Genomic DNA, 57,003 nt, shown 5'->3' with positions numbered 1-57,003 from the left:
TTGGTTCGGGAAGTCAGAACGGCCCGTTCCAATAACGCTTGCGCCAGCTTCACGCGCATCTTCCGGCATAATTTCCGGATTGGGATTTGCCATCGCAAAGATAATCGGATCTTTTGCCATGCTTTGCACCATTTCTTTTGTTAACGCTCCTGCTACAGATACGCCGATAAATACGTCAGCATCAGCGATGACATCTTTCAGAGAACCGTCTTTGCGGTCTTGGTTTGTGAATTTCGCCACTTCGTTTTTGACATCGTTCATGCCTTCCGGACGCCCTTCATAAATCGCTCCTTTTGAATCGCACATCACGATGTCACGTACGCCGTAATGGTGAAGGAGCTTGATAATCGCAATACCAGCCGCACCGGCGCCATTTGCGACAACTTTAATGGATGACATTGATTTTCCAGACAGTTTCAGCGCGTTTACAAGACCTGCTACCGTTACAATGGCAGTACCGTGCTGATCATCATGGAAAACCGGGATGTTTGTTTCCTTTTTAAGGCGCTCTTCAATGATAAAGCAGTTTGGCGCTGCGATATCTTCAAGGTTGACACCGCCAAATGTCGGTTCAAGCAATTTAACAGTTTCAACGATCTTATCAACATCGTTTGTGTTTAAAGCAATCGGGAACGCGTCTACGCCTGCAAAGCTTTTGAATAGGACAGCTTTCCCTTCCATAACAGGAAGCGCGGCTTCAGGGCCGATATTTCCAAGGCCAAGAACAGCTGTACCGTCAGTCACAACTGCTACCATGTTCCCCTTCATTGTATAATCATATACTTTGTTAATGTCTTCATGAATATCCTTACACGGTTCTGCAACACCCGGGGAATACGCAAGGCTTAAATCTTTCGCGTTTCTGACTTCTACTTTCGATTTAGACTCCAGTTTCCCCTGATTGGCTTTATGCAGGTGTAATGCTTCTTCTCTTAATGACATTCTCCTAAACACTCCTTATGGATATTTTTGATTCGTATACTGGTGCGTTGATTGCTGCATTCTGCGGAGTTAATCTATCTAAATATTTAAACAGGATGACATAATTGCTCCAATTGTATAACAAAAAATGCATCGTTACCACTGTTTTAAAACGACGTTTTTTTGACCCAACAGCTCTTTTAAGCGATATAACACCTGGTAATCCGCATTGATATGAAACGACTCAGGAAGCTTAATCGTCTGTTTTTGCTTTTCATAATAAAGATAAACACCTGTTTCCCCTTTATGCTCCAGCAAAATGCGTTTAATTTTTGCCAGAATCTCCTGGCTGTGCTGACTGCTTTCTATTTTTATATACACCGATGGCGCATTTTCCGCATCCATATTTTCTAATAATTCTGCCCGGGACATGATGAACTGGACCTTATCCTGCCTTACTTCACATTTGCCCGCTGTGAATAAAAGAGCGCCTTCTCTTAAAACGGGAGAAAGCTGCCTGAATTGTTCAGGGAAAACAACGGCTTCTATTTCACCGGTTTCATCACTTAGCGTTAAAAACGCCATGTTTTGACCTGTTTTCGTCCGAATCGTTTTGATCTTTGACAGCAGGACCCCGAGAGAAAGCGGCCTTTTGACCGTCTGCTGGGCCTGCAGAATGGTCGCTGCTCCGTGTACAGCCAGCTGTTTTCGGAAGGCAGAGAGCGGATGATTTGAAAAATAAATGCCGAGCGTTTCTTTTTCGAACGCAAGTAAATCCACAAGCGGAAGCTCCTCTGTCTCCACATACTTCGGCTTAATCGAAAACGATTCATCTAAAAACAATCCCATTTGGTCATCGCCCGCGGCGAATAGCTCTGCATGTTCCAAAGCAACGTCAATGGATGCGAGCAACGTCGCCCGGTTTTGGCCGAATTCGTCCATCGCACCAGAAAAAATAAGTGCTTCAAGCATTTTGCGATTTACGTTTTTTGACGGCACACGAAAACAGAAATCGAAAAGATCTTCAAATGGTTTCTCTTTTCTCGCTTTATATATATCTTTGACTGCTGAGACGCCTACACTTTTTATCGCGCGGAGGCTGTATCTGACAGATCCGTCTTCAACTCTAAACGGAAAACTGCTTTTGTTCACTGACGGAGGAAGGATACGAATCCCGCTCCCCTTTGCTTCGTAAAGATATTGAGCTATTTTGTCCTCATTGCCAATGACGCTTGTCAGTAATCCGCACATAAAATATAACGGATAATGAGCTTTCAAATACGCAAGCTGGCAGCCGATCATGCTGTATGCCACCGCGTGGCTTCGGTTAAAGCCATAGTTTGCGAATTTCACGATTAAATCGTAGACTTCAGTTGCAGTGTCTACAGAATACTCCTTTTTTAAGCACCCTTCAACAAAATGGCTTCGCTCTCTATCCAGGATTTCTTTTTTCTTTTTGCTGACCGCCCGTCTCAGCAGGTCCGCTTCTCCTAAAGAAAACCCTGCCATACGGGAAGCTATCATCATAATTTGTTCCTGATACACAATGACGCCATATGTATCTTCCAAGATGCTCCTTAAATCTTCATGGGGATAGTGAACAGGAGCCTGGCCGTGTTTACGGTCGATAAATAACGGAATATTTTCCATTGGACCAGGCCGGTACAGCGCATTGACCGCCACAATATCCTCCAGGCCTGAAGGCTTAAGCCGCTTCAGGACGCTTCTCATCCCTGTAGATTCAAGCTGAAAAATCCCTGTCGTATCCCCTTTCGACAGCAAGGAGAACGTTTTGTCATCCCTGTAGGAAATATTCGAAAGATCTATTTTGATGTTTTCTTCTTTTTCGATCATTGAAGTGATGGACTCAATGAGCGTCAGGTTGCGTAAGCCTAAGAAATCCATTTTTAAAAGACCCAAGTCTTCAAGATGATCCATCGCGTATTGCGTCAAATATATCCCTTCATGCCCTTCCTGAAGCGGAACAATATCTGTTAACGATTCTTCACTCAGGACAACGCCGGCTGCATGGGTCGAGGTATGCCTTGGCAGCCCTTCTATTTTTCGGGCAATTGTAAATACTTGCTGAAGCAGACTTGACTCCCGAAGCCGCTTATTCAGCTCCGGCGATTGCTGTCTCGCTTCATCCAGCGTCAAGCCCGGCCTTGAAGGAATGAGTTTTGCAACCTGATCTGCTTCCTTCGGGCTGACACCGAATACTCTGCCGACATCCCGAAGCGCCGCTTTTGCCGCAAGTGTTCCAAAGGTGATAATCTGCGCGACGTGCATCGCACCGTATTTCTGCTGAACGTATTGAATAACTTCATCCCTTCTTGTATCCGGAAAGTCAATATCAATATCCGGCATACTGATACGTTCTGGGTTTAAAAAACGTTCAAACAGCAGGTGATGTTTAATCGGGTCAACATCTGTGATATACAGGACATAAGCCACAAGAGATCCTGCCGCAGAACCTCTTCCCGGTCCTGTAACGATCCCTTTTTCATGGGCGTGCTTCATAAAATCCCATACGATCAGAAAGTAATCGCTGAACTTCATCCGTTTGATGACATCAAGCTCATATTGAAGACGGCGGAGGTATCGTTCATCAGGCGTGCCAAAGCGGCTGCGAAGACCTGCCATACAGATGTCCGTTAAATAATCGTCAGCGGACGTTCCGTCTGGAGTTGGGAAGGACGGGAGACGGGTCTGCCCGAGGCTGACGTCAACCCGGCATTGTTCCGCGATCTCAACAGATGCTTGCAGTGCTTCGGGATGCTCTTGATAAATGTTTTGCATTTCTTCGATGGGTTTCAAATCGAGATCAGGCAGATTTTCGGCGGGGGCATCCGTCAGTTTTTCACCTGCCTTAATCGCTTTCAGACAACGGTAGGCAGCCTTATCTTCTTTCCTTATGTAATGCACATCACCTGTCGCCGTAATAGGGATACCTGTTTCTTCAGACAGCAGCAGAATCTGCTCAGATAAGACTTGATTCTCTTTAAAAGGCTGATAGGAAAAATAAAAGGCCCCCTCTCCGAATATAGACTGAAATTCAAGTGCTGCTTGAGCGGCCTGTTCAAACAGCCCTCCTTCAAGCAGCGTTTCAATATATCCTTTGTCGCCGGGCGTTATCGCGATAATGCCTTCCCAATAACTGTGAAGCCATTTCGGCTTTAGCCCGCCTTTTGATTTCGATTGCAGGACGCTGCTGATTTTCAGCAGGTTTTGATAGCCTGTATTTGATTTGGCCAGCAGGACGAGCGGGTAGGCTTCAAGCTCGTTATCATCTGTAAAAACAGAAGCCGTCAAACCGATTATTGGGTTGATCCCTCTCGCCTTGCATGCTTTATAAAATTGAATAGCTCCGTACATGACATGATCATCTGTCAGCGCCAAAGACGCATATCCGAGCCTGTCAGCTTCCTTGACGAGCTCTTCCACAGCCGCGGCGCTGTTTAGCAGGCTGTACCCGCTATGCACTTGCAGGTGAACAAAAGACATGCTATCACCTCTTTCTCCATTACGATCCGTTTCTTTCTACATTATAAGTCGGGTTTTCAAAAGAAACAAATGTTCTTTTTCGAGTCGTCATCATACTTGTCCTGAAAGCTCAATATGATATAAAAGGTGAGGTGATCAAGATGGATCAGGAAGCTGGTTTTATGGTAAATTTCATCAACAGTTATTTTATCGCATTAGGGGTGCTGATCGGAGGCGCACTCATCGGAGGCCTCGGAGCATATTTGGCAGGCGAAGCCCCGCTTACGGTCATTACAAAGCTTGCCAACAGATTAAAAATATGGGCGCTGGTCGCCGCTATCGGCGGTACATTCGATGCGGTATACAGCTTTGAACGAGGCATTCTTGAAGGCAATACGAGAGATTTATTCAAGCAGATTCTTCTCATTATCTCGGCCATGGGCGGGGCGCAAAGCGGCTGGCTTATTATTTCATGGCTGACCCAGGAGCATATTTCTTCATGAGGGTGCCACAGCATTACAAAAAACCGGGGTGGCAGCGTTTTTTTGCGGGAATGATGTGCGGAGCCGTGATCAGCTGGTTCTTTTTCCTGTTTACTTACGGTACATTCCAAGAGGAGCAGGTCAGCCTCATTGAAAAACAAAAAGAGCATGTCAAAGACTTAAACAATCAAATTTCAATCTATCAGGAAGACCTCCATAAACTGAACGAAGATAATAAAAGAAAACTGCTGATCCAAAGCGTCAGCGTTAAATTACAGAATGGGGATAAATATAAAATATCACAGCCGGATAAAACGAAATTCGAGGAGCATGTAAAGGATAATATTTCAGAGGTGATTACAAAAGACATAGAGAGCGTCTATCAAACAAAGGATCTTTTAAAACGGACAATCGAAAATAAAGTCTATATGATCAATGAAAAAAAATACGAGGCAACCGTCAAAGAATTAATTATTTATACGAGACTGACAGTAGAACTTGAAATATCATTTGCGGCGTAATTATGGATTTTTTTTAAATTCTCTAAACTTCTGTCGCTTTTTCCCATTCTTTTTTATAAACTATATGTGAGAGGCTTAATGGCAAAAGGAAGGAGGAAGGGAAATGGAGGTTTACAGTGACCGTCAGTTAGCAAAAGATCAAGCAGCCCGGCTCAGACAAGGTTTTTCTGCATATGCCGAAACAAACTCACTCGCTTCCCTCATAAAAAAAGAACTTCAATTTCACAATCTCCAAGTCTACGAGGACCTTACTGATTTCGGCTGCTGGTTCATCCCCGTCACAGATGAACACTAAGAGAGAGGGTCTCCCCTCTACTTGTGTTCTTTACATAGTGTTTCCAGATCAGCTAAAATCCGATCAGCTTCATCCCAGCTGTAAATAGAGGCGCCTGAAGCAAGCGGATGGCCTCCGCCGTTATATTTCCGGGCAAGTCCGTTAATGACAGGACCCTTCGAACGGAATCTGACTCTGATTTGATCATCTTCTTCTACGAAAAACACCCAAGCGCGAATACCTGAGATATTGCCGAGCGTCCCGACAAGCTGTGACGCTTCAGAAGCCGTGGTGCCGAACTTTTCAAGCGTATCCTTTTTGATGAAAACAGAAGCGGCGCCGTTTTCGGACAATGACACATTTTGAAAGATAAAGCCGTTAAGCTTCACCACATTCAGTTTTGTTTCATACAATTGATTAAACAACTCTGAGGAAGAGAATGGATACTGAATGAGCTCGCCTGCATATTTTAATGTTTTTTCCGTTGTATTCGGAAATAAGAAGCGTCCGGTATCTCCGACTATGCCGGCATAGATCAGCTCTGCCGCTTTCGTATTCAGCTTCCAGCCGTGCTCTTTTCCTTCTAAATACAGCTCGTAAATCATTTCACTTACTGAGCTGGCGCTTGTATCGACCCAGAGAAGGTCACCGTATGGATCTTCGTTCGGATGATGGTCGATTTTCATCAGTTTGGCGCCTGAAGGATAACGCTGATCGTCGACTCTTTCCTGATTTGCCGTATCGCAGACAATGACCAGTGCGCCTTCATATGTTTCATTGTCCACCTCATCAAGGGAATATAGGAAAGAGAGGGACGGTTCAGGCGTGCCGACCGCAAAAATATTTTTTTCTGGATACGTTTCACGCAGGATTTCCGTAAGCCCGCACTGAGATCCATAAGCATCCGGATCAGGGCGCACATGTCTATGTAAGATAATCGTGTCATATAATGATATGGTTCTGATTAATTCTGTTTTCATTTGATACTCCTTTATTGTTTTTATTCATTAAATCACATTCTCTGCCGACGGAAAAGAAAAATAACGTCAAAACCAAGCCCGTTTTTGTATAGAATGGGTTTGTAAACTTTTACGATGGAGGATTTCATTTATGCTGGTTCTTGTTTTTTTGATTGGGCTTTCAGCCTGCTTTTATGTGTACTATAAAGTAAAAGGCGTACGGACAAAGCAAGCTTTGGAAAAAGAAATCTGTTCGGCAAAATCAAGCATGGCCTTAGGGTCACTGGTCCTGTTCTACGGGCTCAACCAAATGATATTATTCCATTCGGTATTAACATTAGTAATCGGCGGTATCTTTATCGTCATAGGAGCAGGAAGCGCTTGGGCAGGTTATAAAGCCTACAGGCATTACAATCCCCTTCACGCCAAAGAAGCTGAAAGAGATCACGCGTAAGGGGCGCCTGAACGTCCCTTAGCTTCTTTCCATCAGCTGAACCATCAGCATCGCTTTAGACGCGATATGGCCTTGGCTGTGCACTTCAACTTCCATTTTTCCAAACTTTCTGCCGGCCTCCAAAATGCGCGGTTTGACTTCGATGACCGATTCCATCTGCACAGGCTTCAAAAAGAAAATGGTGATGCTTTCTATTACGAGTTCACCGCGTTTTTTCGAGCGCAAAAACCGGTTTGCCGCTTGCGTCAAAATGGTCGTAAACACACCATAAGAAATTGTTCCGAGCTGGTTTGTCATCTGCGGCGTGACTTCATACTCGTAAACCGTTTGACCCTCTTTATCATCATCCTCATCTTTAAATCCCTTTGAAACGATATCATCAAGCTTTTCCCCGACCTGCGGCTGCTTTTGAATCATTTGAAGGGCTTTTAACACGTCTTGGCGGCTGATCATGCCGATCAGTTTTTGGTGGCCGTCAGTAACGGGAAGCACTTCAATCCCTTCCCATACCATCATTTGCGCCGCCGAGGCGACAGATGTTTTCCCAATAACCGTGACGGGATTTTTGGTCATGACCTTTTCGATGGATGCGTTTCGCTCATGGCCGGCAATATCTTTCGATGTCAAGATGCCGTGGATTTTCATCTGATCGTCAACAACTGGGAACCGGCCGTGTCCCGTTTCAAAGTTTTTCTCATACCATTTTTCAAGTTTATCCTTAGGCGAAAGATATACCGTACGGTCAGCTGGCGTTAGAATGTCCTCCACCAGAACGATTTCTTTTTTGATCAGCTGGTCATAAATCGCCCGGTTAATCATTGCGGCTACTGTAAAGGTGTCATAGCTCGTGGATAAAATCGGCAGCTCAAGCTCATCTGCCAGCTGTACAATACTGTCATCCGTGTTGAAGCCCCCGGTCACCAATACAGCCGCGCCCGCTTCAAGCGCCTGTCTGTGCGCGTTGATTCTGTTTCCGACAATCAGAAGATTCCCCGCTGCGGTGTATCGCATCATCGCGTCCAGCTCCATCGCGCCGATGACAAATTTATTTAATGTCTTATGGAGTCCGGCCCGGCCCCCGAGCACCTGTCCGTCTATGACATTTACAACCTCTGCATAGGTAAGCTTTTCAATATTCTCTTTTTTCTTTTGCTCAATCCGGATTGTGCCCACACGTTCAATCGTGCTGACAAACCCTTTATTCTCTGCTTCCTTGATCGCTCTGTATGCGGTCCCTTCGCTTACTTTCATTTCCTTTGCAATTCTTCGCACAGAAATTTTTTCACCGACAGGGAGTGAATCAATATACGTTAAAATTTGTTCATGCTTCGTTGCCAAGCCTTTCACCTCTAAGGACAGTCTTCTGCTTTTATTATAAGGGCTCGGAGGATTTGTACGCAATGAGCGGGAAAAATAAAAAACATCTCCTGATGAATCAGGAGATGTTTTCAGCCGGTTAAAGCTCGATCGTCTCACCGACCGCCATGACTTTACCGACTCCGCCCGGCAGGCTGTCAGCGAATGCCTCAGGGTCTTGTTCGATAACCGGGAATGTATTGTAATGAACCGGCACGACCTGTTTTGCCCGCAGCCATTCAGCGGCAAGCTTGGCGTCTTCAGGCCCCATCGTAAAGTTATCGCCAATCGGCAGGAAGGCAAGGTCAATATGATTCAATTCGCCAATCAGCTTCATATCAGAGAAAAGAGCCGTATCGCCCGCGTGGAAAATCGTTCTATCTTCCACAGTCAGCAAAATACCGGCTGGCATGCCTGTGTAAGTGATCGTTTTGTTTTCTTCATCTGTGATGGCTGATCCGTGAAAAGCCTGTGTGAGCTTCACTTTTCCAAAATCGAACTGGCGGGAGCCGCCGATGTGCATTGGATGAACATTCAAGCCTTTCCAGCCTAAGTACACGGCGAGCTCGTTCGGAGCAACAACCAACGCGTTGTTTTGCTTGGCAATTTGTTCTGTATCGCCGACATGATCATTGTGTCCGTGCGTCAATAAGATGACGTCTGCTTTTACATCCTCCGGCTTTAGATCCGTTAACGAATTCCCTGTCAAAAACGGGTCAAATATCATATGATGATCCTTCGTTTCCACTGTGATAACAGAATGTCCGTGATATGTCACTTTCATTTCTTTCACCTCGTCACATTATGTTGATTTTATATTTTCCCTTTTCAAGAAACTGAAAAACTTATGTCGATTGATTCTTATTAATGACATTGAGGCCTCCGGTGGCTTCAATGACAGTCCCTGTCACAAGGTCTGAGTTCTCTTCACACAAGAAAGCGATAATCCGGGCGATATCCTCGCCTGTGCCCGATCTTCCTATCGGCGTTTTTTCTTTGCCAATTCGCTTTCTGGCTTCCTCTATTGATGCTTCCTTCATACCGCCCACAATATCTCCCGGGCAAACCATGTTGGCGGTTATGCCGAATTCGGCTTCTTCAATGGCAATGGTCTTCGTCAAAGAAGCCAAACCCACTTTCGCAGCGCCAAATGCCGATCGGTGAAGCCAGCCTGGCGCGTGCGCCGCACCTTGAAATCCGTACGTGATGATGCGTCCGAACTGCTGTTGTCTCATGGTCGGAATAACCGCTTTGAATAAATGAAAGACGGCGCTTAAATTCCCTTCCAACATACCGTACCATTCATTATCAGTATAATCGGCTAACTTTTTACGTTCAAATATGTATGGTCCCGCGTTGTTAATCAAAAAGTCGATCCTTCCGAAGCGGTTTAAGGCAGCCTCTGCAATACGGAGCAGATCTTCTTTTTTGGTGACATCACCTTTTACAAATTGCAGCCGGTCAAGACAATCAGGACAGGCTTCCTTCAGGCGGCTGACAGCCTCCTCATCCCGCCTGTAATTGACTGTTACTGAATACCCCTTTGCAAGCAACATCTCAGTCACTTTTCGGCCTAAACCCTTCGAACCGGCAGTAATTAAAGCATGTCGCACATGAATACCTCCCAAAGCAACGTCGCCGCTTTCAATAAAGTGTTTCTTCTTCTACTTTACTATAAAAGGCCTTCAATATCACTTTTTACACTTTGACATACAAAAAAAGCTGCCTGTACAGACAGCTTATTCCTCAGAAGATGAAGGCTCTTGATCAAACATATCCACATAACCGCTTTGATATGCTTCTGAAATAAGCCTTGTTGTCTCCTGACTTTCTTGATCATCATAAATATAGCGTTCCGGTTCTTTTTTCATCATCCTGCCTCCCATCATTATAGAAATAGGTTGGCTATAATGACGGGATTTTATGAAGGAAATTTTAACAAACGCCTGCTGCCACGCAAGCTTTCGCTTTTCCAAGCGCCTGCTCTACCTGTTTGAACCCGGTGCCTCCGGCGCTCATTCTTTTTTCTACTGCGTGGTAGGGGTCTAACACAGTGTAAATATCTTCTTCAAAGAGCGGGCTCGCCTGCTGAAAATCGCCAAACGGCATATTGCTTAAATAGATCCCTTTTTCGATGCATGTGTACACAAGTTTCCCGACCACTTCATGCGCCTCTCTGAACGGCATTCCTTTTTTCGCTAAATAATCGGCCAGTTCTGTCGCATTTGAAAAGTCTTGTTTTGTCGCTTGCTTCATATTCTCTTTGTTTACAGTCATTGTTTCGATCATGCCTGTGAAGATTTGCAGGCTCCCCTCGACCGTTTTCACCGTGTCAAACATGCCTTCTTTGTCTTCCTGTAGGTCTTTGTTGTAAGCGAGCGGAAGGCCTTTCATGATCGTAAACAGCCCCATCATATCGCCGTATACGCGTCCCGTTTTGCCGCGGATCAGCTCTGCCATATCAGGGTTTTTCTTTTGCGGCATCATGCTGCTTCCCGTTGCGTACGTATCGTCAAGCTCGATGAATTTAAACTCCTGAGAGCACCAGAGAATGATCTCTTCAGAGAAACGGGATAGGTGCATCATCAGCGTACTGCTGTTGCTTAAAAACTCCAAAATGAAATCTCTGTCGCTGACGCCGTCCAGGCTGTTTTCATAGATGGAATCAAAACCGAGCAGTTCTGCTGAATAGTCACGGTCGATCGGGAAGGTTGTTCCCGCGAGCGCTCCGCAGCCAAGCGGAGATTTGTTAATCCGCTTCATTGAATCCTGAAAGCGCTCCTTGTCGCGCTCCAGCATCCAGAAATACGCAAGCAAATGGTGAGCGAATGAAATCGGCTGGGCGCGCTGCAAATGTGTGTAGCCCGGCAGAATCGTTTCGACATTCGCTTCCGCCTTTTCGATCAGCGCGTTTTGGAACGCCTCAATCAGCTCAATGATGTGATCGACATGATTTTTCAAATATAAATGCATATCAGTCGCCACCTGATCATTCCGGCTTCTTCCGGTATGCAGCTTGCCTCCGAGAGGGCCGATTTCGTCAATAAGCATTTTCTCAATGTTCAAATGAATGTCCTCATAATCGACTGAGAATTGCAATGCCCCCTCCTCTGCTTTTTGCAGAAGGGTATTTAGTCCCTCACGGATTTTCAGCTCTTCTTCCGCTGTAAGGATTCCGCATTTTTTCAGCATGGCAGCATGTGCGAGAGACCCTGTAATGTCTTCAGTCACTAAATTTTGGTCAAATGATATGGACGCGCCGAACTCGTCGACCCATTTTTCCGGTGTTTTTTGGAATCGGCCTCCCCAAAGCTTCTTCATGCTTTCATCTGCTCCTTCTTTTTCACGATGCTGTTCACTTTTGTCGGAAGTCCCCAAAGCTCGATAAACCCGATTGCCGCATGGTGATCAAACGCATCGTCTTTTGTATATGTTGCAAGTTTTTCATCATATAGAGAGTATTCTGATTTGCGTCCTTCTACAATCGCATGGCCTTTAAACAGCTTGATGCGAACAATGCCTGTGACATGCTGTTGCGTTTCTTTTAAGAAAGCGTGCAGCGCGTCTTTTAACGGAGAAAACCATAAGCCGTTGTAAATGATTTCTGACATTTTTTGCTCGATGATCGGTTTAAAGTGGGCTACCTCTTTTACAAGCGTCAAATCTTCCAATTCTTTATGCGCTTTGATCAGTGTCATTGCACCTGGGCATTCGTATACTTCACGGGATTTAATGCCGACAAGGCGGTTTTCCACGTGGTCGATACGTCCGACACCGTGAGCGCCTGCCATTTCATTCAGCTTCAAAATCAGTTCAGAAAGCGAGTAGGCTACGCCGTCAATGGATACAGGCACGCCTTGCTCAAACGCAATTTCAATCACTTCCGGCGTGTCCGGCGTTTTTTCCAGCGGAGCTGTTAGATCGTATGCACCTTCAGGCGGAGCCGCCCATGGATCTTCTAAAATGCCGCACTCGTTTGCGCGTCCCCATAGGTTTTGGTCGATAGAATACGGGCTGTCAAGATTGATCGGAATCGGAATGCCGCGGCTTGCCGCATATTCAATTTCTTCTTCACGTGACCATTGCCATTCCCGAACCGGCGCGATGACTTCAAGATCAGGATTTAATGATTTAATAGAGACCTCGAAACGAACCTGGTCATTCCCTTTCCCTGTACATCCGTGCGCAATCGCCTGTGCATCTTCTTTTTCAGCGATTTCAACCAGTTTTTTCGCAATCAGCGGTCGAGATAATGCGGAAACGAGCGGATATTTTCCTTCATACATCGTATGAGCCTGCAAAGAGATAAGCGCGTAGTCCTGTGCGAATTCTTCTTTTGCATCGATCACGTAGGAGTTTGTCGCGCCTACTTCCAGCGCTTTCTGCTGAACAAATGCCAAATCCTTGCCTTCACCGACGTCCAGGCAGCAGGCGATCACATTATACCCTTGCTCCTGAAGCCATTTTATTGCAACGGAGGTATCAAGGCCTCCTGAGTATGCTAATACAACTTTTTTCTGTTCTGACATGATAAAAATCTCCTCTCAGCCATGTTTCTTTTTTGTATAAAAATAAATTATATTTAATAAAAATACATTTTGTATGTATACACTTTAACAAGTACTTTTCGTTTTTTCAAGCCTTTTATTAAAAAAACTTCACCTGAATTTCCAGGTGAAGTTTCTTAGTATTTATTCATTTACTTGTCTTTTCTGATTTCTCTGACGACATGTGCAAGTTCGGGAATAATCAGCTTCTTCATTGCCAGCTTTACCGCGCCGCTTGAGCCTGGCGTTGAGAAAACAGCTGTATGCTGGATAACGCCGGCAGTCGCTCTCGACATGATTGCGGCCGAGCCGATATCCTCTGTATAACTCAGCATTCTGAATATTTCTCCAAAGCCGGGCAGTTCTTTTGAAAACAGCGGCGAAATGGCTTCAATGGTGACGTCCCGATCTGCTATGCCCGTCCCTCCGTTTAAGAGTACCGCGTCTGTCTGTTCATCCATGCAACCGGCAAGGACAGCCCGCTGCAAAGCATCCTTTTCATCTTTTACAATTTCATAGGCGGCAATGTGATGACCGGCTTCTTCTAAAAATGAGATCATCAGCTTGCCGCTTTTATCCGTTTCTTCCGTCCTCGTGTCACTGACTGTGATCACTTTGCACCGAACGATATCGGGCGCTTCTTGTTTATGCTCTTGAACGCTCATCAGCTCACCTCTTTTATTTTTTCTGTCATTATCATGCATGAACAAAAAAGCACATTCAAGTGAATGTGCTCTTTAAAAACGATTTATTTTGCTAAACGGGTAACGTCGCGCGCAATCATGACTTCTTCATCAGTCGGAATGATCATGACTTTTACTGGAGAATGCGGATAGCTGATGAAAGCTTCCTCGCCGCGTACGTTATTAAGCGCAGTATCCCAGTAAACGCCCATGAATTCTAAGCCGCGAAGAACGCGCTCTCTGACTTCCACACTGTTTTCACCGATACCGGCAGTAAAGATGATCGCATCGACACCGCTCATTCTTGCAGCGTAAGAACCGATGTATTTGTGGATTCTGCTCGCGAAGACTTCAAGGGCCGTTTCCGCACGCTCATTTCCTTCTTTCGTTGCTTCAACGATGTCACGAAGATCGCTTGAGAAACCGGAGATGCCGAGCAGTCCGCTTTTTTTGTTTAATGTATTCAGTACTTCGTCAGCTGTCTGGCCTGTTTTCTCCATGATGTATGGGATCAGGGCAGGGTCGATGTTTCCAGAGCGTGTACCCATTGCCACACCGGCAAGCGGCGTAAAGCCCATAGATGTATCAATTGATTTTCCGCCTTCAACAGCAGCAATACTAGCGCCGTTTCCAAGGTGGCAGGAAATCAGGCGTAAGTCTTTTAACGGACGGCCAAGAAGCTCTGCTGCACGCTCAGTCACATATTTATGTGAAGTGCCGTGGAAGCCGTATTTACGGATGCCGAATTTTTCATAGTATTCATAAGGCAGGCTGTACAGGTAAGACTGTTCAGGCATAGTTTGGTGGAATGCCGTATCAAAAACAGCAACCGCAGGAACATTTGGAAGCACTTCTTTGAACGCTTTAATTCCAACGATATTCGCCGGGTTGTGAAGCGGTGCCAATTCAGAAATATCTTCAATTTCCTGAATGGTTTCATCACTTAATAAGACAGAATCGCTGAATTTTTCTCCGCCGTGCACGACACGGTGGCCGATTCCGTCAATTTCATTCAAATCTTTAATAATGCCGAATTCCGTTAGCTTATTCAGCAGCATTTTAACCGCTACCGCATGATCCGGAATATCAGTTACTTCTGTATTTTTCTCGCCGTTTACAGATATCGTAAATACGCTGTCGGCGATACCAATTCGTTCAACTAAACCCTTCGTTAAAACCGTTTCTGAAGGCATTTCGAAAAGCTGAAATTTCAAAGACGAGCTTCCTGCGTTAATTGCAATAATTTTGGACATGATTGACGCTCCTTTATACTCTGTATCAACAACTTCTTTTTCGTACTTTTTTCCCGGTGAATATCATCTTCTTCTCCGAAAAATATCTGACTTTTCCATTTAAACATTGTCATGTCGGCATTTCAAGTCAACTTGTATATTGATAACGCTTACAGTGAGAAGTCGTTATTTTCAGACATATCACCTATAGGTTTTGAATTGACAAACGCTTACATATTGCGGTTTTCCCTTTTATATTTTGTGTTTCAAAACTTGATTCAATTCGCCTGTCCGGTCATCAAGTGCCACAATAAAAACAGCTTAGGCATCCATCGTATGACGGCCGCCTAAGCTGCTATTCGACATCTATTTTTCTTTTCCAACCCACGCATCTATTTGAGCCATCATATCAAGCATCGCCTTCTGATTGGTGAAAGACGGAAGATTCGCAAGCAGAATTTGCCCCGGCGTTTTCGTCCCCTCTCCTTTTTTCTGGAGCACAAGGATGCTTTTGGCATGAGCCTCTTCTTTAAAAATAGACTTTGGCAGCTGCAAAAGGGCGTTGATATGAACCTTTTCTTTAAAAAACTGTTTCAGCTTGTCGCTTTGGGAGCTCTCAAACAAATGATTCGGGATCATAAAAAATAAATAGCCGCCCGGTTTGGTATGTTTGAGGCTCTGTTCTATAAACAGATGATGTGCGAAGGAATGACCTTCGTCCGCTTTGAGCTCAAACGCTTCTGCTCCTTCGTCATTCGGATAATAGCCGACCGGCAGATCGCATATGACCGTGTCAACAGGATCGATAAACAGCGGCTCAAGGCTGTCCTGATGGAACAGCTCAAGCTCTTTTTTCAAAAGGTTCGCTTGGGCATACGCGATCTTCAGCAGTACGTCATCAATTTCAATGCCAAAGCTATTCGCCGTTTTTTCAGACAGCTGGTTCAGCACGGTGAACAGAAGGTTTCCCGTTCCGACAGCCGGATCAAGGACCGTAAGTTCCTTTTGGCCCGCCATAAACTTATTCACCAAATAACTGATGAAAAGCCCAATTGTGTCCGGCGTCATCTGTCTGTTCGGATGAGAGATATCTTTCAGGCCTTTCAGGACAGACAGCTGAAAAGCTTTGCGCACCCACTCGTGCTCATATGTGCCGAATTCCGCTTTTTCAAGCAGAGCCTGAAGCTGTTCGGTTTTCTCATCAGACAGTTTCAGCTGATTCGTTTTTTCAAGAAAATACATTTCTCCCGCTTCAGCCAGCGCCTCTATATATGAAATTTGCAATTCATTCTTTATGATGATCGCGGCTTCGTCTAACAGCTCGTACACCGCGCCCACATGGTCTTTTTGCATATGTGTTCCTCCTTGCCATAAAAAAAGCTCCGGCGGCAGCCTGGAGCTTCTTCCCTGCTTACTTCACTAATGCCTTAGCAGCCTCGATTGGCTCTTCATAGTTCGGGTGGTTTGTTGCTTCACTTACATATTCTGCGTAAACGACTTTTCCATTCTCATCAAGGACAAATACGGAACGCGCAAGCAGACGAAGTTCTTTAATATACACACCGAACGCTTCGCCAAATGACATGTCTCTGTGGTCAGACAGCGTTTCTACTTTGTCAATTCCGTTAGCGCCGCACCAGCGAGCTTGTGCAAATGGAAGGTCTGCACTGATTGTGTAGACGTTGACATCTCCAAGCTTTGCTGCTTCTTCGTTAAAACGGCGTGTTTGCGCATCACAAACACCTGTGTCAATTGAAGGGATAACAGAAATAATCGTTACCTTTCCTTTCATATCAGCTAACGATTTTTCTTCAAGGCTGTTAGTCAGCACTGTGAAATCAGGAGCTTGATCCCCTACTTTCACTTCTTGTCCGACAAGTGTAACCGGACCGCCTTTAAATGTAATTTCAGCCATTATAATTCCTCCCTTTTGTATGTATGTCTCTATCATAGTAAAGTTTCCTGCAAACTGCAAAGTTTATGCCAAAAAAAAGTTAACTGCGGCGGCCGCAGTTAACCCTTATTTAATAATTCATATTGTTCATATTATTCATTTGATTTTGGTTTTGGTTTTGGTTTTGGCCTTGACCTTGGTTCTTGTTGTTTTTCTTAAACATTTGCTGGATGCGCTCTAGTGTTTGAGGAGCTGCGTCTAAAATTTTCTCGATCAAATGAGTGTTTTCATCTAAATGAAGCATTCTGATGCCGGTCGATCCGACAATTAAAAACGCGATCGGTGTAATGGACACACCGCCTCCGCTTCCGCCTCCGAAAGGGAGTTTTTGTTCTCTTGTCTCATCGTCTCCGGATTTCTTTTCTGCCGGCTTACCGCCAAACTCACTTCCGCCTGCAGCGAATCCGAATCCAACTTTAGAGACCGTTAAAATCACGCTTCCATCCGGCGTCTCCACCGGGTCTCCGATGATGGTGTTAACATCAATCATTTCCTTCAAGTTTTCCATTGCGGTTTTCATTAAACCTTGAATGGGATGGTCTGCCATATACGCTTCCTCCTTAAACTGATGAATCATTCTTTGAAGTCATTCGAGACGACGGATTCTTCTTTAATGCGGATAACTCCCGTCCGTATTTGACGAATTTGAAAGCTGCAAGCATAGCATGTCCAAAGCGAAAAAAGAATATACACTGAAAATGAGTCTTGGAGACAGGGACTTGAAACGACGGAATCACTTCATAGACGGGTTTCTCCACAAAATCCAGATGCTCATACAGCATCGCAGCGATACCGCCTTTCACACCCCATACAGCACCTGTTAACACGCCTGTTACTGCTGCGTCATGAATTCCCACGATTGTAACCCATTCGAGTTTTGTGATATGTAAATGCGCCAGAAAAGTCGCGTTGATTTTCCGTAAATTTTTGACCTGGTGCAGAAGCATTTCGATTTTATGGATACTTTGCTGCACATCATCAAATGTGATTTTTTGCTTGCCGCTGCTTTCTTTCACTTTGGATTTTGATTTTTGTTTGATGTCAACTGTTCCGTCAGCTTTGTTCACCTTAATGGCCGGGATTGATTTTTTGACCCGGATCAGGCCAAACAGCGTCGTAATCTTCAAGGTCAGTTTGTCGTTATCCTCGGCATGAAGATACTCGACCGCAACATGTACTTTCATTCTGAGAAGCAGCACGATACCTATAAGAATAAGAATGGCTGTCAGCACATATATCATATTCTTCACTTCCTCTAGGAGCATTATCGCCAATCCAGAAAAAAATAAACCCGGACGAGGTCCGGGTTTATCGGTTATTTGCGATATAGTTTTTCATGCACCACAGTCGTGTCCGCGATGTAGTCATGAATCCCCTGTTTTGTAGGTGAAAAAGCAACGACGATATATAAAATCCAAATCTTATCAATATACCTTCCGACTACTTCACGAAAAATCACTGTACTCCATGTCAGCTTATGGTCCGGTTTCACAGAAACCACTTTGAGGCCGAACACCATTTTTCCAAGCGTCTGCCTGAAGAACTTTGTCAGCAGGGCAAAATAGGCAAGAAACACTACAAGCGTAGTCACACTGTAAGCCGAGAAGGTAAACATGCCGGATGTTTTCGGCAGATCCAATACGGTAAAGAGGGGAGAAACAAGTAAATGGTTTAATCCCCATACAACGAGCCAATCAAGCAGGAAAGCCCAGAAACGAACCCAAAAGCCCGCATAAGCATGTGTCAGCTGCTCCGCTTCTTGCGGGCCTTTGATGTCATTGCGCTCAAACTCTTCATATGTCACATCCATTATTGATCCCTCCTACTTCGCATAGAGATACATCATTCTCGGCGAACCGGATTGTGAAAGAATTTCTCTCATATTAAGAAAATCGATTTCACTCTTAAACATTTTGTTGGCGCCCATGGAAAACAGCGAGCCTAATCCTAAGCTTTCCTCGTAAGAAATGACAGAGGCGTTTTTTAAATCCTTATGATCCTTTTTCATCGCTGAAATGGTATCGTCATAAAAACCAAGTTCATCAACGAGCTTCAGTTTTTTCGCCTGCCGTCCGTCATACACACGTCCGTCCGCAATTTTCTTTACCTCCGCTTTCGACATGCCGCGGCCTTCAGAAATGACATCAACAAATCCTTCATATGAATTATCAACCATAGATTGCATAATGTTCTTTTCTTCTTTCGTCATCTCACGGGAAGGAGACATAATATCCTTATGGGCCCCGCTCTTAATCGTTTCAAAAGAAATTCCGAGCTTATCAGCAAGCTTTGAATAATTAACACTTTCCATAATGACGCCGAGTGACCCAGTTAAGGTTTCCGGGGTCGCAAAAATCTTATCAGCCGCCGTCGAGATGTAATAGCCGCCAGATGCTGCCATCGATCCCATTGACACGTAAATCGGTTTTTTTGTTTCTTTCTTGATCTCTTCCAGCTTCTTATGTATTTCAGCACTTTCATATACTCCGCCGCCCGGAGAATTCACTTTCAGAACGATGCCTTTAACTGTCTTGTCATCTTTTGCACGCTCAAGGTTTTTTAAGAACGTTCTGTGGTTATATCCGCCTGATCCCAGCAGACTGCTTGAATCCCCATTATCCTGAATGGTGCCGCTGACCTCCAATACGGCAATTTTACTTGAGAGACTGCCGTTTTCCAGCGTCTTTTCCTGCGATTCATCCGTCAGTGATGAGAGATCCGTTTGAGCGCTTTTGACGCTTTCAAAGAAACTCATTGAGATACTGACGATGATGGAAACGCCGAAAATCCCCAGGGCAATCACTAATGCGATCCATCTTTTTGCATTCATTTTTTTCTCCTCCTTTTTCCCAAACTCTCTCATAATACGATTCAATATCAAAAATGTTTCAATTAATGAGAAAGCTCTGGCTTAACGGGCTGCCGCCAAACGTGGTACACTTATGGCCAAAGGTATTTTATCACAAATACTAAATGACAGAAAAACTTAAATATGACAGCTAAAGGGGAAATGGGATATGACCGATCAACGCCGTAATGTTTATTTTTTTCACAAACAGGACCAGAAAACAAACGAACAAGCCAGCACGTTAACACAATTGGCTGAAGAACATGGATTTACGGTTGTGAATCAGCCCTCAGACGCCAATATTATCGCAAGCATTGGCGGAGACGGCACATTTTTGCAAGCAGTCAGAAAAACGAATTTCCGTGACGATTGCTTGTACGTCGGCATTACCAAAAAGGGGAAAGCTCATTTATATTGCGACTTTCATAGTGATGATCAAGGGAAAATGGTCGATGCAATGACGTTTGAACAAATAGAAGTCAGAAAATATCCGCTGATTGAAGTGACAGTGGATAACGCCAGCCCTTTTCACTGCTTAAACGAGGTTTCCATCCGTTCAAGCATTATTAAAACCTTTGTGATGGACGTGCTGATTGATGATCTGCACTTTGAAACGTTTAGAGGAGACGGAATGATCATCTCAACCCCGACAGGCAGCACCGCATATAACAAGTCTGTCGCAGGAGCAGTTGTTGACCCGCTGCTTCCATGCATACAGGTATCTGAGCTTGCATCCCTTAACAATAACACCTATCGAACACTCGGCTCGCCATTTGTCCTCAGCTCTGACCGAAAGCTGACCCTTCGTGTAATGCAAGACGGCAATGAGCACCCGATCATCGGTTTGGACAATGAAGCACTCAGTACAAGAAACGTGAAAACAATCGAAATCAAACTGTCTGACAAAAAAATCAAAACAGTCAAACTAAAGGACAATTCATTTTGGGAGAAAGTGAAGCGTACTTTTTTATAGAAAATGAAAAGGACAGGCTGCCCGCCTGTCCTTTTATGACTTCTCATATACAATCTGGCCGTTGATCACGGTTTTTTTAATGTCCAAAAGATGAAGCTGTGCAGGGTCAATTGCAAATGGATCATCGCTGAGAACCGTAAAATCCGCGTCATAGCCCTCGGCAATTTTTCCGCGTGAATTGTCTTTATAAATGATCCCGGCGCTTCCTTCTGTATAGAGCTCAATCGCTTCATACACCGTCAAACATTCGTTTTCATTATAGCTTGGCCCGTTCTGTTCATGGGTGCTTTTTCGGAGCACCGCGGACTGGATGCCAAGAAGCGGGTCAGCAGGCTCAATCGGGGCGTCTGAGCCGCCCGCGCATAAAATGCCTTTGGACATCAGCGTTTTCCATGCAAAGGCAGTTTTCACCCTGCCTTTTCCGAGACGGTCAATGACCCAAGGAAAATCACTGGTGACGAAATGAGGCTGAATATCAATTGCGATCGGCATGCGTGCCGCTTTTTCAATTAATTCGTCATTGAGCACTTGAGCATGAATCAGCCGATCATGCCGGCCGCTTCGGGGCGGATGCTTTTCAATTGCGTTCAGCACTTTTTCAAACGCAAGATCGCCGATCGCATGAACGGCAACCTCCATGCCTTTTTCTCTCGCTTTTCGAATAAGCCGGCCAAGGGTTTCATCATCATGAACCTGAACACCATTAGTGGATGGATCGTCGTGATATGGTTCTTTCAATAAAGCCGTTCTCCCGCCAAGCGCCCCGTCAGCAAATATTTTCATGGCACCGAATTCCACATACGGGCCCGACGGCTTCTCCAGCTGCTCCCATCGATCGACCGCTTCATGATGAACGAGCAAATGACAGCGAAACGGATACTTTCCGCTAGCGGCAGTTTTCTCATAAGCTTTCATCGGCACCGAAACATCACCATAATAGGACAAGTCTTCCGAATGTCCGCCCGTCAGGCCTTTTGTCCAGCAATCCTCTATCGCAGCTGTGAGCGCCTCATCAACATAGTGCTGGGAGACTGGCGGGACAGCCTTCAGAATCAGATTCTGCGCCTTATCAAACAGAAGCCCGGTCGGCTCTCCATTTTCATCTTTTACAATGACTCCGCCGTCAGGGTCAGGGGTGTTTCTTGAAATCCCTGCCGCTTGAAGAGCCGCAGAATTAACAGTTATCGCATGCCGGCATACCCGCTTAAGCAAGACGGGCCTGTCCGGAAATAAACGATCAAGATCATGCTTGGTCAAATAGTCCGGTGTCTCAAATTGATTTTCATTCCAGCCTTCTCCAACGAGCCAATCGCCTTCAGGATACTGACGCTCTCTTTCCTTGACAGCCTGTAAAACAGCTTCTTTCGACGTCAGCGCAGACAGATCGAGCTGAAGCTGTTTCTCGCCGTGGCCGATCAAGTGTAAATGGCTGTCGACAAATCCGGGAAACATCACTGCCCCGTTCAGGCTGATTTCTTCTGTGTCCGGGGACCCGTATTTTTTCTTCAGGCGCTCATAGCTGCCGGTGCCTTTTATGACACCATCCTCAACATAAACCGCCTCTGTCCGATCGCCTTCTTCGAGCATCGTATAAATGAAACCGCCGTGCCATATCGCCTTCACTTCACGTCCACTCTCTTTCTTTACGCCTTTTTATTAGCTTTGAGCTGTTCTTCACGTTTTCTTAATTCCACTCGTCTGATTTTTGCAGAAGCCGTTTTCGGCAGGCTTTCCACAAATTCAATTTCTCTAGGATATTTGTACGGAGCGGTAATGGTCTTCACATGATTTTGCAGGACTTTGACAAGCTCATCACTGCGTTTTTCGTGATTCTGCAGGACAACATATGCCTTAACGATGGAACCTCTGATTTCATCAGGGCTTGCGACAACAGCACATTCTTTTACTTCGGGGTGCTTAACGAGCGCGTCTTCCACTTCAAAGGGCCCGATCGTGTAGCCGGAGCTGATAATGATATCGTCGTTTCGGCTTTCAAACCAGAAATAACCTTCCTCATCTTTTTTGGCTCTGTCTCCTGTTAGGAAATAATCGCCGCGTATTTGTGTTTTCATTCTTTCCGGATCTTTGTAATATTCTTTAAAGAGCGCCGGTGTGCTGAGGTGAACAGCGATATCGCCAACCTCACCAGATTTGCAGATTTCACCGTCTTCATTAATGATTTCTACTTGATTTCCCGGTGTCGGTTTTCCCATGCTTCCCGGTTTAATATCCATACCTTTCAAGACACCGACTAAAAGCGTGCTTTCTGTTTGGCCATATCCATCCCGCACCTTAATGCCGAAGTGCTTTTGGAAAACATCAATGACTTCACGATTGAGCGGTTCGCCTGCGGAAACGGCGCTGTGCAGGGCAGAAAGATCATAGCGGTCCAAGCCTTCAACCTTCGCCATTAAGCGGTATTCCGTCGGCGTACAGCAGAAGACATTGATTTTGTAGCGGCTTAAAAGTTCTAGATATGTTTCTGCTTTGAATCTGCCGTGGTACACAAAACCCGTTGCTCCGCTTCCAAGCACCGCTAAAAACGGGCTCCACACCCACTTTTGCCAGCCAGGGGCAGCAGTCGCCCAGACGATATCCTTTTCAGAAATATCAAGCCAAGCGCCGGCAGATGTTTTTAAATGAGCAAATGCCCAACCGTGTGTATGTACAACACCTTTAGGCTGACCTGTTGTTCCGGATGTGTAAGATAAGAAAGCCATATCTTCTCTTGTTGTGTCAGCTGTTTGGAATTGGCTTCCGTCCGCTTCAATCGATAAGAGATTTTTCCAGCCGGCATCGTTTTCGCCAATAGACAGCTTAATCAATTTGTCAGCGGTACTGACATCACGGAAAGCGCCGATAAATGCAGAATAGACGATGGCGCCTTTAACTTCTGCATGTTCAATCCGGTATTCAAGATCCTTCGCACGAAGCATTTCTGAGCATGGAATGACAACCATTCCTGATTTCAGGATAGCCAAATAAACAGCATAGGCTTCAAGCACCCGCGGAACCATTACAATCAGCTTGTCTCCCTTGTTAAATCCAAGGTCAGCCAAAGCCGCTCCGATTTTATTTGTTTCTTCCATCAGCTTTTCATAAGACCAAGATTCTTGCTTGCCCGACTCATCCTCCCACAAAAGGGCGGTTTTTTGTCCAGCGGCACTGAACTTTTCCATTTCATTCACTAAATTATATTGCATAGGGGCAATTAAATCTTCTCGTTTTAACACGAACAACTCCTCACTTTCTCCACCCATTATACATAAATACAAGCTCTTCCCGTAAGGATTTGCCTAAAAACCAGCTCGATAAACATATGTTTTTATAGGTCGCTGGTCCTTTTATATATATAAAAACGAAAAAGAGTGGGGTTTTCCCCCACTCCTAAGCCATTATGTGAAATTGTAAATTAGAATTGTCCTCCGCCCATGTTTTGTTGAGCAAAAGAAACAAGACGTTTTGTGATCTCTCCTCCAACAGAACCGTTAGCGCGAGAAGTTGTGTCTGCTCCAAGGTTTACACCGAATTCAGAAGCGATTTCTAATTTCATTTGGTCGATGGCTTGAGCAGCTCCTGGTACTAGGAGTTGGTTACTGCTGTTACCGTTTTGACTGTTTTGTGCCATGTGTCTCACCTCCTTGTGAGTATAGAATGTGTTAAAACACATGGCTTCATACAGAAAAACTTTGGTAATTACAGACAGGAGCTGCAGCTGGTTAAAAGAGTTCCGCGAATTTATCGTTTGCTTCTTGTTCGCTATACAGCGTCATTGTCTCAATGTTTTCAACCGCTTCTTGGATATACGGCTCAAAATCAACAAAGCTTTCATAGTGTTCAATTTTTTCTTTTTTAGGACGTGTTTTCGGGCTTGGCGGCGTAAAGATCGTGCAGCAGTCTTCAAACGGCTGAATGCTTGTCTCATATGTGCCGATTTCCCGTGATTTTTCGATGATGTCTGTTTTATCCATGCCGATCAACGGACGCAAAATCGGTGTTGATGTCACCGCGTTTATCGCATACATGCTTTCAAGCGTTTGGCTCGCTACCTGACCGAGGCTTTCTCCTGTAATGATGGCAAGTCCGTTTCTCTTTTCTCGGATTCTGTCGGCAATTTGAAGCATGAGGCGGCGGGTTGCCGTCATTGTGTAGTTCTCAGGAATTTGTTTTTGGATGAGCTCTTGCGTTTTTGTAAACGGAACGATATGAAGCGTCATGCTTCCTCCAAAGCGGGACAGGCATTTTGCCAGATCCATTACCTTTTGTTTTGCGCGCTCGCTTGTGTATGGCGGGCTGAAGAAATGAACAGCTTCTACCGACAGTCCCCGTTTCATCGCATAAAAACCCGCCACAGGACTGTCAAAACCGCCGGAAAGCATCAGCATTGCTTTGCCTGCTGAACCGACTGGCAGGCCGCCTGCACCTTTTTCATCGCGAATCGTCAAAAAGGTCGCTTCCTCTCTGATCTCGATTCTGAGCGGGATGTCAGGGTTGCGGACATCGACCGTCAATCCTTCTGTATTTCTCAAAATGTGGCCGCCGATTTCAGCGTTCATTTGGTTTGTATCTAACTCAAATTGTTTATACGCTCTCTTCGTCGCGACTTTAAACGTATCACCAGGCTGATACTGATCCTTAATAGCATGGAGAGCAGTTGCCTTAATATCATCAAGGCGGCTGTCACACTTAATCGCCAGGCTGAAGCTTTGAATGCCAAACACCTGCTTTAAAAGAGGAAAAAGAGCCTCCGGATCTTCTCCATTTAATGTAATCGTCATGCGGTCACGATTGGAAAAGTATTTTAAGTTCGGATAGTCTTTCAAAACGAGTCTGACGTTTTGCTTTAAGCGCTCAATAAAGCTTTTTCTGTTTTTGCCTTTGGTTGATATTTCCCCAAAACGAATTAATATATGATCGTAATTCATGTTCTACCTCATCATTTTCTTTAATTTTTTGATGCCGGGACGAAGCGCGTTCATAAACGGTTCTGCCACATCGCTTGTCTGGCTGTAGTTTAAGCTGATTCTGATGCTGCTTCCGGCAATTTGCTCTCCCTTGCCCATCTGTAAGAGAACTTTGCTGGGCTTATGTTCTTTTGCTGAGCAGGCCGATGTTGTTGAGACGAATATATCCTGTTCCTCGAGCATGTGTAAAAGCACCTCTGCTTTAATCCCAGGAACCGAGAAATTAATAATGTGCGGCGCACTATCTATTTGCGGCGTGTTGACAACGACGCCTTCAGTTTCACTCAGCTTTTTCATCAACCATTCTTTTGCGGCAGCCATCGTGTCAAGCCGCGTTTCAAAATCGGCAGCCGCAAGATTAATGGCTTTGGCAAGCGAAACCGCACCCGCAATATGTTCCGTCCCGGCCCGAATGCCTTTTTGCTGAGAGCCACCCGTTATCAACGGAATAAGGCGTGTCCCTTCTTTTACGATAAGCGCGCCTGTCCCCTTCAGGCCGTGAAATTTATGCCCGGAAATCGAACAAAGATCAATGCCGGCCTTTTCAATAGCCAAAGGCACTTTATAGATGCCCTGCACATAATCGACGTGGAACAAAATGTTCGGGTGCTCTTTCAGCACTTCCCCCGCCTTTTCAATCGGCTGCACGGAACCGACTTCATTGTTCACATGCATCATGCTGACAAGCACGGTATCCGGGCGGATGGCTTGTTTCAGTTCTTCAATTGAAACAAATCCGTCTTCATTCACCGAAAGATAAGTGACGTCAAACCCGAATAACTCTGTCAGCTGTTCTAACGATTCCCCCACAGACGGATGCTCGATAGAAGTGGCAATGATATGTTTGCCTGCTTTTATTTTTGACAAAGCGGCTCCTTTTAAAGCCAAATTATTAGCTTCTGTAGCGCCTGACGCAAATACAATATCATAATTCTTTAGACCTAAGGCCCTTTTTATCTGATGTTTAGCTGCCTGAAGCAGCTGTTCCGTTTCAGCTCCATACCGGTGCAAAGATGAAGGATTTCCAAAATATCGTCTGCTTGTTTGTTCATATGTATTCAAGACTTCATCGTAAGGTTTAGTCGTTGAACTATTGTCTAAATATAACATCTTTTTACTCCTTTAATATGAAAGCGATACAAAACTAATTTTATATGTTACCATAACAAATTAGTGCTGAAAAAGTAAATAAAATTACTATTGACTTCTTCATACATTCACCTATAATTAAATTTGTTACTTTCGTCATATTATCTGACAATTAATTGACAGAATATTCTACCATAGTGAAATTAGGAGGATTTATACGTTATGAAATCAACACTATCAGCCAAGGAAACGATCGCCATCGGGCTTATGCTCTTCGCTTTGTTCTTTGGCGCAGGAAATATGATATTTCCGCCGGAACTTGGACAAGCGGCCGGCGAAAATGTTTGGAAAGCGATGGCAGGATTTCTCGTGACGGGTGTCGGCCTGCCGCTTTTAGGTGTTGTCGCTGTTGCATTAACAGGTACGGATGCCAAAGGCCTTGCTGATAAAGCACATCCGGTCTTTGGAACTATTTTTACAGTTGTTCTTTATTTAACAATTGGACCGCTTTTTGCGATTCCGCGAACAGGCACTGTTTCTTATGAAATTGCGGCTGTGCCTTTTGTAGACGGCATGCCGTCATGGCTCACACTTCTTCTGTTTACGCTCATTTTCTTTGCTATTACGTACTACCTAGCTTTAAACCCTACAAAGCTTGTTGACCGGATCGGAAAGGTATTAACACCTATTTTACTTGCTGTTATCGCTATTTTAGTCATCAAAAGCATCGTGACGCCGATGGGGGACATTCAGTCACCGCATGAAGCGTATGTTTCCGGATCATTGTTTAAAGGATTTTTAGAAGGCTATAAAACAATGGATGCACTTGCTTCTATCGTGTTCGGAATTGTCGTTGTTAATGCCGTTAAGGACAGAGGCATCACCAATCGTAAATCAGTTGCTTCCGTATGTATTAAAGCGGGACTTGTTGCAGCAGCAGGACTCGGTCTTGTTTACGTTTCACTCGCATATTTAGGGGCAACAAGCACAGAATCTATCGGTCTGCTTGGTGCGGGAAGCAAAATTTTATCAGCATCATCGCAGCACCTGTTCGGGTCTTTGGGAAATATCATTTTAGGTGTCGCTATCCTATTCGCGTGCTTGACAACAAGCATCGGCCTTGTCTCTTCATGCGGAAATTATTTCTCAAAGCTGATTCCTTCTTTATCTTATAAAACAGTTGTATCAATTGTCACTGTGTTCAGCTTTATTATTTCTAACTTTGGGCTGTCAAATATCATTTTATTCTCAGTTCCTATTTTATCAGCTATTTATCCATTAGCAATTGTTATCATTTTGCTTTCGTTTATTGAAAAATTATTTAAAGGCAGACGTGAAGTATATACTCTTTGTTTAATCGCCACTGGTATTTTCAGTATTATCGACGGCCTGAATGCCGCAAGCATTCCGCTTGGTTCTTTAAATAAAGTTCTCAGCAATACGCTGCCGCTTTACAGCTTAGGATTCGGCTGGGTCATCCCTGCTATCATTGGAGGCATTGCCGGTTATCTCATTTCTCTTATCAGTTCGAATAAAAAACCAGCTGATATCAACTAGTGAAAACGAAAAGCCTTTTTGGATCTAAATCCAAAAAGGCTTTTTTATATTCTCAATACAAAAGGCCAAGCACTTATGCTTCGGCCTTTTGTATACACTTTATTGATATTGATGCTCTTTAATCTTTTGTGATTCTATTTTTTGAACAGCACCCGGAGCCGCTTTTTCAACCGCGGATGCTGCAATTTCATACGCTTCACTGTAATCAAATTCATAAAAACGTCTTTCCGCTTCTTTCAGCTGTTCAGATAAAATATGATTCTGGCTTCTGAACCGGTTTCCAAACTGAATGATTTTTTCAATGAGGATGACCTGCTCGACAAGTTCCTCTGATTCCCGGCTTGCCCTGTTGACGATCTCTTCTGCTTGCTTCAAATGGGCTCCGGCTTCTTCCATATTTAATGGAAGATCGTTTAGTTGGTTGACTGTTTCTTGAATGTGATGATGCGCGTTTTCCAGCATTTCTTGAATATGACTCGGAATGCCTGGAATATTGCTTGTCTTCAGCAGTCTTGCTGTCTCAGAAATTGTTTTTTTCAAATTGCTGAGCGTCTCTCTCGCTTGAAGCTCTTCTTTTCTCAGCGCTTGCAGCTTTTCACGGTATTCAGCATGCTCTTTTTTCACTTCTTCAATCTGCTTCTCTATTGAAGCAACTTCTTCTACTAAGAGTGAGTAGGCGACATGCTCTGCATCGAGCTTATCTTTAACCGAGGAGAGCAGCTTGCCAATTTCATCAAGGCGCTTTTCAAAAGCCTGCTGTTTGCCGAGCTCGCCGGCTGTCAGTCTGTAGCTTTCCTTCACCAGCTCAGTTTCCGCCTTTGTATGCTCTTCATCCTCTTTCAGCTTGTCATAAGCAATGATCAATTCAGGCATTTTGCTTAGCACAGATTGGCCGGCATCGACTTCACCTTCCAGCTGCTGGTACACAGATTGAATATTTTCGTCTATGAGCTGCAGGATCGCGGACGCTTCATCGATATCCAGCTCAGTCATCAAGACATGCTCCGCCCGTTTCAACTGATTTGACAGATTTTCTAATTCCTTATCAAGCTGGATATGCTCAAGCTTATACCCTTTCTCTTTCATTTCGCGATAGCCGTCCTTGAGCTTTGCAATCTGGCCGGGCACCGTCTGCTTGCAGTCAGCCAGCAGCTTCGGCACGTCATCTATATATGACTGAAGCCGTTCAAGATTGCGGTCCTGCTCAAGCAGCACTTTTCGTGCGGTAATATAGTTTCCGCCTTCTGTTTCTTCTTCATATTGTTTGATTCCGCTCCAAATTTCGTCAAGATCCTTTTCAAGACTGTCATAAAGCTCCCCGTAAAGGTGGCTGTAAGCCAACAGGTTTTTTCGCGATTTTGAATAGCGCTCTCTCACCTGTTCAATCTCTTCGCGGCTCTTTTCCTCACTTGTGACAAGGTCGCTGATTTCCCGCAGAATCTTTTCAATATTTGATTCCGCCGCGGTCAGCAGGTCGTCGATATGAACGAGCACTTGATTGGCCTTTTTAAATCGGTATTTGTCTGCATTTTCCTCAGCATCATAAAGGAGCTCTTCAACTTTCGGCATGTGAGCTGTGACAATCTCATCCCATTCTTCACGCCACTTTTCAAAGAACTCTTCTGTCTGACCCGTCATTTTTAAATGTTTAATTTTGGACATTTCTTCCACAATCGACCGGTTCAGAATTTCAATCTTCCACGATTCCAGCCGGTCAATATCAGCGTAGATTTTTTTCCTGAAAAAGTAGCCTGCCGCAAACAGGGCAAGCAGTACAATTAATAATCCAATGACAAACTCCATAATGAGCCCCCTTGCTGTTAACCTTAATCTGTCAGGGTGTTTTATTTATTCAGAAAGATTTCAGGATATGTATTGAGAAAAACTGTCGTTTTCATTGTTATTATGATACCATGTAACCAACATTTTTTGACCAGAATTCAAAAACTTTTTGTGCAAAATCGGCAGGATTTTACTATTTTTTCACGGGGTGACGCCAATGCAAAAGCGAGACGGGCATATTCACACACCATTTTGCCCTCACGGCTCAAACAACACACTCAGACAATATGCAGAAGAAGCCTTAAAAAAAGGCTTTGAATCGATTACTTTTACCGAACACGCCCCATTGCCGCCCTCTTTTACTGATCCGACGCCGCAGAAAGACAGCGCGATGGCGCAAGCCTCTTTGGAACGCTACATCGATGACATTTCCGGATTAAAAAAAGAATATCGCGGGCAGCTTGCCATACATACGGGGCTTGAGGTCGATTATATTGCTGAATTTGAAGATGAAATTAAATTATTACTGGACACATACGGGCCATATTTAGATGACAGCATCATATCCGTTCATTTTTTGCGCGCAGGTTCTTCCTATCTGTGCCTTGATTATGATGAGCATACCTTTAAAGAGCTGATTTCAGCCTGCGGAAGCATCGAAGCAGTATACGAGCGGTATTACCGCAGCATCTATTCTTCCATTGTATCATCTCTTGGCAGCTATAAGCCAAAAAGAGTCGGTCACATCACACTCGTCCAAAAATTCATCAAGCTGTTTCCGTACAGCATGTCTGAACATATTCGCGGAATCGTTTTTCAGTGTCTGGATGCCATTGCAGAAAACGGAATGGAGCTCGACTTCAATACTTCCGGCTTAAGAAAAACGTACGCAGGAGGCATTTATCTCGAGGATTGGATGATGAATGAAGCGAAGCAAAAGAAGATCCCGCTTGTGTTCGGGTCTGATGCCCATCAAGCGGGAGATGTCGGATACGCATATGAGGCGTTTGCGGAGCAGGCTAATTGATAAGCGCCACGTCCCCTGTCCGGAAGACGCTTCTGATCCAAATCTTGATTTCTTCAAAATACATTTTATAAAAGTACGGCTCGTGCGGCTGCATGTAGAGCACTTCTGAAATATATTGAGGCTGGAGATAGGGCATCATCAAGAGAGATTTTAATTGGAGAATAAAATGGGGCAGCGGCAGCGTTAAATGTTCACGCTGTTTTTCTCCTTCCTCAATGATCAGCTGGAAGATATACTTTTCCTTCATTAGATATGTCGACATAATTTCTCTGATTAACGTGGAGTCAATCGTGACTTCCCGGTAGACAAAACGAGTTAATTGACGATGATTATGCTGATAGGATAAAATATCGAAAACCAATTGAAGAAGCTGTTCTTGCGTGCTTTGAGAAGAGATATTGCCTGCCGCTGTTTCAAGCGTTTTACTGTAGCCTTCGTAAAACTCTGAAACTAAGTGTTCCATCAAACCTCCCTTGCCTTTAAAATAGTAGGAGATGTGCGCAACATTTACATCAGCTGACTTTGCGATTTCACGGACAGACGTGCCAGAAAACCCTTTTTGGTTAAAGAGCATGACAGCAGATTCAATAATTTTGTCTTTGGTGCTTACTTTCATTCGGCTCACTCCTTCCTCTTGATACAATTCAAGCAGAAGGCCGCTGTTCCTGTAAGAACTTATCGACAAATGCCGGCAGAAAAGCCGGAACTTTGTTTTATATTATAGAAAAAGTGAGGGTTTTCCATGTTCCATGTCGAAAAACAATCTGGAGATAAAGAAAAAGACTATCAGCTTCTGCTAAAACAGCTCGAAGCCATGACCGAAGACGAAACAGATCAAATCGCAAACTATGCGAATGCCTCAGCGCTTCTGTATCATTCGCTGCCTGAAGTCAACTGGGCGGGTTTCTATTTTGCCAAAGAAGAGGATGGACAGCTTGTGTTAGGACCGTTCCAAGGTCTGCCGGCATGTGTTCGGATTCCTTTCGGCAGAGGCGTTTGCGGCACAGCCTATGCAAACGGAAAAGTGGAGCGTATAGAGGATGTAAACGCGTTTCCGGGACATATCGCCTGCGATGCGGCGTCTCAATCAGAAATTGTGCTTCCGATTCATGTAGGCGGAAAAGTTGTCGGCGTCTTGGACATCGACAGCCCAGTGAAAAACCGTTTCGACGAAATCGACGAAAAGTATTTATCACAGTTTGCCGAAAAGCTTGAAAAAGCGTTAGCACAGTAATATAAAAGCCCAAAACTCATAGTGTTTTGGGCTTTTGTTATTTTATTGATTCGTGTATCATCAAGCGGTTTTTTCCGTTTCGTTTCGCGCTGTAGAGCGCTTCATCAGCCTGATGCACAAGCTCTTTCAGTGACTTTCTTGTTTTTGCCGTCCAGCAGGAGATACCGCATGAAATGGTCACCTCGGGTTTCGTATTTTTTCTGACTGCATAAACCAGTCTCTCAGTAATCCGTTTCCCCGCCGCAACCGTCACATTCGGCAAATAAATCGCCAGCTCCTCGCCTCCCCAGCGGGCGCCGACATCATGCTTTCTGATGTTGCTTTTAATAACCGAAGCGACTTGAATTAAAATCTCGTCCCCAGTCTGATGACCGTACGTATCATTTACATTCTTGAAATTATCAATATCAACAAGTATAAAAACACCCTTTTGGTGGATCTTCATACTGTATTGAATTTTTTCATCTAAATAAACCCTCGAATACAGCTCAGTCAGCTGATCTGTTTTGACGAGATGCTCAAGGCGGTCGCGGAGCATTGAGTTGGTTACAGCCAGAGTTGCGTGACGAATCAGCGCCTGAAACAGCTTGTACATTTCAAATGTAAAAGCGTACATTTCCTCTTTCAATAAAACCGCGAAACCTAGAAGCCTGTCATTCTCAATCATCGGAACAGCCATCAGCGAGCCGTAGCCGGCCTTTCCGAAAACAGACTGACCATTTCCGATGAAAACTCCTATTTCCCCTTCATACAGCTTTTCTTTCATTTCATTAAAAAATTCAGACGGCTTCGCTTCCTTAAAAAACGCTGTGCTGCCGGGGAGCAATGTCAGGTTTTCAAAATGGTCTATATGAAAGAAACCCACTTCTTCCGCCTGAAACGATTCTGCCATTCTCACAGCCAGGTCATTCATCGTATCGGCCAGTGTCAGCCGCTGATTCAGGCGGCGTGACGTTTCATTAATCAATTCCAAATTTGCGATGCTTGCTTTGGATTGCTCATAGAGCTGAGCGTTTTCAAACGCTTTTCCCGCCGCGTTTGCTATCAGCGACATTTCATCAAGATAGGCGTCATTAAGAAAACTGCCGCCCGTTCCTTCAGCCTTCAACACCCCGTACGTTCCCTGCTGTCCTTTGATCGGAATATAAGCGGCAGATTCATTTTTCCGCAAAATATCCCCGGATAAATACACTTTGAGAGCAAAGGAATCGGATTTTTCCCCTTCCATATAAAGCTCTTTTGCAGGAACACCTAAACATTGATCTTGATCGTGCGATATATAGAGAGAAAACTCAAACATAGAAAACGTGCCGGTTAAGCTTTCTAAAAGCTGCTTCAGCACTTCTGTCTGATCAAGCAGTGAATGGAACAGCTCTGTCATTTTGTATATCTTTTTTTGATAGATCGTTTTGATATAGAGTTTTTCCTGTTTCATTGACTGGTTTAAAAATGATGAAACCAAGTCGGGAAGCCCTTCAGGTATCTCTACATCCTGCCTGCATGTCAGATGATAGCGCCTGCCGCCGATGTCCTCAATCAGGTAAGATGAGGCGTTTATTTTCGAAGCGGAAAATCGAACTTCGTCATCCGCCTGTTTTGAAGCAGAACCAACGGATGGTGTCGGTGTAAGCGAAACACATAGGGATGAAAAATAAGTTTGAATAGCCGAAGTCAGCCATATGAAAGAGTCGGTGAAAGTGACTTTTTCAGATTTGGTTAATAAAAAATCGAGCATATGATAATGAAAGGCGGATAATTGTTCTTTTGTTTGTTCTACCATGTTTTTATCACCTGAAAGTTTACTACTAATTTTTGTTTATTATATCATAAACGGCGAAGCAATAATGAAGGAATGGTTGACTTCAAATCAAATAAATTATATAATGACCTTTGTGTGAAATATTGCAGCCTTTTTGTTCAGCTTCTATGTTTTCATTTTGTTCCTTATTCATAAGGTGTATCGTGTAACTCTCTGCTGCTGGAGCGAGGATACATGAAAACAAAATGTACATGGTCGAATAGAGCAGACGGTTTTTATTTTCCACAAAAATAAAACCAAAGGAGGAGTCACATTATGGCTCGCTATACAGGTCCATCTTGGAAACTGTCCCGCCGTCTAGGAATCTCTCTTAGCGGTACAGGAAAAGAATTAGAAAAACGCCCTTACGCTCCAGGTCCACACGGTCCAGGACAACGTAAAAAATTATCAGAATACGGTTTGCAATTGCAAGAAAAGCAAAAGCTTCGTCACATGTACGGTGTAAACGAACGCCAATTCCGCACTTTATTTGACAAAGCTGCTAAACTAACTGGTAAACACGGCGAAAACTTCATGATTCTTTTAGATTCTCGTCTTGATAACGTTGTGTACAAGCTAGGTTTAGCACGTACTCGCCGTCAAGCTCGCCAATTGGTTAACCATGGTCATATTCTTGTTGACGGAAGCCGCGTTGATATCCCGTCTTACCAAGTAAAACCTGGTCAAACAATCGGTGTTCGCGAAAAATCAAGTAACCTTTCTATCATCAAAGAATCTGTAGAAGTGAACAACTTCGTTCCTGAATACCTTACTTTCGACGCTGAAAAGCTTGAAGGTACATTCACTCGTCTTCCTGAGCGTTCTGAACTTGCTCCGGAAATTAACGAAGCGCTTATCGTTGAGTTCTACTCTCGTTAATCGTTTTAAAAACCCCTGCCGCTATGCGGTCGGGGTTTTTTTATCGTCTGTTTCGTCTGGCGCCTCTTGCTGGCCAACACTATCTCGCGTCTGGTGCTCCCAATAATCCCGCTGGAGCCTTTCTTTTGCAATCGTGCACATGAGATTCATGGTCAGCGCTCCTTTCTTAAAAGGTGGTGCTTGGAGGTGCTTGGGAGGTGCTTGGTCGTGTTTGCCCTATCTAATATACTCTTTTCCTGTCATTCCTATGCGATAAACCAAAAAAAGATCCTTTGCCCATATCGGCAAAGGATCTTTTTTTATTTATACGTCACAAGAAAGTATTTTTTCTTCCCGCGGCGAAGGACAGTAAATTGGCCTTCGATACGGTCTTCAGCAGATAAGAGATAATTGATTTCCGTCTGGCGTTCGCCGTTAATGTAAACAGCTCCGTTTTGAATGTCTTCACGGGCTTGGCGTTTTGAAGGAGATAATGTAGATTGCACCAATACATCTACAAGTGAAAGCTCTTGGCTGCTGTCAGCTTCCATGGAAGGGACATCCTTAAAGCCCACTTTTACGTCCTGGGCAGAAAGCTCTTTAATATTGCCGCTAAACAACGCTTGGGATATGTTGATGGCTTGCTCCAGCGCCTCACGTCCATGAACGAGCGCTGTCACTTCTTCTGCGAGGCGTTTTTGCGCTTCACGCTTTTCTGGCGCTGTTTCTGTTTTCTCAGCGTATGCTTCAATTTCTTCTTTTGATAGGAATGTAAAGTATTTTAAGTATTTGACAACGTCACGGTCATCTGTGTTGATCCAGAATTGATAAAATTCATACGGCGATGTCTTTTCCTTATCAAGCCAGATCGCGCCGCCTTCCGTTTTTCCGAACTTCGTGCCGTCTGCTTTTGTGACAAGCGGAATGGTAAGGCCGAACGCTTTTGCCCCTTCTTCTTCTGATTTTCTGATCAGTTCAAGGCCCGCTGTAATGTTGCCCCACTGATCGCTTCCGCCAATTTGCAGCTTACAGTTTTTCTCTCTGTACAGATTTAAGAAATCATAAGATTGAAGAATCATGTAGCTGAATTCCGTGTATGAGATGCCGGATTCAATTCTTGAGCTGACCGTGTCTTTTGCCAGCATGTAATTGATACCGAAGTTTTTACCGACATCACGAAGGAAGTCGATCACATTCATTTTGCCGATCCAGTCAAAGTTGTTCGCGATGACAGCAGGGTTTTCTGCTGCATCAAAATCCAGAAATCTGGACAGCTGGTTTTTGATTCTTTGGGACCATTCGGATACGATGTCAGCAGTGTTTAATGTACGCTCCGCTTTTTTTCCGCTCGGATCGCCGATGAGGCCCGTCGCCCCGCCCACAAGCGCAATCGGATGATGGCCCTCAAGCTGAAAACGGCGAAGTGTTAAAATAGGCAGCAAGTGTCCGATATGCAAGCTGTCCGCTGTCGGATCAAAGCCTGAGTACAGGCGGATTTTTTCTTCATTCAGCTGTTTATTTAATCCTTCTTCATCCGTCATTTGCTGAATCAATCCGCGGAAGGATAAGTCTTCAAGTAAGTTTGTCATAAGATAAAGCTCCTTTTTGATTAAAATAAAAAACGCCCCTTCGTTTACACGAAGGGACGATTGATTATCGCGGTACCACCCTACTAATAAGAGAACGCAAAACATTCGTCTTATCACTTTGCCTGATAACGGATCAGGTCCGTTCTTTCACTACTGAAAGCCTGGCCGGCTTTGTTTGCAAAAGCGGTTCATGAGTGTATTCGATATATCCGTCTGTGCTGATTTTCACCGGCCATCAGCTCTCTGGAACGTAAGGATAGTCTACTTGTCTCAATCTTTACCTTTTCATATGAAGCTATATCATTTTTAACATAAATAAAATCCCGTGTCAATGTCGCCTTTTAATCCTCCATCGTTGACAGATCTCCTGCCGGCAGATTAAGCTCCCATGCCTTCAGCACCCGTCTCATGATCTTTCCGCTTCGGGTTTTCGGAAGCTTATCTTTAAATTCAATTTCACGCGGAGCCGCATGGGCTGCAAGACCCTGCTTTACAAATAGGCGAATCTCTTCTTTCAGTTTATCGGACGGCTCATATCCTTCTCTGAGTGCGATAAAGGCTTTAATGATTTCTCCCCGCACTGGATCAGGTTTACCGATCACGCCTGCTTCTGCAATGGCCTGATGTTCGACAAGCTTGCTTTCCACTTCAAATGGGCCGACGCGCTCACCAGAGGTCATAATGACGTCATCGACTCTTCCTTGAAACCAGAAATATCCCTCATCATCCATGTAAGCAGAATCCCCGGACACATACCAGCCGCCCGGCATGAAATACGATTCGTACTTTTCAGGGTTATTCCAAATGGTATGCATCATGGAAGGCCAGCCCTTTTTAATGGCGAGATTGCCCATTCGGTACGGCGGAAGTTCATTGCCCTGGTTGTCAACGATTGCCGCCTCCACACCGGGAATCGGCTTACCCATTGAACCCGGTTTGATCTCCATGCAAGGATAGTTGCAGATGAGCTGGCTGCCCGTTTCTGTCATCCACCATGTATCATGGATTCGTTTGTTAAAAACCTTATGCCCCCATCTGATGACTTCCGGGTTTAACGGCTCACCGACACTGAGCACATGCCGGAGTGAGGTTAGATCATATTTCGCAGCCATCTCATCTCCCGCTCCCATCAGCATTCGAAAAGCTGTCGGCGCGCTGTACCAGACGTTGACGCCAAGCTGTTCAATTGTTCCATACCAGCTTTCAGGGCTGAAACGTCCGCCGACAATGACATTTGTCGCTCCGTTCAGCCATGGTGCAAAAATGCCGTATACCGTACCTGTCACCCAGCCCGGATCTGCTGTGCACCAGTAAATGTCTTCCTCCTTTAAATCAAGGACCCACTTTCCTGTCTGATATTGCTGAATCATCGCTTCATGGACATGCAGCACACCCTTTGGCGTTCCAGTAGAACCCGATGTATAGTGAAGCAGATAGCCATCTTTTTTGTCCATCCATTCGATATCCAGTCTTGTGCCCTCCTGTTTTGCTGCTTCATCGTAATTGATGATGTTTGCGCCGCTTTCAGCCTTTCCGCCGACTACGAATATATGCTGCAAGTGAGGCAGTGTATCAGCCGGTATTCTCTCCAGCAGCTCAGGCGTCGTGACAACTACCTTCGCCTCGCTGTTTTCAAGCCGGTCTTTCACCGCTCCCTCCATAAATGCTTCGAACAGCGGCCCGGCGATGGCGCCAATTTTGATAGCGCCAAGCATTATAAAATATAGCTCGGGTGATCTTGGCATAAAAATAAAAACGCGGTCCCCTTTTTCCACATTTCCATGCCGTTTCAGCACATTCCCTGCCCTGTTTGTTTCTTCCTTCATTTCTTTAAATGTGTATTTTTCATCCCGGTTTGCGTCTTTATAATAAAGCGCTACTTTGTTTTTTCGAAACGATTCGGCATGGCGGTCAATCGCTTCATACGCCGCATTCAGTTTCCCTGTCTCATGCCAGGAGAAATGTTTCTCTGCCTCGGCCCAATCAAAATGCCGGTACGTTTCTTCATAATTTTTTAAATGAAAATCCCCTTCTACTGCTGGTAACGCTTTCAAATTCATGCCCAAACATCCCCCTTTGCTGAAGTTGTCACAATTATTATATTATATATTCATATTCTTCTCAATTTTTAAAATATAAACCATATTGAAAACGCTTTAAAATTTGTTATTCTTAAAGAAGCATGTATTTTTATAAGAATTGATGGGACGGTGGATCAGTGGAACATCATAAAACATACCATTCAGCAAACATCAAAACAGCAACCGGCTCCTTACTGATAGAAGGGCCTGTCTCTCCAGAGGATCTGGCAGGTTACGAGTTTCATACAGATTTAACCGCATTTCGCCCGCCCCGCGAGCAGCATGAAGCGCTAGTCGACATTGCCGGCCTTCCCGAAGGGCGTATTATCATTGCCAGAGACGGCAGAACCATTATCGGCTATGTGACGTATTTATATCCTGACCCGCTCGAAAGATGGTCTGAAGGAAATATGGAGGATTTGCTTGAGCTCGGGGCCATCGAGGTGGCGCCGGCCTATCGGGGATGTTCTGTCGGAAAGACGCTTTTGACCGTCAGCATGATGGATGAACAAATGGAAAACTACATCGTGATGACGACGGAATATTACTGGCATTGGGATTTAAAAGGGATGAAAAAAGATGTGTGGGAATACAGAAAGCTCATGGAGAAGATGATGAATGCAGGCGGATTGGCTTGGTTTGCGACAGATGAGCCAGAGATCAGCTCCCACCCTGCAAATTGTCTAATGGCACGCATCGGAAAAAACGTCAGCCAAGAATCAATTGAACAATTTGACAGACTCCGTTTTTATCATCGCTTTATGTATTAACTGACACTGACAAAGGGGAAAAAATAATGATTGTTGAGCAGATCATGAAAAGGGATATCATTACATTAACGAAGACGGATACGCTTGAAACAGCAATATGCAAACTGAAGGAATTCCATATCAGGCATCTGCCTGTTGTAAATGAAGACCGCCATGTGATCGGCATGATTACAGACAGAGACATGAAACAGGCCAGCCCGAGTATTTTTGAAGAAAGCAAACGAAGCCGATTTCTTACACGAAGCGTAGATTCAATTATGAAAAAAGATGTCGTGTGCGCCCACCCGCTTGATTTTGTTGAAGAAATTTCTGCGGTGTTCTACGAGCATGGCATCGGCTGTCTGCCCGTGGTGCAGCACCAAAAATTAATAGGCATTTTGACAAAAACCGATTTGTTGCGGACATTTGTCAAATTGACAGGCGCTGACCAGCCGGGGTCACAATTTGAAATAAAAGTAAACGACATCACCAAAAGTCTTGCGGAAATCAGCAGCCTTTGTCAAGACCTCCAAGTGAAAATATTGAGTGTGCTCGTCTATCCGCATGAAGATTCCGGTGTGAAAGTGCTTGTCTTCCGTGTAAAAATGATGAATCCGCTGCCGTTTTTGCAGGCATTACAAAGAAATGGACACCACGTCGTTTGGCCGTCAGAGCAAAGGGATTTGCTATGAGAGACAGTGTATTTATCTATTCTCCATCCTATCAAACCTATATGTTTCATCAGGAACATCCATTTAATCAGCAGCGAGTTCTGTTAACATATGATTTGCTCAAGACGATCAATGCCTTTGATGATGGAGACATTATCAGCCCGAGACTCGCGGCAGAAGAGGAGCTAGCCCTTGTCCACACGGACGATTACATTCAGGCGGTAAAGCTTGCGGGTGCCGGTAAACTTCCCGCTGAAGAAGGAGAAAGCTATGGGCTCGGCACTGAAGATACACCTGTCTTTGCCGGCATGCACGAAGCGGCATCACTCTTAGTCGGCGGCACCTTAACGGCCGCAGACTGGGTGATGTCAGGACAAGCCCTGCATGCCGCCAACCTTGGAGGAGGCCTTCATCACGGATTTCGGGGAAGAGCTTCAGGATTTTGCATTTACAACGACAGTGCTGTGGCGATTCAATATATCCAGAAAAAATACAGAGCCAGAGTGCTTTATATTGATACCGACGCCCACCACGGGGACGGTGTGCAGTTTACGTTTTACGATACCCCCGGCGTATGCACACTGTCTATCCATGAAACAGGAAGGTATTTATTCCCCGGAACAGGCCAGATTCAGGAAAAAGGAAGCGGAAAGGGATATGGCTATTCCTTTAATATCCCGCTTGACGCTTTCACAGAGGATGATTCTTTTCTCGAAGCTTATCGGACAGCAGCTTCCGAAGTCGCCGCTTATTTTCAACCGGATGTGATTATCAGCCAAAACGGTGCCGATGCCCATTACTATGACCCGCTAACGCATTTATCTGCAACGATCAACATCTACGAAGAAATTCCGCGACTTGCACACACGTTAGCGCATCAATATTGCGGAGGGAAATGGATTGCCGTCGGAGGCGGAGGATATGATATATGGCGTGTAGTGCCCCGCGCCTGGGCCAGAATATGGCTCGAAATGAAGGGCATTGATCCGGGACACGATATTCCTCCTGAATGGATCGTTAAATGGCAAAAACACTGCCCTGTCACCCTTCCGTCCAGCTGGAGCGATCCGGCCGATTTATATCCTCCGATTCCCCGCAAGCCTGAAATCACAGAAAAAAATGCCCAAACCGTAAGCAAAGCATTATATGCAATACGATCCGAGCAACAGCAAAGAACGAAGTAAAAAACGACCTTCACGAAGAGGTCGTTTTTGATTTTTTGATAACAATTTCCACACGCCGGTTTTCCTTCATGTGTTCGTTTGTCTTGTTATCCTTTACAGGTTTTGTATCCGCATAACCTACAGCGATAAAGCGCGTTGAGGGAAGTTTCTCTTTTGATGTGAAGTATTGAATGACTCCGCTTGCGCGTGCTGCTGACAGCTCCCAGTTAGACGGATATCGGTATGTTGCAATATTTCGGCTGTCTGTATGGCCCTCCACCTGAATGTCATTTGGAATGGTTTTCAGAAGAACGGCAATTTGTTGAAGAAGTGTTTCAGCATTTTTCAGCACCTTGGCCTCCCCTGAATCAAACAGCACAGACTCCTGCAGAACGAGTACGACACCGCGTTCATCCCGTTTGGCTGTCATTTGGGCCTTCAGGTGATGGTCTTTTATATATGTATTTACTTTCTTGAGAAGCTGATCCTGCTGATCCTTTTGCTTCTTCGCATTGGCTGGCGATGTGTTCTTTTTTTCTATGGACGTTTGGTCAGGCTGGATCCCGCCGCCTTCCTTTTGGATCGATTCGACTGCCGCTTTAAATTTTTGCAGATCAATTTGGGACATCGAAAAAAGTAAAATAAAGAACACAAGGATCAAAGTGATCAGATCTGAAAAGGTGACCAACCAGCTGGATGAAGATCGTCTATTTTTCCCGCTTCCTTTCCTTCTTTCAAACCGTTCTCTTCTAAGCTTCATGTATAGATCCCTTTTTTGTTTTTACTTGATTTGGCTGCTTCCGCCATTCTTCCCGGGAGCTGAAAACGACGAGCTGGCTTTCGAGGTTACGAGGGTTTTTTCCGGATTGGATTCCGATAATGCCTTCCACCATTACTTGCTTGATGAAGATTTCACTTTCTGTTTTTTCTTCGAGTTTGGCGGCAATCGGGTTGAACACCATGTTTGCCAGCAATGAACCGTATAAGGTTGTTAAAAGCGCAACGGCCATATTTGGCCCAAGCATGTGCGGATCATTTAAGTTTTTAAGCATTAGCACGAGCCCGACGAGTGTTCCGATCATTCCCCATGCCGGAGCGAATTCCCCCGCTTTCTCAAAAACACGCCGTCCTTTGCGGTGCCGTTCCTCCATTGCCGCGATCTCTGAATCCATGACGAGCCGAATCGTTTCTTCATCCCAGCCATCAATTGCTAAAAGCAGCCCTTTTTTCAAGAATGGATCTTTGATTTCCCGGGCCTGATCATCCAATGATAAAAGCCCTTGTTTTCGCGCGTGATCCGAAAGAGAGACAAAGATTTTCACGAGATCTTTCACATTGTCTTCCTGGCGGATAAATGCCTGCTTTAGCACAGAGGGCGCTTTTCGCAGCTCTCTCGGCGGAAAACTGATAAAAACAGCGGCGCATAGCCCCCCTGTAACGATGAAGAAAGAGGTCAGATCTAGAAAAGAGCGGAAACCGCTTATTCCTGATCCCGAAATTATTCCGATCACAATCATAATCGTTCCTAACACAAAACCAACAGGTGTAAGATAATCAAAACGTTTCATCATTTCTCCTCATGAAAAAAGCAAGAATTCACCTTAGAGGTGAAGCTTGCTTTCTAGTTTTTCTTATGACTTGGTTGACTGCCTTAGCTCTATACGGTGCGGCAGTTCGACAATATGCTCTTCAACCGGCTCTTTATTCATGAGCTTCGTCAGCAGCCTCATCGCAACGGCGCCAATATCGTATGTCGGCTGAACCACTGTTGAAAGCTGCGGACGAACCATAAGGCTTAATCTCGTATTATCAAAGCCGATAATGTCGAGATCCTCAGGAATGGATAAGCCTTGATCCTGAGCCGCATGGATAATGCCGAGTGCCATTTCATCAGTTGCAGAAAGTATGGCTGTCGGTTTTTTGTCCAGGCTCATCAAATGTTGCAGCGCTTCAAGTCCGGAATCGTATGTGTAATCCCCTTCAGCAACAAATTGTTCATTAAACGGAAGATTCGCTTCTTGAAGCGCACGTTTATAGCCTTGAAGTTTTTTCGAGCGGTTGATCGGTTCTGTCATTGGTCCGGAAACGAATGCGATGTCTGTATGTCCTTTATCAACCAAAAGCTTCACTGCATCATAAATCGCCTCTTCGTAATCGATCGCGACTGACGGTGTTTCCTCCTGCTCTTCTACAGAAGCGGCAAGTACGATCGGCACTGGGGAACGCTTGAATTCCGCAACATGCTCGTCCGTAATGTTTCCGCCCATAAACACGATGCCGTCCACTTGTTTGCCGAGCATTGTGTTTAACAGGTGCAGCTCTTTCTCCATGTTTTGGTCCGAGTTGCTCAAAATGATGTTGTATTTATACATTGTCGCGATATCTTCAATCCCGCGTGCAAGCTCTGAATAGAAAATGCTTGAGATATCGGGAATGATGACTCCTACTGTTGTTGTTTTTTTGCTTGCCAGTCCTCTTGCCACCGCGTTTGGACGGTAACCGAGACGGTCAATGGCTTCCAAAACTTTTTTCCGCGTTGTCGGTTTTACATTCGGGTTGCCGTTCACAACACGGGAAACAGTTGCCATGCTTACATTAGCTTCTCTCGCTACGTCGTAGATCGTAATATTGCTCATCCTAAAACCACTCCTTTTACTGGATACACTTATCCTTATCTATAGCATAAACACTTTATGTAGAGAAATGTCATAATGTCCAAATTTATGTCGTTTATGATTTGTAAGCGTAAGTCAGTAGTTTACATTATTTTTCATTATTCATCAAATTTAAATACTTCTCATGAAATTATACACGTTTTTATAGATGATGAAAACGTATACTTGGATTTTATAACTAAATAAACGAGAAAACACAAAAAAAGGCCGCAGACGCGGCCTTTTTATTGTTTACTAAGCGTTGACTTTCACCATTGGTTTCAGTTCATTCAGCCATTTTTCGAATTCAGGAATCGCCATTTGCTGAGCAGAGTCAGAAAGTGCGACTGACGGATCAGGGTGAACCTCAGCCATTACGCCGTCTGCGCCGATCGCTAAAGCAGCTTTAGCTGTCGGAAGCAAGAGGTCGCGACGGCCAGTTGAATGCGTCACATCAACAAAGACAGGCAAATGCGTTTCTTGTTTCAAAATCGGTACAGCAGAAATATCCAGCGTGTTTCTCGTTGCTGTTTCATATGTTCTGATACCGCGTTCACAAAGAATGATTTGATCGTTTCCTTGTGACATGATGTATTCAGCGGCATTGATGAATTCAGAGATGGTTGCAGCAAGTCCGCGCTTCAGAAGCACTGGCTTTTTCACTGCGCCTGCCGCTTTCAGCAATTCAAAGTTTTGCATGTTGCGCGCTCCGATTTGAATCACATCAATGTAGTCCAGCGCTTCTTCGATATGAGCCGGAGTTACGATTTCACTGATCACTGCCAGATCAAATTCGTCCGCTACACGTTTTAAAATTTGAAGGCCTTCAACACCAAGACCTTGGAAATCGTATGGGCTCGTACGAGGCTTAAAGGCTCCTCCGCGCAAAATTTTAATTCCTTGTTTTTTCGCAGCTGCAGCCACTTCAGCCACCTGCTCGTAGCTCTCTACCGCACATGGCCCGACAATAAATCTTTGCTGGCCGTCTCCGATTTTTTCACCTTTAATATCTACAATTGTATCTTCAGGTTTTTTCTTGCGCGAGACAAGCAGCGCTTTGCTGTGATCTTCTTCCTGAAGCTCTAAACCGGCTTTGAATATCTCTTTAAAAATGTGCTGGATGGTGGAGTTTTCGAAAGGACCATCATTGTTTTCAATGATATTGTTTAACATTGTGCGTTCTCTGACAGGGTCAAATCGATTGACACCCTGTGCTTCTTTCGCTTTACCGATCTCTTTTACAACATTTCCGCGTTCGTTGATTAATTTTAAAATTTGTAGGTTTAATTCGTCTGCTTTCTGCCTTAAAAGCTCTAACTCTGTGTTGCTCATTTTTTTCATCCTTTCCCTGCACATTCATTTTTTATTTTGTAGTTATCATGCATCTTACTATAAGTAATTCCAAATGGAAATACTGAAATAAAAAAAATTTTATAAAAACTCCTCTTTATTACCCAAACGCTTTTAAGTGATAAAGTGATCTATGAAGCTATCCTACATCATGTGAGGGCAATGTTCAAGGGTTTTTTCAAAAAAAAAAGCGCCAGATTGAATCTGGACGCTTTTTTCTATGACAAATGCTGCTTGATGCCCGCTTCTGTAATTTGTGAATGTGAGGTATGCCATTTCACTTCACCGTTTTGGATGACGAAAACCTGAGGGCTTTCGTGCTTTACGCCGTATGTTTCTGCGATGAAATTTGACAGCGGCCGGGCTTCTTGTACTTGCAGATAGTAAGCCGGCACATCCTCATGCTGATTTGCAAAGGCAACAAACTCATGAAATGCTGCCTGGCTGATCGGGCATGTGGTACTGTGTTTAAAGAAGACGAAAGTGCCTTCCTGTTCTGCAATCCGTTTAAATTCTTCCTCAGATTGAATAAGCTGTTTTGCCATGGCTCAAGATCTTCCTTCCCGGCTCAGCGATTGATATGCTCAGCCTGTTTTTGCGCATCTTTCAGTTCGTCTTTTACATCTTCTTTCGTTTGAAGGACCTGATCTTTTGTTTCGCCGGCCGCCTGCATCGCTTCTTCTCTCATTTCTTGCATATCAGTTGATGAATCCGTTTTTGCAGATTTAGACCGGTCTCTTAAATCCTTCACCTTGTTCATGATCTGCCCTGACTGATCCGCTACAAGCTGTGTGATGTTCGATGTTTTGTCTTTTGCGATGCTGACATATTGCGTGCCTTTTTCCTTCGCATCTGCCGTCATTTTGTCAGTTTTGTCCCGCAAAGCAACAGCTTGGCTGCCAAGATCGTCACGAAGTTCTTTGCCTGATTTCGGCGCTAGAAAAAGAGCGGTAGTGGCACCGATGATTCCCCCGATTAAAGTTCCGATTAAAAAATCTTTACTATTAATTCCATCTTTGCTCATCATTATTCCTCCTCATAGTTTTTTTTCTCTTACAGAGCCGACTTTTTCTTTTGCTTCCATTTCTCCCAAATTTCCATTGCTGCTTGGCTCCATGTGACAACTTGATTGATCTTGTCTTGATTTTCTCTTACTGATGCCGATACAGACCCCGCCGCCTGTTTCATGGATGTATTGAACTGCTGTACAGAAGTGCCCACTCCTTGAACAGCATGGACGACCGTGTTCAACTTTTCTGATTTTTCCTGAATATCTTCAGCCAGGCGGTTGGTCTTATGTAAAAGCTCGGCTGTTTCAGTTGTGATGCCCTTCATTTGTCCCTCCAGCCCTTCGAGAGTGGATGCGACATGTTTTAGGGTCAGCTGCAGTGACTTCAATGTCTTAGACAAGTAGATCACTAATACGAGAAATGCGACTGCGATGAGTGCAACGCTTAAATAAAGAATAATAATCATCTTAAACCTCCTTGCTGCAGGATATACTGCTGTTTACCCGTTTTCATAAATCATAAACATGTATACTGGGCTGTATACATAGTATTCTCCATTATGTAAGAAAATCCTTTAACAAGCTTTCCATCAGATAAATAAAAAGCAGTGAGAACACTGCTTTTTTATTATGCCATGACGTTTTCGTAGGCTCTCATATATTTTTGAATATCTCCTGCTCCCATAAAGATGAGAACGGCTTTTTCATGAGCTTTTAAAACAGATGTATCATGTTCTTCAATGAGCTTTGCATTATGAATTTTTCCCTGCAGGTCGCCGATCGTCAGCTTTCCTGCATTCTCCCGGGCTGAGCCGAAAATATCGCATAAATACACACAATCAGCCCCGCTCAGGCTTTCTGCGAATTGGTCAAGGAATTGGTGCGTCCGCGTAAATGTGTGAGGCTGGAATACCGCGACGATTTCACGATCAGGATATTTCTGTCTTGCCGCCTCAATTGTCACTTTTATTTCTGTCGGGTGATGAGCGTAATCATCAATCAGCACTTGATCCCCGAGCTGCTTCTCATTGAATCTGCGTTTGACGCCGCCGAATGATTTGAGGGCATGCTTAATGATGTTGGAATCAATTTCTTCATAATGGCATAACGCAATGACCGCCAATGAGTTTAATACATTGTGGTGGCCGTACGCAGGAATATAAAACGTATCATAGAATGTATTGCGGACAAATACATCGAAAGTTGTCCCTTCCGTGCTTTTTACGATGTTTCTGGCTTGAAAATCATTTTCTTCCCCAGTGCCGTAATACACAACCGGGACGTTCGCATGAATTTTCGGCAGATGCTCATCATCTCCGCAGGCAATAATGCCTTTGTTGACTTGAAGAGCCATCTCTTGGAAAGCGTCAAACACATCGTCAATGCTTGAGAAGTAATCAGGGTGATCAAAATCAATATTCGTCATGATCGCGTAGTCAGGCTGATAGCTTAAGAAATGGCGGCGGTATTCGCACGCTTCAAATACAAAGTATTCGCTGTTTTCATTTCCCTGGCCCGTTCCGTCCCCGATTAAGAAAGAGGTCGGTTTTGCGTTTTGGATCACGTGAGCCAGCAGGCCCGTAGTCGACGTTTTTCCGTGTGCGCCCGTAACGGCAACACTGGTGAATTTTTTCATATAGTCGCCTAAAAACTTATGATAACGTATCACCGGAATTCCTTCAGACATGGCTTTTTCAATCTCTGGATGCGTGTCTGGGAATGCGTTTCCGGCAATGACTGTCATGTCGGGTTTGATATTATCCGCGCTAAAAGGAAGAACCGTAATATTTCTTTTTTCAAGCGCTGTTTGCGTAAAAATAAACTTTTCGATATCCGATCCTTGGACAGTATATCCATTATCATGAAGTATTTGGGCAAGCGGACTCATACCCGTCCCTTTTATTCCAACAAAATGATAAACAGTCATAATTGTACCTCCAACAAACGTCTATCTGTTCCCCAGTATATGACGCTCATTTCAATTTGCGACCGCGGCGGCGAAAAGCCGCCCTTAGCGGCGTATTTTTATATGTTTTGTTATGTTCAGTATCCGGTTATTTCTTTCCGATTAAACCTAGATATCAAGATTTGTCTATGCGCATCTGCTGTAAAGCGGCATAGCTGTTAAATGCTCTAAACACTATCATACCATGTTTGGTGTGAAAATGAACCCATATTATTCGTTTATTAAATCACTTGCTGTGATCAGCACCTCACGAGGTTTGCTTCCTTTTGCCTCAGAGATCATGCCTTCCGCTTCCATCATATCAATCAGCCTTGCCGCGCGATTGTATCCGATTCTGAATCTTCTTTGCAGGCTTGAAGTGCTCGCGCTGTTTTGCTCAACCACATACTCACACGCTTCGTCAAACAGTTCATCCTCTTCTTTCAGGGCTGAGCCTTGTCTTACCAGCTCTTCTTGTTCAAATAAATAGGTTGGCGGCATTTGATTTCTGACGTGGGAAACGACGCGGTCGATTTCGCGGTCCGATACAAAGTTGCCTTGCAGGCGGACCGGTTTTCCCGAGCCGTTTTCCAAAAAGAGCATATCGCCTTTTCCGAGAAGCTTTTCCGCACCGGCTATATCAATAATTGTTCGGGAATCAACCTGGCTTGAGACAGAAAATGCGATTCTCGTCGGGATATTCGCCTTAATCAGACCGGTAATGACATCGACTGACGGCCGCTGAGTTGCGACGAGCAGATGGATTCCGCACGCTCTGGCTTTTTGGGCAATCCGCGCAATGCTCTCTTCGACATCATTTGGAGCCACCATCATCAAATCAGCAAGCTCATCAATAACCACAACTAAATAAGGCAGCTTTTCGCCCGTGTGATGATCTGCAGTTAATTGATTAAACCGGTCAATGTCGCGGACTCCCGAATGGGCAAACAGCTCATAGCGCCGCTCCATTTCCTCAACGACCCATTTTAAAGCAGCCGTAGCCGCTTTGGCGTCAGTGATGACCGGGCTGACGAGATGAGGAATTTTATTGTAGGGAGCCAGCTCTACCATTTTCGGATCAATCAGCAGCACCTTTACTTCACTCGGATCAGCTTTATACAGCAGGCTGACTAATATTGTATTGATGCATACGCTTTTCCCCGAGCCCGTAGCACCGGCAATCAAGCCATGCGGCATTTTCTTCAAGTCGATGACGACAGGGTTTCCTGAGATATCCAATCCCAGTGCTGCTGTAAGCGGTGACTTGCTTGTCCTGAAAGCTGGGCTGCGAATCATCTGGCGTAAATCAACCACCTTGCTCGTGCGGTTCGGAACTTCAATTCCGATCGTGTTTTTCCCCGGAATCGGCGCTTCGATCCGAATATCTTTTGCGGACAGGCTGAGTTTAATATCATCAGACAAGTTGGTGATTTTATTCACTTTTACGCCTGGCTCAGGATGCACTTCGAATCTTGTGACAGACGGCCCCTGGGTCACATGGACGACATTGGCGCGGACATTGAAATTTTTCAGGGTCAAATCAAGAAGCTGGCGCTGTTCTTCGATCCACGCAGTATCATCTTGAACTTGCGCTGGCGGGACGTCAAGCAGTGCAACATTCGGAAACACATAGCTGCCGCGGCGCTCCTCTGCTTTTTGCTGTTTGTGCGTATCTCTTTTCAGCATCATGACATTAAAAGGAACGGACGGCCCTTTTTGAGGAGATGCGCTTTGTTCAGTATGTTTCTCCTGCATGACAGGCCTTTTTTGCGATTCATCTGCAGCTGCATGTGTCTCTTCTTCACGGATCTCCCTCCGGTTTTCACGGGCTTCAGAAAACGGTCTGGAACCCAGTTCCATGTTGTCATCGTGCTCCGATTCTATATGATTGTCTGGCTGAACATCTATCTTCGTGTCCTCAGTTTCTATTATGCTGCCTGATGGCTCTTCTGATTCTTTGGCTTCTGTTTCTGCTTGAGTCAGAGCCTCAGATGCTGAACGCCCATAGCCAGCATGCGAGAAAGGCTCTTCCTGTTGAATTTCTATTTGCTCTTCTCGAACAGCAGGGGTCTCAGCAGTTTCTGGCGCGCTTGCGCGGTCATTATTTACTGCGCTGTCTGACGGCTCTTCCGATAATTCAGCCTCAGATACTGCCTCTGTCAGAGACTCAGGTGCTTTTTGTTCCTCATCATGTTCAGCTTGGAAGACAAGTTCTTCTAATTTCTCAGGCTGTTTTACTGCTAGTTCTTCTTGATTCTCAGCCGTTTCAGTGTCTTCAAGGTTTACACTGCTGTCTGACGATTCTTCTTGTCTCTCGGTCACGGTATTTGTCAGTGTCTTAGGCTTTTCATCAGGTTCAGCAGCGAAGAAAGACGCCTCTTTTTCTGGCTGCTGAATGCCGGATGCAGCTGGCCCTTTGTTATCTGACGGCTCGGCTGGGTTCTTCGCCAGCGCTTCATCACGCTCTGCAGACTTTCCGTTTAAGACACCAGAAGGCTGTTCTTCAAATTGGGGATCCCGGAGGAAAGACCCTTCTTTTACGTGCTGTTCCGCTCTGTCAGCAGCTGGATCTGTATAGAAGCGTTCACGTTCAATTTCTTCTGACAGCAGTGTTACCTTCTCTTTTTCAACAGATTTGTCCGGTGCCTTCAATGCGTCAGAAGGCTGTTTCGGCACATCCTTATTGACGGATGGTTTTTGATTGAATCCATATATAGGCGAAGGGATATTTGTCGGTTTAAACGGTTTCTTCGCCGGCTCTGATGTTTGATATGTATGCTGCTCTTTTTCATTTTTCGGGCGGTCCTTGTGCGGTGCGGCGCTTGGTCGGGGCGCGGATTGCGGCTTGTCCGAAGGTGCGCGGCGCCTTCTCAGCTCATGATTGTTGTATCCATCAGGCACGACTGGAAAACGGAACTTGCCGTTTGGATATTCATAATATATTTTAGGATCTTCCAATCTTTTTAATTGTCCTTCGGAATGATGTACTTCTTGTTGCTGCGGAATTTGAGCGGGTTTTGTTTCCCGTTCAGCATCCTCTTTGCTCTCGCCTAAAAACAAATCAAAAAATTTATGAAGCCAACTCATAATTTATCTCTAACTCCCTTATAGTTTTATGGGACGTTTTTTAGTATACCATTGCTGGTCTGCCCAGAAAAGATTAAGCTTTCAGCAAAACAAAGCCGCTAAACAAGGGCTTAGCGGCTTTTCACATGATTCGTTTTTTTGGGCGGATTTATGGGAGTCTAAAACTGAAATGCGTCTCCCGACTCATGGTCTCCTTCTAACACAAGGATTCCTTTTTCAGCCGGAGCATCCGGCAAAGCGAGCTCTTTTGCTGAACAGATCATTCCGCTTGACGGAACGCCGCGAAGCTCAGCATCCTTAATGACAAGTCCGCTCGGCATCACAGCTCCGACTTTGGCAACGACCACTTTTTGTCCTTGGTCAACATTAGGCGCGCCGCAGACGATCTGAAGCGTTTCTTCTCCTACATTGACTTTACATACGCTTAATTTATCCGCGTTCGGATGTTTTTCTTTTGATTCCACATATCCAACAACAAACTTCGGAGATAAATCAACGACTACTGTTTCTTCAACGCCGTTTCGGTTTAGAATCTCATTTACATCTTGCACGAACGTTTCTGAGAGCGTAACAGGGCCGTTTTCATCAATGGTCAAGTAAGAAGACGCGTTGAAAATGTTGAAGCCCGTTGTTTCCTTTGTTTCGTTATTAAAAATTTTAACGACATCGCCGTGTTTTTCATAGCCTATTTGTTCGCGTGTCACATCTTGAAGAGAGATCAGAAGCGTGTCTCCCACACCTTCATTATTATAAAATGCGTTCATAAGTAAAAATCCTTTCTAATCCTTTTTCGGACGGCTTTTCGCCAGGATAAACACCGGTTCCAGCTTTCCTTCCTTGTACAAAAATGAAAGGGCTGTAATGGGAACGGTGCCGCCAGCAAAGAAGCTCATCGACATTTGCCCTAGAATATCATACCCCGATTCATTCCGGATGTCAGCAAGAATCAGAACGTCCTGATGCGGAACAGAGATCGCCAGCTCACCTTCTGCACGTTCCTTGTACTCATTTAAAATCGCTTCGTTCAGAATCCGGCTGGCGTCGTAACCGTCGTTTGCTCTGAAGAAATAAAAGTGATTGCCCGCAACTGTATCCTCTTTGACAACCGCCGGCAGGGAACGGAGATTAAATGCAGCCGTCTCTCTGATCCGCTCTTTTGTCCAGTTTTCTTTCTCAAGCATGCGCTGATCGATTAAACGGTAGGTTTTCCCGAGGTCAAGCGCGTAATAAATTCTTGTCTCTGCGGTATGATCATCATAAATGAGCGGAATATCTTCGCTGGACTTGTCCGGGAAAGAAGTCGAGCGGATCACCGGGTAAATACGGCTTTCTTTTCCGGACATTTCCTGAGCCTTCCCTTCCATTGCCGTCATTGCTTCTGAGACGTAATACACAATTTCATCAATGGCTTCGTCTTTTTTCAGCTCCCATTTTGCAATAATCGGCGGCAGGTCGAGCGTAATTCCTTTTTTGGTCGTTTGATCCTCAACACGGAGGGTGTCTTTTTCTCTGTCAAACAGAAAGGAGCGATTCACGTGCTGAAGGCGCTGTTTCAGGATATCTGACAGCTTCCTTGAGGTCATTTTCAAACCGATGTCCTCCTTTACGCTTTAGCGAGAGAGTCTGTTAAAAATTGTTCAATTTCTTCTTTTGTTTTGCGGTCTTTGCTCACAAAACGATTCACTTCTTTTCCTTCATTAAATACCACAAAGCTTGGGATTCCGTAAATTTCCCACTCTGCACATGTATCAATGAATTTGTCGCGGTCTACGTAGTAGTAAGTGAATTCAGGGAAGTTCGCTTCCAGTTCAGGCAGAAAAGGCTCTACAAAACGGCAATCAGGGCACCAGTCAGCTGAAAACATAAATACCGCCCAATCATCCTTTACCGCTTTTTCCAGCTCTTGAGTTGATTCAATTTTTTTCATTTCTTATCCCTCCAGTTGTTATTCTTACATGTTGGTTTATCGATACTCGTCCATTTGGATCATACCAAACTGCTTGCGGCAAAACCACCTATATGCAACGAATGAATATGTAAGATTGGCTTTCTCATTATCATTATCATATTTTATTTGCATTATCAAGCTCGTTTCGTTTAACATCGTGTTCATGAGGGTCAAATTTACAGATGGACATACATAAGGAGGGATTCAGTATGAAGTTTATCGTCTATTTAGCTGGAGAAATCCACAGCAATTGGCGGGAAGAAATCAAAGAGAAAACAAAATCACTGAAGCTGCCGATTACGTTTGTCGGCCCGATGGAAAATCATGACCGCTCAGACAATATCGGAGAAGAAATTGTGGGCGTTCAGCCAAATGCCGTTTTGAAGGATGACAAAGCCTCAGACATGAACAACTTCAGAACCGCTGTCCTGATGAATAAAGCAGACTTTGTGATCGCTCTGTTTGGCGAAAAATACAAACAGTGGAACACGGCAATGGATGCCTCATATGCGATTGCAAAAGGAAAACCCCTGATTATCATCCGGCCGGAATCGCTCCATCATCCTTTAAAAGAGCTTTCCAACAAAGCAAATATAACGGTTGAAACCGTGAATCAAGCCATTAAAGCCCTCTCCTATCTATTTGAAACAGAATAAGAAAAAAGCTTGTCGAGCCGGGCTTACTGCCCCGTTCAACAAGCTTTCATAAAATCTTACATATTTTCTTTAATCGCAGCCACCGTCTGCTTATCGCAGGCTGTCACAAGTTTGATGAGCATTTCTTTAGCAGCAGCATAATCATCAATATGAATGATCGAAGCGTTCGTATGAATGTAGCGTGAACAAATGCCGATAACCGCTGACGGAACACCGCTGTTCGAAATATGAACTCTGCCCGCATCCGTTCCCCCGCCGGATACAAAATATTGATACGGAATGTCATGCGTTTCCGCCATATCAAGAACAAATTCTCTCATTCCGCGGTGCATGACTGTCGTTCTGTCAAGAATGCGGAGCAAAAAGCCTTTTCCAAGCTGGCCAAATTCATTTTTGTCTCCGCTCATATCGTTTGCCGGGCTGGCATCGAGGGCGAAAAACAAATCCGGTTTAATCATATGAGAAGCCGTCTGCGCGCCTCTCAGCCCTACTTCTTCCTGAACCGTTGCCCCCGCATAGAGCGTATTCGGAAGTTCTTTTCCGTGCAATTCCTTCAGAAGTTCAATGCTCAAGCCGCAGCCATACCGGTTATCCCATGCTTTTGATAAAATTTTCTTTTCATTCGCCATCGTCGTAAAAGGGCAGACAGGCACAATCTGCTGTCCCGTTTTTATGCCGATTTTAATAGCGTCTTCCTTATCATCCGCTCCAATATCGATCATCATGTTTTTGACATCCATCGGGCGGTTTCGCTGAGCATCTGTCAGCAGGTGAGGCGGTATGCTTGAAATCACACCCGGAACCGGCCCGTTATCTGTTTGAATTTCAACTCGCTGTGCCAGCAGCACCTGGCTCCACCAGCCCCCAAGCGTCTGAAATCTGAGCAGCCCGTTGTCTGTAATGGATGTGACCATGAAGCCGACTTCGTCCATATGCCCGGCTACCATGATTCTCGGTGCGCCCTCTTGACCCTTTCTGACTCCGAAAACACTTCCCAGTCTGTCCTGAACGATGTCATCGGCATATTTAGCCAGCTCCTGCTTCATAAAAGCACGAACCTGATGCTCATTGCCCGGCGCGCCGGGAAGCTGCGTCAGTGTTTGGAAAAGCGCTTTCGTTTCTTGATTCATGTTTTCCCCTCATTTCTATGTAGTCCCTTTATTTTATTCGAAAAAATCTAGTTTTCCAAGCACCGTGACCGAATCTGCTCCATCAGCCGCGTATTGCTTAACAGGATTTGGCGGTTTCTGTATAATGAAAAGTACGATCAACCAGGAGGTGCTATATTATGAAATTGCGTCATCTTCTTTTAGGAGCAGGACTTGGCATTTGTACGGCCGTCGTTGTGAAACAGTATGTGATGAAGCCTTATATTTCATCAGAAAAAGCGCTTCGTATCGTAAAATCCGCTTTTAAGCAGCGGGGGCCGATTGACGGATCATGGATTTACACCCAGCCGGAGCCTTACAAAGTGAACGGAGAAACGGTACAGGTATACAAAACCGGCATTACACGATCCGCTTTCGGAGAATTAGAGCAGTATGAAGTCATGGTGGACGCGAAAACGGGGGACATTGTAGATGTCATTGATACAATCGCCTCCTAACGCCGGACAGGCATAAAATAGAAGCCGCTGCTCAAGCAGCGGCCCTTTTTTATGATATCGCGCGGATCGGTTTGTATACCGGATACCACATCGCATCCTGCACAGCCTGTATGATGTCTTCAGGCTCTTCCGTCGCAACGCCTTCCTTAATCGCGGTTTTAGCCACTTCCACCGCAACAGTTGCCGATACAGTCCGCAAATCCTCTATCTTCGGCAGCATCGGCGCGCCCGGCACTCCGACATTGACCATACTTGCGATCGCCCGGGCACATGCTTCAAACATGCCATCGGTTATTAATTTTGATTTGGTGACAATCGTTCCAAGCCCAAGGCCCGGGAAGACAAGCGCGTTGTTTGCCTGGCCGATATGGTACGTCACGCCGTTATATTCCACTGGCGGGAACGGGCTTCCTGTCGTGACAAGCGCGCGGCCTTCTGTCCATTCGATCAAATCCTGAGGTTTCGCTTCAGAAAGAGTTGTCGGATTCGACATTGGCAAAATGGCCGGCCGTTTCACATGTGAAGCCATTTCTTTTACAATTTCTTCAGTAAACGCGCCTGAAACAGTTGATGTCCCGATCAGAATCGTCGGTTTCGCCTGCCAGACCACTTCAAGGAGATCAATACCTCCGCCTTCTCCCTTTCGCTGATAATCCTTGACCTCATCAGCCGAACGTGCGTATGGCTTTTGGAAATCAAAAAGCTGTTCCATATCATCTGTTAACAATCCGTTTCGGTCTATGCACCAGAAGCGTTTGAAAGATTCTTCCTCACTCAATCCTTCTCGCACCAAAGCCTCGCGCAGCTGTTCAGCAATCCCGATACCTGCCGTGCCCGCTCCGAAGATGACGACTCTGTGATCTCTCAGCGGCACTTTAGACGCTTTTGCACAGGATAAAACGGCCGCCAGTGAAACAGCGCCTGTACCTTGGATATCATCATTAAACGTACAAATCTTATCTTTATACCGTTTCAAAATGCTGCGCGCGTTTTTCGCCCCGAAATCTTCCCAGTGCAGCAATGCATTCGGGAATGTTTCTCTCGCCAGCGCAACATAATCGTCAATAAATTGGTCATAGCGTTCCCCGCGCACTCTGGAATGCTGGTTGCCGACATAAAGCGGGTCGTTCAAGAGGCTCTCCTGATTTGTCCCCGCATCTAAAACAACAGCCAGCACTCTGCTCGGATCTATGCCGGCAGCCGCCGTATAAACCGCTAGCTTGCCGATAGAAATCGCAATCCCGCCGACACCCCAGTCTCCGATTCCTAAAATACCTTCCGCATCAGTTGCTACAATTAAATCGATCGTATCGCGTTGATCTTTATACTGTTTAAATGCTTCTCTCATACCGTCTGGGTCATCGATTGACAAATAAAGCCCTCTTGGCTTTCTGTATTCATGGCTGTATCTCTGGATCGCCGTTCCCACTGTCGGAGTATAGACAATGGGGAGCATTTCCCCTAAATGGTCATTTAAGAGTCGGTAAAACAGCGTTTCG

General features: G+C 44.9%; 57 protein-coding genes and 1 other annotated feature (2 of these 58 running past the window's edge). Of the genes, 14 read left to right on the top strand and 43 right to left on the bottom strand.

Going from position 1 to position 57,003, the window contains the following annotated elements; all coding sequences use genetic code 11:
* Together maeB and dnaE are read right to left on the bottom strand one after the other, a co-directional pair.
* A protein-coding gene (gene maeB, locus V6D44_RS18950; RefSeq protein WP_087992428.1) for an NADP-dependent malic enzyme crosses the window boundary here: on the bottom strand, positions 1 to 942 show its 5' portion. Its footprint begins 288 nt before the window's first position; 942 of the gene's 1,230 nt are visible here — the first part of the coding sequence; it begins with the start codon at positions 940 to 942; its stop codon lies off the left edge, out of view.
* Between the two features lie 135 nt (positions 943 to 1,077).
* Positions 1,078 to 4,425: a DNA polymerase III subunit alpha gene (gene dnaE / locus V6D44_RS18945; RefSeq protein ID WP_202326932.1), complete on the bottom strand. Its 3,348-nt coding sequence runs from the start codon at positions 4,423 to 4,425 to the stop codon at positions 1,078 to 1,080.
* Between the two features lie 140 nt (positions 4,426 to 4,565).
* Here dnaE and ytrH point away from each other — a divergent pair, with 140 nt between their 5' ends.
* The 3 genes from ytrH (at position 4,566) to V6D44_RS18930 (ending at position 5,702) form a co-directional block, all read left to right on the top strand.
* Positions 4,566 to 4,907 carry a sporulation membrane protein YtrH gene (gene ytrH, locus V6D44_RS18940; protein WP_024122464.1) on the top strand — a complete coding sequence of 114 codons (342 nt, stop codon included), beginning with the start codon at positions 4,566 to 4,568 and terminating at the stop codon, positions 4,905 to 4,907.
* A complete protein-coding gene (gene ytrI / locus V6D44_RS18935) occupies positions 4,904 to 5,407 on the top strand; it encodes a sporulation membrane protein YtrI (protein WP_141113413.1) in 504 nt (167 codons plus the stop codon). The genes ytrH and ytrI overlap by 4 nt, the downstream gene beginning before the upstream one ends.
* A 103-nt stretch (positions 5,408 to 5,510) precedes the next feature.
* Positions 5,511 to 5,702, top strand: coding sequence for a hypothetical protein (locus V6D44_RS18930; RefSeq protein WP_087992431.1), 192 nt, complete (start codon positions 5,511 to 5,513; stop codon positions 5,700 to 5,702).
* Between the two features lie 17 nt (positions 5,703 to 5,719).
* Here the strand turns inward: V6D44_RS18930 and nrnA are convergent, their stop codons facing one another.
* The gene (gene nrnA / locus V6D44_RS18925) at positions 5,720 to 6,661 is read right to left on the bottom strand and encodes a bifunctional oligoribonuclease/PAP phosphatase NrnA (protein ID WP_087992432.1); all 942 of its coding nucleotides are present in this window, start codon (positions 6,659 to 6,661) and stop codon (positions 5,720 to 5,722) included.
* Positions 6,662 to 6,791: 130 nt separating this feature from the next.
* Here nrnA and V6D44_RS18920 point away from each other — a divergent pair, with 130 nt between their 5' ends.
* Positions 6,792 to 7,094: a YtpI family protein gene (locus tag V6D44_RS18920; RefSeq protein WP_087992433.1), complete on the top strand. Its 303-nt coding sequence runs from the start codon at positions 6,792 to 6,794 to the stop codon at positions 7,092 to 7,094.
* A gap of 18 nt (positions 7,095 to 7,112) precedes the next feature.
* On the opposite strand, the gene V6D44_RS18915 is transcribed toward V6D44_RS18920, so the two are convergent.
* From V6D44_RS18915 to sppA, 14 genes are all read right to left on the bottom strand, one after another.
* Positions 7,113 to 8,432 carry a CBS domain-containing protein gene (locus V6D44_RS18915; RefSeq protein ID WP_087992464.1) on the bottom strand — a complete coding sequence of 440 codons (1,320 nt, stop codon included), beginning with the start codon at positions 8,430 to 8,432 and terminating at the stop codon, positions 7,113 to 7,115.
* Between the two features lie 118 nt (positions 8,433 to 8,550).
* Positions 8,551 to 9,234: a metal-dependent hydrolase gene (locus V6D44_RS18910; protein ID WP_202326931.1), complete on the bottom strand. Its 684-nt coding sequence runs from the start codon at positions 9,232 to 9,234 to the stop codon at positions 8,551 to 8,553.
* A 61-nt stretch (positions 9,235 to 9,295) separates the two neighbouring features.
* Positions 9,296 to 10,063: an SDR family oxidoreductase gene (locus V6D44_RS18905; RefSeq protein WP_087992435.1), complete on the bottom strand. Its 768-nt coding sequence runs from the start codon at positions 10,061 to 10,063 to the stop codon at positions 9,296 to 9,298.
* Positions 10,064 to 10,189: 126 nt separating this feature from the next.
* Entirely contained in the window at positions 10,190 to 10,324 is a 135-nt protein-coding gene (locus V6D44_RS18900) for a hypothetical protein (RefSeq protein ID WP_087992436.1), read from the bottom strand.
* 61 nt (positions 10,325 to 10,385) lie between these two features.
* Positions 10,386 to 11,771, bottom strand: coding sequence for an argininosuccinate lyase (gene argH / locus V6D44_RS18895; protein WP_087992437.1), 1,386 nt, complete (start codon positions 11,769 to 11,771; stop codon positions 10,386 to 10,388).
* Complete coding sequence (locus tag V6D44_RS18890; RefSeq protein ID WP_087992438.1) at positions 11,768 to 12,979, bottom strand: argininosuccinate synthase; 1,212 nt, start codon at positions 12,977 to 12,979, stop codon at positions 11,768 to 11,770. Before V6D44_RS18890 ends, argH begins: the two co-directional genes overlap by 4 nt.
* Positions 12,980 to 13,149: 170 nt before the next feature.
* Positions 13,150 to 13,662 (bottom strand): MogA/MoaB family molybdenum cofactor biosynthesis protein, encoded by a 513-nt coding sequence (locus tag V6D44_RS18885; protein ID WP_087992439.1) that lies wholly within the window; start codon positions 13,660 to 13,662, stop codon positions 13,150 to 13,152.
* An 83-nt stretch (positions 13,663 to 13,745) separates the two neighbouring features.
* Entirely contained in the window at positions 13,746 to 14,933 is a 1,188-nt protein-coding gene (locus V6D44_RS18880) for an acetate kinase (RefSeq protein ID WP_087992440.1), read from the bottom strand.
* A gap of 345 nt (positions 14,934 to 15,278) precedes the next feature.
* Entirely contained in the window at positions 15,279 to 16,265 is a 987-nt protein-coding gene (locus V6D44_RS18875) for a class I SAM-dependent methyltransferase (RefSeq protein ID WP_087992441.1), read from the bottom strand.
* 58 nt (positions 16,266 to 16,323) lie between these two features.
* A complete protein-coding gene (gene tpx, locus V6D44_RS18870; protein WP_087992442.1) occupies positions 16,324 to 16,827 on the bottom strand; it encodes a thiol peroxidase in 504 nt (167 codons plus the stop codon).
* 109 nt (positions 16,828 to 16,936) lie between these two features.
* Positions 16,937 to 17,413 (bottom strand): GerW family sporulation protein, encoded by a 477-nt coding sequence (gene ytfJ / locus V6D44_RS18865; protein ID WP_253268478.1) that lies wholly within the window; start codon positions 17,411 to 17,413, stop codon positions 16,937 to 16,939.
* 13 nt (positions 17,414 to 17,426) lie between these two features.
* The gene (locus tag V6D44_RS18860; protein ID WP_087992444.1) at positions 17,427 to 18,107 is read right to left on the bottom strand and encodes a DUF2953 domain-containing protein; all 681 of its coding nucleotides are present in this window, start codon (positions 18,105 to 18,107) and stop codon (positions 17,427 to 17,429) included.
* Between the two features lie 74 nt (positions 18,108 to 18,181).
* Positions 18,182 to 18,676, bottom strand: coding sequence for an RDD family protein (locus V6D44_RS18855; protein ID WP_087992445.1), 495 nt, complete (start codon positions 18,674 to 18,676; stop codon positions 18,182 to 18,184).
* A 12-nt stretch (positions 18,677 to 18,688) separates the two neighbouring features.
* A complete protein-coding gene (gene sppA / locus V6D44_RS18850; protein WP_087992446.1) occupies positions 18,689 to 19,696 on the bottom strand; it encodes a signal peptide peptidase SppA in 1,008 nt (335 codons plus the stop codon).
* A 187-nt stretch (positions 19,697 to 19,883) separates the two neighbouring features.
* Here sppA and V6D44_RS18845 point away from each other — a divergent pair, with 187 nt between their 5' ends.
* The gene (locus V6D44_RS18845) at positions 19,884 to 20,687 is read left to right on the top strand and encodes an NAD kinase (RefSeq protein WP_087992447.1); all 804 of its coding nucleotides are present in this window, start codon (positions 19,884 to 19,886) and stop codon (positions 20,685 to 20,687) included.
* Positions 20,688 to 20,720: 33 nt separating this feature from the next.
* Here V6D44_RS18845 and V6D44_RS18840 read toward each other — a convergent pair whose 3' ends face one another.
* The 5 genes from V6D44_RS18840 to V6D44_RS18820 form a co-directional block, all read right to left on the bottom strand.
* A complete protein-coding gene (locus V6D44_RS18840; RefSeq protein WP_202326919.1) occupies positions 20,721 to 22,310 on the bottom strand; it encodes an amidohydrolase in 1,590 nt (529 codons plus the stop codon).
* A 20-nt stretch (positions 22,311 to 22,330) separates the two neighbouring features.
* The gene (gene mbcS / locus V6D44_RS18835; protein ID WP_202326918.1) at positions 22,331 to 23,920 is read right to left on the bottom strand and encodes an acyl-CoA synthetase MbcS; all 1,590 of its coding nucleotides are present in this window, start codon (positions 23,918 to 23,920) and stop codon (positions 22,331 to 22,333) included.
* A 179-nt stretch (positions 23,921 to 24,099) separates the two neighbouring features.
* Positions 24,100 to 24,315, bottom strand: a complete 216-nt coding sequence (locus tag V6D44_RS18830) for an alpha/beta-type small acid-soluble spore protein (RefSeq protein WP_010329658.1) — start codon at positions 24,313 to 24,315, stop codon at positions 24,100 to 24,102.
* A gap of 91 nt (positions 24,316 to 24,406) precedes the next feature.
* Positions 24,407 to 25,612 (bottom strand): tRNA uracil 4-sulfurtransferase ThiI, encoded by a 1,206-nt coding sequence (gene thiI / locus V6D44_RS18825; protein WP_202326916.1) that lies wholly within the window; start codon positions 25,610 to 25,612, stop codon positions 24,407 to 24,409.
* Between the two features lie 3 nt (positions 25,613 to 25,615).
* Entirely contained in the window at positions 25,616 to 26,761 is a 1,146-nt protein-coding gene (locus V6D44_RS18820; RefSeq protein WP_202326914.1) for a cysteine desulfurase family protein, read from the bottom strand.
* 201 nt (positions 26,762 to 26,962) lie between these two features.
* On the opposite strand from V6D44_RS18820, the gene brnQ reads away from it, so the two are divergent.
* Complete coding sequence (gene brnQ / locus V6D44_RS18815; protein ID WP_087992452.1) at positions 26,963 to 28,297, top strand: branched-chain amino acid transport system II carrier protein; 1,335 nt, start codon at positions 26,963 to 26,965, stop codon at positions 28,295 to 28,297.
* Between the two features lie 99 nt (positions 28,298 to 28,396).
* Here the strand turns inward: brnQ and ezrA are convergent, their stop codons facing one another.
* Positions 28,397 to 30,100, bottom strand: coding sequence for a septation ring formation regulator EzrA (gene ezrA / locus V6D44_RS18810; protein WP_087992453.1), 1,704 nt, complete (start codon positions 30,098 to 30,100; stop codon positions 28,397 to 28,399).
* A gap of 196 nt (positions 30,101 to 30,296) precedes the next feature.
* On the opposite strand from ezrA, the gene hisJ reads away from it, so the two are divergent.
* Positions 30,297 to 31,106 carry a histidinol-phosphatase HisJ gene (gene hisJ / locus V6D44_RS18805; RefSeq protein ID WP_202326912.1) on the top strand — a complete coding sequence of 270 codons (810 nt, stop codon included), beginning with the start codon at positions 30,297 to 30,299 and terminating at the stop codon, positions 31,104 to 31,106.
* On the opposite strand, the gene refZ is transcribed toward hisJ, so the two are convergent.
* Entirely contained in the window at positions 31,099 to 31,722 is a 624-nt protein-coding gene (gene refZ, locus V6D44_RS18800; protein WP_003223478.1) for a transcriptional regulator RefZ, read from the bottom strand. The two genes, hisJ and refZ, sit on opposite strands and share 8 nt — an antisense overlap.
* A gap of 126 nt (positions 31,723 to 31,848) precedes the next feature.
* Between refZ and V6D44_RS18795 the strand changes: the two genes are divergently transcribed.
* The gene (locus V6D44_RS18795) at positions 31,849 to 32,340 is read left to right on the top strand and encodes a GAF domain-containing protein (RefSeq protein ID WP_087992455.1); all 492 of its coding nucleotides are present in this window, start codon (positions 31,849 to 31,851) and stop codon (positions 32,338 to 32,340) included.
* Positions 32,341 to 32,377: 37 nt separating this feature from the next.
* Here the strand turns inward: V6D44_RS18795 and V6D44_RS18790 are convergent, their stop codons facing one another.
* Entirely contained in the window at positions 32,378 to 34,120 is a 1,743-nt protein-coding gene (locus tag V6D44_RS18790; RefSeq protein WP_087992456.1) for a diguanylate cyclase domain-containing protein, read from the bottom strand.
* Positions 34,121 to 34,414: 294 nt separating this feature from the next.
* Between V6D44_RS18790 and rpsD the strand changes: the two genes are divergently transcribed.
* Entirely contained in the window at positions 34,415 to 35,017 is a 603-nt protein-coding gene (gene rpsD / locus V6D44_RS18785; RefSeq protein WP_087992458.1) for a 30S ribosomal protein S4, read from the top strand.
* A 21-nt stretch (positions 35,018 to 35,038) separates the two neighbouring features.
* Here the strand turns inward: rpsD and sr7p are convergent, their stop codons facing one another.
* The 3 genes from sr7p to acsA form a co-directional block, all read right to left on the bottom strand.
* Positions 35,039 to 35,167 carry a small protein SR7P gene (sr7p, locus tag V6D44_RS18780; RefSeq protein WP_277986961.1) on the bottom strand — a complete coding sequence of 43 codons (129 nt, stop codon included), beginning with the start codon at positions 35,165 to 35,167 and terminating at the stop codon, positions 35,039 to 35,041.
* Positions 35,168 to 35,316: 149 nt separating this feature from the next.
* The gene (gene tyrS, locus V6D44_RS18775; RefSeq protein WP_087992822.1) at positions 35,317 to 36,585 is read right to left on the bottom strand and encodes a tyrosine--tRNA ligase; all 1,269 of its coding nucleotides are present in this window, start codon (positions 36,583 to 36,585) and stop codon (positions 35,317 to 35,319) included.
* A gap of 49 nt (positions 36,586 to 36,634) precedes the next feature.
* Positions 36,635 to 36,872, bottom strand: a binding site (T-box leader).
* Positions 36,873 to 36,926: 54 nt separating this feature from the next.
* Positions 36,927 to 38,645, bottom strand: coding sequence for an acetate--CoA ligase (gene acsA / locus V6D44_RS18770; RefSeq protein ID WP_087992824.1), 1,719 nt, complete (start codon positions 38,643 to 38,645; stop codon positions 36,927 to 36,929).
* 158 nt (positions 38,646 to 38,803) lie between these two features.
* Here acsA and acuA point away from each other — a divergent pair, with 158 nt between their 5' ends.
* The 3 genes from acuA to V6D44_RS18755 are packed head-to-tail and all read left to right on the top strand — an operon-like array spanning position 38,804 to position 41,270.
* Positions 38,804 to 39,436 (top strand): acetoin utilization protein acetyltransferase AcuA, encoded by a 633-nt coding sequence (acuA, locus tag V6D44_RS18765; protein ID WP_087992825.1) that lies wholly within the window; start codon positions 38,804 to 38,806, stop codon positions 39,434 to 39,436.
* Positions 39,437 to 39,462: 26 nt separating this feature from the next.
* Complete coding sequence (locus V6D44_RS18760; RefSeq protein WP_087992826.1) at positions 39,463 to 40,107, top strand: acetoin utilization AcuB family protein; 645 nt, start codon at positions 39,463 to 39,465, stop codon at positions 40,105 to 40,107.
* Positions 40,104 to 41,270 carry an acetoin utilization protein AcuC gene (locus V6D44_RS18755; protein ID WP_087992827.1) on the top strand — a complete coding sequence of 389 codons (1,167 nt, stop codon included), beginning with the start codon at positions 40,104 to 40,106 and terminating at the stop codon, positions 41,268 to 41,270. The genes V6D44_RS18760 and V6D44_RS18755 overlap by 4 nt, the downstream gene beginning before the upstream one ends.
* 10 nt (positions 41,271 to 41,280) lie before the next feature.
* Here V6D44_RS18755 and motS read toward each other — a convergent pair whose 3' ends face one another.
* The 13 genes from motS to V6D44_RS18690 form a co-directional block, all read right to left on the bottom strand.
* Complete coding sequence (gene motS / locus V6D44_RS18750) at positions 41,281 to 42,009, bottom strand: flagellar motor protein MotS (protein ID WP_087992828.1); 729 nt, start codon at positions 42,007 to 42,009, stop codon at positions 41,281 to 41,283.
* Positions 41,999 to 42,817, bottom strand: coding sequence for a flagellar motor protein MotP (gene motP / locus V6D44_RS18745; protein WP_333516803.1), 819 nt, complete (start codon positions 42,815 to 42,817; stop codon positions 41,999 to 42,001). Before motP ends, motS begins: the two co-directional genes overlap by 11 nt.
* 63 nt (positions 42,818 to 42,880) lie before the next feature.
* The gene (gene ccpA, locus V6D44_RS18740) at positions 42,881 to 43,885 is read right to left on the bottom strand and encodes a catabolite control protein A (RefSeq protein ID WP_087992830.1); all 1,005 of its coding nucleotides are present in this window, start codon (positions 43,883 to 43,885) and stop codon (positions 42,881 to 42,883) included.
* A gap of 273 nt (positions 43,886 to 44,158) precedes the next feature.
* Complete coding sequence (locus tag V6D44_RS18735; protein ID WP_003223454.1) at positions 44,159 to 45,235, bottom strand: bifunctional 3-deoxy-7-phosphoheptulonate synthase/chorismate mutase; 1,077 nt, start codon at positions 45,233 to 45,235, stop codon at positions 44,159 to 44,161.
* A 236-nt stretch (positions 45,236 to 45,471) separates the two neighbouring features.
* Positions 45,472 to 45,798, bottom strand: coding sequence for a bacillithiol system redox-active protein YtxJ (ytxJ, locus tag V6D44_RS18730; RefSeq protein WP_087992831.1), 327 nt, complete (start codon positions 45,796 to 45,798; stop codon positions 45,472 to 45,474).
* A gap of 23 nt (positions 45,799 to 45,821) precedes the next feature.
* On the bottom strand, positions 45,822 to 46,277 hold the full coding sequence (locus V6D44_RS18725) for a YtxH domain-containing protein (protein WP_087992832.1): 456 nt from the start codon (positions 46,275 to 46,277) through the stop codon (positions 45,822 to 45,824).
* 29 nt (positions 46,278 to 46,306) lie between these two features.
* Complete coding sequence (locus tag V6D44_RS18720; protein ID WP_148962358.1) at positions 46,307 to 46,729, bottom strand: DUF948 domain-containing protein; 423 nt, start codon at positions 46,727 to 46,729, stop codon at positions 46,307 to 46,309.
* Positions 46,730 to 46,890: 161 nt separating this feature from the next.
* Positions 46,891 to 48,189 carry a UDP-N-acetylmuramate--L-alanine ligase gene (gene murC, locus V6D44_RS18715; RefSeq protein ID WP_253268481.1) on the bottom strand — a complete coding sequence of 433 codons (1,299 nt, stop codon included), beginning with the start codon at positions 48,187 to 48,189 and terminating at the stop codon, positions 46,891 to 46,893.
* A gap of 249 nt (positions 48,190 to 48,438) precedes the next feature.
* Positions 48,439 to 51,294 (bottom strand): DNA translocase FtsK, encoded by a 2,856-nt coding sequence (locus V6D44_RS18710; RefSeq protein ID WP_202326903.1) that lies wholly within the window; start codon positions 51,292 to 51,294, stop codon positions 48,439 to 48,441.
* A gap of 158 nt (positions 51,295 to 51,452) precedes the next feature.
* On the bottom strand, positions 51,453 to 52,058 hold the full coding sequence (ytpR, locus tag V6D44_RS18705) for a YtpR family tRNA-binding protein (protein WP_333516799.1): 606 nt from the start codon (positions 52,056 to 52,058) through the stop codon (positions 51,453 to 51,455).
* 15 nt (positions 52,059 to 52,073) lie between these two features.
* Positions 52,074 to 52,883, bottom strand: a complete 810-nt coding sequence (locus tag V6D44_RS18700; RefSeq protein WP_087992837.1) for a DUF1444 domain-containing protein — start codon at positions 52,881 to 52,883, stop codon at positions 52,074 to 52,076.
* A gap of 14 nt (positions 52,884 to 52,897) precedes the next feature.
* The gene (locus V6D44_RS18695) at positions 52,898 to 53,221 is read right to left on the bottom strand and encodes a thioredoxin family protein (RefSeq protein ID WP_003237915.1); all 324 of its coding nucleotides are present in this window, start codon (positions 53,219 to 53,221) and stop codon (positions 52,898 to 52,900) included.
* A 36-nt stretch (positions 53,222 to 53,257) separates the two neighbouring features.
* On the bottom strand, positions 53,258 to 53,374 hold the full coding sequence (locus V6D44_RS18690) for a hypothetical protein (RefSeq protein ID WP_141113422.1): 117 nt from the start codon (positions 53,372 to 53,374) through the stop codon (positions 53,258 to 53,260).
* Positions 53,375 to 53,451: 77 nt separating this feature from the next.
* On the opposite strand from V6D44_RS18690, the gene V6D44_RS18685 reads away from it, so the two are divergent.
* Positions 53,452 to 53,898 (top strand): YtoQ family protein, encoded by a 447-nt coding sequence (locus V6D44_RS18685; protein WP_087992838.1) that lies wholly within the window; start codon positions 53,452 to 53,454, stop codon positions 53,896 to 53,898.
* 56 nt (positions 53,899 to 53,954) lie between these two features.
* On the opposite strand, the gene V6D44_RS18680 is transcribed toward V6D44_RS18685, so the two are convergent.
* Positions 53,955 to 55,028, bottom strand: coding sequence for a M42 family metallopeptidase (locus V6D44_RS18680; RefSeq protein ID WP_333516798.1), 1,074 nt, complete (start codon positions 55,026 to 55,028; stop codon positions 53,955 to 53,957).
* A 158-nt stretch (positions 55,029 to 55,186) separates the two neighbouring features.
* On the opposite strand from V6D44_RS18680, the gene V6D44_RS18675 reads away from it, so the two are divergent.
* Positions 55,187 to 55,504 (top strand): PepSY domain-containing protein, encoded by a 318-nt coding sequence (locus V6D44_RS18675; protein ID WP_333516797.1) that lies wholly within the window; start codon positions 55,187 to 55,189, stop codon positions 55,502 to 55,504.
* Between the two features lie 49 nt (positions 55,505 to 55,553).
* On the opposite strand, the gene V6D44_RS18670 is transcribed toward V6D44_RS18675, so the two are convergent.
* Positions 55,554 to 57,003: the 3' portion of an NAD-dependent malic enzyme gene (locus V6D44_RS18670; protein ID WP_333516796.1), read on the bottom strand. The gene runs 254 nt beyond the window's last position; only the last 1,450 of its 1,704 coding nucleotides appear in the window; the start codon falls outside the window, past its right edge; its stop codon occupies positions 55,554 to 55,556.

The organism is Bacillus sp. 0209A (assembly GCF_036765095.1).
GTDB lineage: Bacteria > Bacillota > Bacilli > Bacillales > Bacillaceae > Bacillus > Bacillus subtilis_G.
This window is presented reverse-complemented; position numbering and strand designations above follow the sequence as displayed.

Bases quoted from the DNA above. Each gene is read 5' to 3' on its own strand.
- dnaE (WP_202326932.1), bottom strand. From the start codon at position 4,425: ATGTCTTTTGTTCACCTGCAAGTGCATAGCGGGTACAGCCTGCTAAAC.
- ytrH (WP_024122464.1), top strand. From the start codon at position 4,566: ATGGATCAGGAAGCTGGTTTTATGGTAAATTTCATCAACAGTTATTTT.
- ytrI (WP_141113413.1), top strand. From the start codon at position 4,904: ATGAGGGTGCCACAGCATTACAAAAAACCGGGGTGGCAGCGTTTTTTT.
- V6D44_RS18930 (WP_087992431.1), top strand. From the start codon at position 5,511: ATGGAGGTTTACAGTGACCGTCAGTTAGCAAAAGATCAAGCAGCCCGG.
- nrnA (WP_087992432.1), bottom strand. From the start codon at position 6,661: ATGAAAACAGAATTAATCAGAACCATATCATTATATGACACGATTATC.
- V6D44_RS18920 (WP_087992433.1), top strand. From the start codon at position 6,792: ATGCTGGTTCTTGTTTTTTTGATTGGGCTTTCAGCCTGCTTTTATGTG.
- V6D44_RS18910 (WP_202326931.1), bottom strand. From the start codon at position 9,234: ATGAAAGTGACATATCACGGACATTCTGTTATCACAGTGGAAACGAAG.
- V6D44_RS18900 (WP_087992436.1), bottom strand. From the start codon at position 10,324: ATGATGAAAAAAGAACCGGAACGCTATATTTATGATGATCAAGAAAGT.
- argH (WP_087992437.1), bottom strand. From the start codon at position 11,771: ATGAAGAAGCTTTGGGGAGGCCGATTCCAAAAAACACCGGAAAAATGG.
- V6D44_RS18890 (WP_087992438.1), bottom strand. From the start codon at position 12,979: ATGTCAGAACAGAAAAAAGTTGTATTAGCATACTCAGGAGGCCTTGAT.
- V6D44_RS18885 (WP_087992439.1), bottom strand. From the start codon at position 13,662: ATGAGCGTTCAAGAGCATAAACAAGAAGCGCCCGATATCGTTCGGTGC.
- V6D44_RS18880 (WP_087992440.1), bottom strand. From the start codon at position 14,933: ATGTCCAAAATTATTGCAATTAACGCAGGAAGCTCGTCTTTGAAATTT.
- V6D44_RS18875 (WP_087992441.1), bottom strand. From the start codon at position 16,265: ATGCAAAAAGACCATGTGGGCGCGGTGTACGAGCTGTTAGACGAAGCC.
- tpx (WP_087992442.1), bottom strand. From the start codon at position 16,827: ATGGCTGAAATTACATTTAAAGGCGGTCCGGTTACACTTGTCGGACAA.
- ytfJ (WP_253268478.1), bottom strand. From the start codon at position 17,413: ATGGCAGACCATCCCATTCAAGGTTTAATGAAAACCGCAATGGAAAAC.
- V6D44_RS18860 (WP_087992444.1), bottom strand. From the start codon at position 18,107: ATGATATATGTGCTGACAGCCATTCTTATTCTTATAGGTATCGTGCTG.
- V6D44_RS18855 (WP_087992445.1), bottom strand. From the start codon at position 18,676: ATGGATGTGACATATGAAGAGTTTGAGCGCAATGACATCAAAGGCCCG.
- sppA (WP_087992446.1), bottom strand. From the start codon at position 19,696: ATGAATGCAAAAAGATGGATCGCATTAGTGATTGCCCTGGGGATTTTC.
- V6D44_RS18845 (WP_087992447.1), top strand. From the start codon at position 19,884: ATGACCGATCAACGCCGTAATGTTTATTTTTTTCACAAACAGGACCAG.
- V6D44_RS18830 (WP_010329658.1), bottom strand. From the start codon at position 24,315: ATGGCACAAAACAGTCAAAACGGTAACAGCAGTAACCAACTCCTAGTA.
- thiI (WP_202326916.1), bottom strand. From the start codon at position 25,612: ATGAATTACGATCATATATTAATTCGTTTTGGGGAAATATCAACCAAA.
- V6D44_RS18820 (WP_202326914.1), bottom strand. From the start codon at position 26,761: ATGTTATATTTAGACAATAGTTCAACGACTAAACCTTACGATGAAGTC.
- brnQ (WP_087992452.1), top strand. From the start codon at position 26,963: ATGAAATCAACACTATCAGCCAAGGAAACGATCGCCATCGGGCTTATG.
- ezrA (WP_087992453.1), bottom strand. From the start codon at position 30,100: ATGGAGTTTGTCATTGGATTATTAATTGTACTGCTTGCCCTGTTTGCG.
- hisJ (WP_202326912.1), top strand. From the start codon at position 30,297: ATGCAAAAGCGAGACGGGCATATTCACACACCATTTTGCCCTCACGGC.
- refZ (WP_003223478.1), bottom strand. From the start codon at position 31,722: ATGAAAGTAAGCACCAAAGACAAAATTATTGAATCTGCTGTCATGCTC.
- V6D44_RS18795 (WP_087992455.1), top strand. From the start codon at position 31,849: ATGTTCCATGTCGAAAAACAATCTGGAGATAAAGAAAAAGACTATCAG.
- V6D44_RS18790 (WP_087992456.1), bottom strand. From the start codon at position 34,120: ATGGTAGAACAAACAAAAGAACAATTATCCGCCTTTCATTATCATATG.
- rpsD (WP_087992458.1), top strand. From the start codon at position 34,415: ATGGCTCGCTATACAGGTCCATCTTGGAAACTGTCCCGCCGTCTAGGA.
- sr7p (WP_277986961.1), bottom strand. From the start codon at position 35,167: ATGAATCTCATGTGCACGATTGCAAAAGAAAGGCTCCAGCGGGATTAT.
- tyrS (WP_087992822.1), bottom strand. From the start codon at position 36,585: ATGACAAACTTACTTGAAGACTTATCCTTCCGCGGATTGATTCAGCAA.
- acsA (WP_087992824.1), bottom strand. From the start codon at position 38,645: ATGAATTTGAAAGCGTTACCAGCAGTAGAAGGGGATTTTCATTTAAAA.
- V6D44_RS18760 (WP_087992826.1), top strand. From the start codon at position 39,463: ATGATTGTTGAGCAGATCATGAAAAGGGATATCATTACATTAACGAAG.
- V6D44_RS18755 (WP_087992827.1), top strand. From the start codon at position 40,104: ATGAGAGACAGTGTATTTATCTATTCTCCATCCTATCAAACCTATATG.
- motS (WP_087992828.1), bottom strand. From the start codon at position 42,009: ATGAAGCTTAGAAGAGAACGGTTTGAAAGAAGGAAAGGAAGCGGGAAA.
- motP (WP_333516803.1), bottom strand. From the start codon at position 42,817: ATGAAACGTTTTGATTATCTTACACCTGTTGGTTTTGTGTTAGGAACG.
- ccpA (WP_087992830.1), bottom strand. From the start codon at position 43,885: ATGAGCAATATTACGATCTACGACGTAGCGAGAGAAGCTAATGTAAGC.
- V6D44_RS18735 (WP_003223454.1), bottom strand. From the start codon at position 45,235: ATGAGCAACACAGAGTTAGAGCTTTTAAGGCAGAAAGCAGACGAATTA.
- ytxJ (WP_087992831.1), bottom strand. From the start codon at position 45,798: ATGGCAAAACAGCTTATTCAATCTGAGGAAGAATTTAAACGGATTGCA.
- V6D44_RS18725 (WP_087992832.1), bottom strand. From the start codon at position 46,277: ATGAGCAAAGATGGAATTAATAGTAAAGATTTTTTAATCGGAACTTTA.
- V6D44_RS18720 (WP_148962358.1), bottom strand. From the start codon at position 46,729: ATGATTATTATTCTTTATTTAAGCGTTGCACTCATCGCAGTCGCATTT.
- murC (WP_253268481.1), bottom strand. From the start codon at position 48,189: ATGACTGTTTATCATTTTGTTGGAATAAAAGGGACGGGTATGAGTCCG.
- V6D44_RS18710 (WP_202326903.1), bottom strand. From the start codon at position 51,294: ATGAGTTGGCTTCATAAATTTTTTGATTTGTTTTTAGGCGAGAGCAAA.
- ytpR (WP_333516799.1), bottom strand. From the start codon at position 52,058: ATGAACGCATTTTATAATAATGAAGGTGTGGGAGACACGCTTCTGATC.
- V6D44_RS18695 (WP_003237915.1), bottom strand. From the start codon at position 53,221: ATGAAAAAAATTGAATCAACTCAAGAGCTGGAAAAAGCGGTAAAGGAT.
- V6D44_RS18690 (WP_141113422.1), bottom strand. From the start codon at position 53,374: ATGCAAATAAAATATGATAATGATAATGAGAAAGCCAATCTTACATAT.
- V6D44_RS18685 (WP_087992838.1), top strand. From the start codon at position 53,452: ATGAAGTTTATCGTCTATTTAGCTGGAGAAATCCACAGCAATTGGCGG.
- V6D44_RS18680 (WP_333516798.1), bottom strand. From the start codon at position 55,028: ATGAATCAAGAAACGAAAGCGCTTTTCCAAACACTGACGCAGCTTCCC.
- V6D44_RS18675 (WP_333516797.1), top strand. From the start codon at position 55,187: ATGAAATTGCGTCATCTTCTTTTAGGAGCAGGACTTGGCATTTGTACG.